This is a genomic window from Nodosilinea sp. FACHB-131 (assembly GCF_014695395.1).
GTDB lineage: Bacteria > Cyanobacteriota > Cyanobacteriia > Phormidesmidales > Phormidesmidaceae > Nodosilinea.
Genome location: NZ_JACJOF010000038.1, coordinates 173,015 through 228,813, shown reverse-complemented (window position 1 = coordinate 228,813; position 55,799 = coordinate 173,015). Strand labels below are relative to the sequence as shown.

At 57.4% G+C, this 55,799-nt stretch carries 52 protein-coding genes and 1 tRNA gene (2 of these 53 running past the window's edge); 25 read left to right on the top strand and 28 right to left on the bottom strand.

Features of this window, described 5'->3' with window-relative positions:
- Window positions 1-326: the 5' end (the start) of a 1-deoxy-D-xylulose-5-phosphate reductoisomerase gene (gene dxr, locus H6F75_RS25475; protein WP_190755775.1), read on the bottom strand. 868 nt of this gene lie to the left of the window's left edge; 326 of the gene's 1,194 nt are visible here — the first part of the coding sequence; the start codon lies at window positions 324-326; its stop codon lies beyond the left edge, outside the window.
- Window positions 327-557: 231 nt separating this feature from the next.
- Here dxr and H6F75_RS25470 point away from each other — a divergent pair, with 231 nt between their 5' ends.
- Window positions 558-911, top strand: coding sequence for a metalloregulator ArsR/SmtB family transcription factor (locus H6F75_RS25470; RefSeq protein WP_190755773.1), 354 nt, complete (start codon window positions 558-560; stop codon window positions 909-911).
- Here H6F75_RS25470 and mrdA read toward each other — a convergent pair.
- Entirely contained in the window at window positions 908-2,707 is a 1,800-nt protein-coding gene (gene mrdA / locus H6F75_RS25465) for a penicillin-binding protein 2 (RefSeq protein WP_190755771.1), read from the bottom strand. The two genes, H6F75_RS25470 and mrdA, sit on opposite strands and share 4 nt — an antisense overlap.
- 135 nt (window positions 2,708-2,842) lie before the next feature.
- Between mrdA and H6F75_RS25460 the strand changes: the two genes are divergently transcribed.
- Window positions 2,843-4,138 (top strand): TAXI family TRAP transporter solute-binding subunit, encoded by a 1,296-nt coding sequence (locus H6F75_RS25460; protein WP_190755769.1) that lies wholly within the window; start codon window positions 2,843-2,845, stop codon window positions 4,136-4,138.
- Between the two features lie 25 nt (window positions 4,139-4,163).
- Here H6F75_RS25460 and H6F75_RS25455 read toward each other — a convergent pair whose 3' ends face one another.
- From H6F75_RS25455 to H6F75_RS25440, 4 genes are all read right to left on the bottom strand, one after another.
- Window positions 4,164-6,380, bottom strand: coding sequence for a hypothetical protein (locus H6F75_RS25455; RefSeq protein WP_190755767.1), 2,217 nt, complete (start codon window positions 6,378-6,380; stop codon window positions 4,164-4,166).
- Window positions 6,381-6,583: 203 nt separating this feature from the next.
- On the bottom strand, window positions 6,584-6,799 hold the full coding sequence (locus H6F75_RS25450) for a DUF2839 domain-containing protein (RefSeq protein WP_190755765.1): 216 nt from the start codon (window positions 6,797-6,799) through the stop codon (window positions 6,584-6,586).
- Window positions 6,800-6,898: 99 nt separating this feature from the next.
- The gene (locus H6F75_RS25445) at window positions 6,899-7,441 is read right to left on the bottom strand and encodes a GNAT family N-acetyltransferase (protein WP_190755763.1); all 543 of its coding nucleotides are present in this window, start codon (window positions 7,439-7,441) and stop codon (window positions 6,899-6,901) included.
- 72 nt (window positions 7,442-7,513) lie between these two features.
- Window positions 7,514-9,079: an ATP-dependent DNA helicase gene (locus H6F75_RS25440; protein ID WP_199304126.1), complete on the bottom strand. Its 1,566-nt coding sequence runs from the start codon at window positions 9,077-9,079 to the stop codon at window positions 7,514-7,516.
- Between the two features lie 145 nt (window positions 9,080-9,224).
- Here H6F75_RS25440 and H6F75_RS25435 point away from each other — a divergent pair, with 145 nt between their 5' ends.
- From H6F75_RS25435 to H6F75_RS25430, 3 genes are all read left to right on the top strand, one after another.
- A complete protein-coding gene (locus H6F75_RS25435; protein WP_190755759.1) occupies window positions 9,225-10,067 on the top strand; it encodes a prephenate/arogenate dehydrogenase in 843 nt (280 codons plus the stop codon).
- A gap of 216 nt (window positions 10,068-10,283) precedes the next feature.
- Entirely contained in the window at window positions 10,284-10,358 is a 75-nt protein-coding gene (locus H6F75_RS29070) for a hypothetical protein (protein ID WP_347710711.1), read from the top strand.
- A 132-nt stretch (window positions 10,359-10,490) separates the two neighbouring features.
- A complete protein-coding gene (locus H6F75_RS25430; protein ID WP_190755757.1) occupies window positions 10,491-10,736 on the top strand; it encodes a type II toxin-antitoxin system MqsA family antitoxin in 246 nt (81 codons plus the stop codon).
- 49 nt (window positions 10,737-10,785) lie between these two features.
- Here the strand turns inward: H6F75_RS25430 and H6F75_RS25425 are convergent, their stop codons facing one another.
- Complete coding sequence (locus tag H6F75_RS25425; RefSeq protein ID WP_190755755.1) at window positions 10,786-12,597, bottom strand: ATP-binding protein; 1,812 nt, start codon at window positions 12,595-12,597, stop codon at window positions 10,786-10,788.
- Window positions 12,598-12,740: 143 nt separating this feature from the next.
- Window positions 12,741-12,974, bottom strand: a complete 234-nt coding sequence (locus H6F75_RS25420; RefSeq protein WP_073607186.1) for a hypothetical protein — start codon at window positions 12,972-12,974, stop codon at window positions 12,741-12,743.
- A gap of 285 nt (window positions 12,975-13,259) precedes the next feature.
- Between H6F75_RS25420 and lepA the strand changes: the two genes are divergently transcribed.
- The 4 genes from lepA (at window position 13,260) to H6F75_RS25400 (ending at window position 18,671) form a co-directional block, all read left to right on the top strand.
- Complete coding sequence (gene lepA / locus H6F75_RS25415; RefSeq protein ID WP_190755753.1) at window positions 13,260-15,065, top strand: translation elongation factor 4; 1,806 nt, start codon at window positions 13,260-13,262, stop codon at window positions 15,063-15,065.
- 952 nt (window positions 15,066-16,017) lie between these two features.
- Window positions 16,018-17,064 carry a hemerythrin domain-containing protein gene (locus H6F75_RS25410; RefSeq protein ID WP_190755751.1) on the top strand — a complete coding sequence of 349 codons (1,047 nt, stop codon included), beginning with the start codon at window positions 16,018-16,020 and terminating at the stop codon, window positions 17,062-17,064.
- 331 nt (window positions 17,065-17,395) lie between these two features.
- Complete coding sequence (locus H6F75_RS25405) at window positions 17,396-18,337, top strand: glycosyltransferase family 2 protein (protein WP_190755749.1); 942 nt, start codon at window positions 17,396-17,398, stop codon at window positions 18,335-18,337.
- Between the two features lie 43 nt (window positions 18,338-18,380).
- Entirely contained in the window at window positions 18,381-18,671 is a 291-nt protein-coding gene (locus H6F75_RS25400) for a hypothetical protein (RefSeq protein WP_242020350.1), read from the top strand.
- Window positions 18,672-18,702: 31 nt separating this feature from the next.
- Here H6F75_RS25400 and H6F75_RS25395 read toward each other — a convergent pair whose 3' ends face one another.
- Window positions 18,703-21,885, bottom strand: coding sequence for an alpha-mannosidase (locus tag H6F75_RS25395; RefSeq protein ID WP_190755747.1), 3,183 nt, complete (start codon window positions 21,883-21,885; stop codon window positions 18,703-18,705).
- Window positions 21,886-21,929: 44 nt separating this feature from the next.
- Between H6F75_RS25395 and H6F75_RS25390 the strand changes: the two genes are divergently transcribed.
- The 6 genes from H6F75_RS25390 (at window position 21,930) to H6F75_RS25365 (ending at window position 27,649) form a co-directional block, all read left to right on the top strand.
- Window positions 21,930-23,183 carry a hypothetical protein gene (locus H6F75_RS25390; RefSeq protein WP_190755745.1) on the top strand — a complete coding sequence of 418 codons (1,254 nt, stop codon included), beginning with the start codon at window positions 21,930-21,932 and terminating at the stop codon, window positions 23,181-23,183.
- Between the two features lie 148 nt (window positions 23,184-23,331).
- Window positions 23,332-23,448: a photosystem II reaction center protein I gene (locus H6F75_RS25385; protein WP_073607192.1), complete on the top strand. Its 117-nt coding sequence runs from the start codon at window positions 23,332-23,334 to the stop codon at window positions 23,446-23,448.
- A 243-nt stretch (window positions 23,449-23,691) separates the two neighbouring features.
- The gene (locus H6F75_RS25380) at window positions 23,692-25,974 is read left to right on the top strand and encodes a DUF3769 domain-containing protein (protein WP_190755743.1); all 2,283 of its coding nucleotides are present in this window, start codon (window positions 23,692-23,694) and stop codon (window positions 25,972-25,974) included.
- A 127-nt stretch (window positions 25,975-26,101) separates the two neighbouring features.
- The gene (locus H6F75_RS25375; RefSeq protein ID WP_190755741.1) at window positions 26,102-26,809 is read left to right on the top strand and encodes a hypothetical protein; all 708 of its coding nucleotides are present in this window, start codon (window positions 26,102-26,104) and stop codon (window positions 26,807-26,809) included.
- Window positions 26,810-26,866: 57 nt separating this feature from the next.
- Complete coding sequence (locus H6F75_RS25370; RefSeq protein ID WP_190755739.1) at window positions 26,867-27,343, top strand: hypothetical protein; 477 nt, start codon at window positions 26,867-26,869, stop codon at window positions 27,341-27,343.
- 42 nt (window positions 27,344-27,385) lie between these two features.
- On the top strand, window positions 27,386-27,649 hold the full coding sequence (locus tag H6F75_RS25365) for a PEP-CTERM sorting domain-containing protein (RefSeq protein ID WP_190755737.1): 264 nt from the start codon (window positions 27,386-27,388) through the stop codon (window positions 27,647-27,649).
- Between the two features lie 30 nt (window positions 27,650-27,679).
- Here H6F75_RS25365 and H6F75_RS25360 read toward each other — a convergent pair whose 3' ends face one another.
- Complete coding sequence (locus tag H6F75_RS25360) at window positions 27,680-29,002, bottom strand: glutamate-5-semialdehyde dehydrogenase (protein ID WP_190755735.1); 1,323 nt, start codon at window positions 29,000-29,002, stop codon at window positions 27,680-27,682.
- An 81-nt stretch (window positions 29,003-29,083) separates the two neighbouring features.
- Entirely contained in the window at window positions 29,084-29,353 is a 270-nt protein-coding gene (locus tag H6F75_RS25355; RefSeq protein ID WP_279308327.1) for a metalloregulator ArsR/SmtB family transcription factor, read from the bottom strand.
- Between the two features lie 269 nt (window positions 29,354-29,622).
- Here H6F75_RS25355 and H6F75_RS25350 point away from each other — a divergent pair, with 269 nt between their 5' ends.
- Together H6F75_RS25350 and H6F75_RS25345 are read left to right on the top strand one after the other, a co-directional pair.
- Window positions 29,623-29,793 (top strand): metallothionein, encoded by a 171-nt coding sequence (locus tag H6F75_RS25350; protein WP_190755731.1) that lies wholly within the window; start codon window positions 29,623-29,625, stop codon window positions 29,791-29,793.
- 123 nt (window positions 29,794-29,916) lie between these two features.
- Window positions 29,917-30,600 (top strand): cofactor assembly of complex C subunit B, encoded by a 684-nt coding sequence (locus H6F75_RS25345; protein WP_190755729.1) that lies wholly within the window; start codon window positions 29,917-29,919, stop codon window positions 30,598-30,600.
- A gap of 49 nt (window positions 30,601-30,649) precedes the next feature.
- Here the strand turns inward: H6F75_RS25345 and H6F75_RS25340 are convergent, their stop codons facing one another.
- Window positions 30,650-31,774 carry a THUMP domain-containing protein gene (locus H6F75_RS25340; protein WP_190755725.1) on the bottom strand — a complete coding sequence of 375 codons (1,125 nt, stop codon included), beginning with the start codon at window positions 31,772-31,774 and terminating at the stop codon, window positions 30,650-30,652.
- A 277-nt stretch (window positions 31,775-32,051) separates the two neighbouring features.
- On the opposite strand from H6F75_RS25340, the gene infC reads away from it, so the two are divergent.
- Window positions 32,052-32,537, top strand: a complete 486-nt coding sequence (gene infC, locus H6F75_RS25335; RefSeq protein ID WP_084172886.1) for a translation initiation factor IF-3 — start codon at window positions 32,052-32,054, stop codon at window positions 32,535-32,537.
- Between the two features lie 78 nt (window positions 32,538-32,615).
- Here infC and H6F75_RS25330 read toward each other — a convergent pair whose 3' ends face one another.
- The 4 genes from H6F75_RS25330 to H6F75_RS25315 all read right to left on the bottom strand — a co-directional run bounded on the left by H6F75_RS25330 (window position 32,616) and on the right by H6F75_RS25315 (window position 39,733).
- Complete coding sequence (locus H6F75_RS25330) at window positions 32,616-32,993, bottom strand: response regulator (protein ID WP_190755723.1); 378 nt, start codon at window positions 32,991-32,993, stop codon at window positions 32,616-32,618.
- Entirely contained in the window at window positions 32,990-35,812 is a 2,823-nt protein-coding gene (locus H6F75_RS25325; protein ID WP_190755721.1) for an ATP-binding protein, read from the bottom strand. The genes H6F75_RS25330 and H6F75_RS25325 overlap by 4 nt, the downstream gene beginning before the upstream one ends.
- 17 nt (window positions 35,813-35,829) lie before the next feature.
- A complete protein-coding gene (locus H6F75_RS25320) occupies window positions 35,830-38,262 on the bottom strand; it encodes a response regulator (protein ID WP_190755719.1) in 2,433 nt (810 codons plus the stop codon).
- 295 nt (window positions 38,263-38,557) lie between these two features.
- Complete coding sequence (locus H6F75_RS25315; protein ID WP_190755717.1) at window positions 38,558-39,733, bottom strand: site-specific integrase; 1,176 nt, start codon at window positions 39,731-39,733, stop codon at window positions 38,558-38,560.
- Between the two features lie 75 nt (window positions 39,734-39,808).
- Here H6F75_RS25315 and hemH point away from each other — a divergent pair, with 75 nt between their 5' ends.
- Entirely contained in the window at window positions 39,809-40,972 is a 1,164-nt protein-coding gene (gene hemH / locus H6F75_RS25310) for a ferrochelatase (protein WP_190515366.1), read from the top strand.
- Here hemH and H6F75_RS25305 read toward each other — a convergent pair.
- From H6F75_RS25305 to H6F75_RS25290, 4 genes are all read right to left on the bottom strand, one after another.
- Window positions 40,969-41,526: a DUF4126 family protein gene (locus tag H6F75_RS25305; protein WP_190755715.1), complete on the bottom strand. Its 558-nt coding sequence runs from the start codon at window positions 41,524-41,526 to the stop codon at window positions 40,969-40,971. The genes hemH and H6F75_RS25305 overlap by 4 nt on opposite strands.
- A 39-nt stretch (window positions 41,527-41,565) precedes the next feature.
- A complete protein-coding gene (gene hrcA / locus H6F75_RS25300; RefSeq protein ID WP_190755713.1) occupies window positions 41,566-42,663 on the bottom strand; it encodes a heat-inducible transcriptional repressor HrcA in 1,098 nt (365 codons plus the stop codon).
- Between the two features lie 93 nt (window positions 42,664-42,756).
- Entirely contained in the window at window positions 42,757-43,242 is a 486-nt protein-coding gene (locus H6F75_RS25295; protein ID WP_190755711.1) for a 2Fe-2S iron-sulfur cluster-binding protein, read from the bottom strand.
- A 94-nt stretch (window positions 43,243-43,336) separates the two neighbouring features.
- A complete protein-coding gene (locus tag H6F75_RS25290; protein ID WP_190755709.1) occupies window positions 43,337-44,125 on the bottom strand; it encodes a hypothetical protein in 789 nt (262 codons plus the stop codon).
- A gap of 213 nt (window positions 44,126-44,338) precedes the next feature.
- On the opposite strand from H6F75_RS25290, the gene H6F75_RS25285 reads away from it, so the two are divergent.
- Complete coding sequence (locus H6F75_RS25285; RefSeq protein WP_190755707.1) at window positions 44,339-45,361, top strand: LysR family transcriptional regulator; 1,023 nt, start codon at window positions 44,339-44,341, stop codon at window positions 45,359-45,361.
- A 26-nt stretch (window positions 45,362-45,387) separates the two neighbouring features.
- On the opposite strand, the gene H6F75_RS25280 is transcribed toward H6F75_RS25285, so the two are convergent.
- From H6F75_RS25280 to H6F75_RS25270, 3 genes are all read right to left on the bottom strand, one after another.
- The gene (locus H6F75_RS25280) at window positions 45,388-46,122 is read right to left on the bottom strand and encodes a Crp/Fnr family transcriptional regulator (RefSeq protein ID WP_190755705.1); all 735 of its coding nucleotides are present in this window, start codon (window positions 46,120-46,122) and stop codon (window positions 45,388-45,390) included.
- A gap of 666 nt (window positions 46,123-46,788) precedes the next feature.
- A complete protein-coding gene (locus H6F75_RS25275; RefSeq protein ID WP_190755703.1) occupies window positions 46,789-47,733 on the bottom strand; it encodes an alpha/beta hydrolase in 945 nt (314 codons plus the stop codon).
- A 40-nt stretch (window positions 47,734-47,773) separates the two neighbouring features.
- Window positions 47,774-48,490 (bottom strand): hypothetical protein, encoded by a 717-nt coding sequence (locus tag H6F75_RS25270; RefSeq protein ID WP_073607212.1) that lies wholly within the window; start codon window positions 48,488-48,490, stop codon window positions 47,774-47,776.
- A 404-nt stretch (window positions 48,491-48,894) separates the two neighbouring features.
- Between H6F75_RS25270 and H6F75_RS25265 the strand changes: the two genes are divergently transcribed.
- Window positions 48,895-49,416: a GNAT family N-acetyltransferase gene (locus tag H6F75_RS25265; protein WP_190755702.1), complete on the top strand. Its 522-nt coding sequence runs from the start codon at window positions 48,895-48,897 to the stop codon at window positions 49,414-49,416.
- A gap of 119 nt (window positions 49,417-49,535) precedes the next feature.
- Here the strand turns inward: H6F75_RS25265 and H6F75_RS25260 are convergent, their stop codons facing one another.
- Window positions 49,536-49,949 carry a DUF4332 domain-containing protein gene (locus H6F75_RS25260; RefSeq protein ID WP_190755701.1) on the bottom strand — a complete coding sequence of 138 codons (414 nt, stop codon included), beginning with the start codon at window positions 49,947-49,949 and terminating at the stop codon, window positions 49,536-49,538.
- A gap of 91 nt (window positions 49,950-50,040) precedes the next feature.
- On the opposite strand from H6F75_RS25260, the gene H6F75_RS25255 reads away from it, so the two are divergent.
- Both H6F75_RS25255 and H6F75_RS25250 read left to right on the top strand, forming a co-directional pair.
- A tRNA-Pro gene (locus H6F75_RS25255) sits at window positions 50,041-50,114 on the top strand.
- A gap of 145 nt (window positions 50,115-50,259) precedes the next feature.
- A complete protein-coding gene (locus tag H6F75_RS25250; RefSeq protein ID WP_190755698.1) occupies window positions 50,260-51,003 on the top strand; it encodes a Tic22 family protein in 744 nt (247 codons plus the stop codon).
- Window positions 51,004-51,144: 141 nt separating this feature from the next.
- On the opposite strand, the gene H6F75_RS25245 is transcribed toward H6F75_RS25250, so the two are convergent.
- From H6F75_RS25245 to H6F75_RS25235, 3 genes are all read right to left on the bottom strand, one after another.
- Window positions 51,145-53,349, bottom strand: coding sequence for a phosphoketolase (locus H6F75_RS25245; protein ID WP_190755696.1), 2,205 nt, complete (start codon window positions 53,347-53,349; stop codon window positions 51,145-51,147).
- 219 nt (window positions 53,350-53,568) lie between these two features.
- Window positions 53,569-54,039 (bottom strand): hypothetical protein, encoded by a 471-nt coding sequence (locus H6F75_RS25240; RefSeq protein ID WP_190755694.1) that lies wholly within the window; start codon window positions 54,037-54,039, stop codon window positions 53,569-53,571.
- A 23-nt stretch (window positions 54,040-54,062) separates the two neighbouring features.
- Window positions 54,063-54,467: an NIL domain-containing protein gene (locus H6F75_RS25235; protein ID WP_190625038.1), complete on the bottom strand. Its 405-nt coding sequence runs from the start codon at window positions 54,465-54,467 to the stop codon at window positions 54,063-54,065.
- A gap of 112 nt (window positions 54,468-54,579) precedes the next feature.
- On the opposite strand from H6F75_RS25235, the gene H6F75_RS25230 reads away from it, so the two are divergent.
- Window positions 54,580-55,161 (top strand): thioredoxin family protein, encoded by a 582-nt coding sequence (locus H6F75_RS25230; RefSeq protein ID WP_190755692.1) that lies wholly within the window; start codon window positions 54,580-54,582, stop codon window positions 55,159-55,161.
- 203 nt (window positions 55,162-55,364) lie between these two features.
- On the top strand, window positions 55,365-55,532 hold the full coding sequence (locus H6F75_RS25225) for a hypothetical protein (RefSeq protein ID WP_190755690.1): 168 nt from the start codon (window positions 55,365-55,367) through the stop codon (window positions 55,530-55,532).
- An 85-nt stretch (window positions 55,533-55,617) separates the two neighbouring features.
- On the opposite strand, the gene ald is transcribed toward H6F75_RS25225, so the two are convergent.
- Window positions 55,618-55,799, bottom strand: the final stretch of a protein-coding gene (gene ald / locus H6F75_RS25220; RefSeq protein WP_190755687.1) for an alanine dehydrogenase. It continues 934 nt past the right edge of the window; only the last 182 of its 1,116 coding nucleotides appear in the window; its start codon lies beyond the right edge, outside the window — the gene reads right to left on this strand; it ends in the stop codon at window positions 55,618-55,620.

Sequence of the window (55,799 nt, the reverse complement as noted above, 5' to 3'; positions counted from 1 at the left end):
GGCAGCAGACCAGCGCAGCCAACAATGCCTGTCACTACGGCCTCAGCGTCGCCGTAGCGGGCCACTTCCACAATCCCGTCGTCGCCCGCGAGCAGCTGGGGCATCGGGTCGAGACCGGCTAGGGCGTCGCGCAGTTCACCCAGTTTGTCGGGATTGCAGATGGCGACGATCTCAGGCTTAAACTGGCGCACCTGTTGGGCTAGCAGCTCCACATTGTTCCCTGCGGCAATACCCACTAGGCGGAACTGGTCGGGGTGGTGCTCCAAAATGTCGAGGGTCTGGGTACCGATAGACCCAGTTGATCCAAGCAGGGTGATGGCTTTCACAGCAATCCTCAAGGTGGGTGAACGCTTCTTTAAGAATCCCACGGCGGGGGCCATGACCCAAGGTCTTAGCGAAATCTCGTTTCCTAAACTTCGGTTAAACCCCTCGGGGATCATGGCTAAGCAATTGACAAGATTTGATGACTGTATCGCTATGGATAACTGTAAAAATACAATAGTTGTTAAAATTACTGGGAATCGTTTGCGCACACCCGATCCTACCCCCTAAACCCAATGGACTCTGTAGAACCGGTTTCAGCTGAAGTTGTGCAGCAGGTAGCAGAGTATTTCAGCGTACTCAGTGAGCCCATGCGGCTACGAATTCTTAACTTCCTGCGCGAGGGTGAAAAATGCGTGCAGGAGCTGGTCGAGGCCACCCAAACCAGCCAGGCTAACGTCTCCAAGCACCTTAAGGTGATGCTCCAGGCGGGCATTCTCAGCCGCCGCACCGAAGGCACCTCCGCCTACTACAGCGTCGCCGACGAGCTCATCTTTGACCTATGCGGATTGGTGTGCGATCGCCTCGCCTGCCGCATTGAGGCCCAGGCCCAGCACTTTCGCAACTTTAGCCTCGCTAGCCGCAGCTAGGGCGCTGCCGCTGTTGAATTTTGATTGGCCTTGAAGTAAGCCTCTAACACCTGCAACACCATGGGGGCCGCCACCTTACCACCGCCGCCGCCCGAGTGTTCGGCAAAAGCCACCACCACCACCTCGGGGTTTTCCATGGGGGCATAGGCTCCAAACCAGGCGTGGGAAAGGCCAGGCGGCGCTTCAGCGGTGCCACTTTTACCCGAAAGGGGAGGTAGGTGGGGCACGTTGAGGCTCTGGCCCGTGCCGCCTGTAATTACCCGTCGCAGCCCCTGGTGTAAGACGTCAATCGTCACATCGCTTAGCTCTAGAGACTCTTTCCAGTTGCGGTGCTCTTCGTTGTCTTTGAGTAGGTGGGGGGTGACCCGGTAGCCATTGTTGGCGGGCACCGCAAACATGTTTGCCACCTGGAGGGGGGTTGCCTGCATAAACCCCTGGCCAATCGACATGTTGATGGCATCGCCAATCACCCAGGGGGTGTCGAGGGTTTTTTGCTTCCAGGCGTCGTCGGGCACCAAGCCAGGGCTTTCTTCGGCCCCCAGCTCAATGCCGGTTTTGCGGCCAAAGCCAAAGCGGCGGGTCATCTCAATCAGAGTGGGGCCACCCAAGCGCATAGCTACCTGATAAAAGAAGGTGTCGCTACTCCAGGCCATCGCTCCGGGGAAACCTAGGGGGCCGAAGCCCGCTCGGTTCCAATCGCCAAACTGAATGCCTCCTACCTGGATGTAGGGATAGGTGGGCAGCACCGTGCCTGGATCGTATTTACCCGACTCTAGGGCCGCCGCCGTGGTGACAATCTTAAAGGTACTGGCCGGTGGAAACGCTTGCAGCGATCGGTTGAGAAAGGGGTGGTCAGCTCCCTGAAGCTGCTGCCACTGGGCCTCAGTAATGCGGGTGGTGAAAATATTGGGGTCGTAGGTGGGCCAACTGGCCATGGCCAGCACAGCGCCACTGCGCGGGTCGATGGCGACGATCGCCCCCTCACGGGTGCCCAGAGCTGCCTCCGCCGCCCGCTGCAGCTCAATATCGATAGTGAGCTGAATGTCTTTTCCGGCAACAGCGGGCTTATCGCCCAAAATGCTGATAATTCGTCCAGCGCTATCCACTTCCACCTGCTGGCCACCCCAGGTGCCGTGCAGCGTGCTCTCAAAGGCCGCCTCGGCCCCCATCTGTCCCACCACATCCCCCAGACGATAGCCCTGCTCGCGGCGGGCCTTGAGCTGCTCGTCGGTGAGTTCGCCCGTGTAGCCAATGACGTGGGCGGCGAGGTCACCGTTGGGATAGTTGCGCACCGCCTCGGCCTCCAGACGCACCCCAGGCAGCTCGTTGGTGTATTCAGCCAGGGCCGTGGCCTGGGCGGGGCTAATGCCGCGGGCAATGGTAATCGATTCAATCGACTCGTAGCCCGCCTGCTCTAGGCGCCTTTGAATCTCGTCAGGGGGCACATTGAGCACCTTGGACAGGCGGTTAATTACCATCGGCCACTTATCGCGGGGTAGTGCGATCGGCCAAATTGACACCGTATGCGACAGGCGGCTGCCGGCAAGAATTTTGCCGTTGCGGTCAAAGATGGTGCCGCGAGCCGGGCGCTTGGGCACCAGGCGAATGCGGTTGGTGTCAGCTAGCTGACGGTTGCGATCGCCCTCCACCACCTGGAGCTGAAATAGCCGCAGCCCAAAGGCCCCCACCAGCAGCACCGACACCAGCACCATCAGGAACACGGCCTGAAAGCTGCGCCCGACAGTGCGACCGCGCACAGTATCGGGTACGTAGGGTAAATTTTGGAGTAGAGCCATAGGTGTAAATGTAAACCCAATCCAATTCCAGAGATGGAGTTTTGCGGTGGAAAGCCTACCAATCCTGAGCTGGACTTGGACAGCACCCCACGGCAAAATCAGCCAGTCACCATTTTATATCGGCCCAGGAGATCTATGCAGGGAAAGGTTGTCTTGCCGGTGGTGGTGCTGAGTCTGGTGGGGGTTGTGGCCTCAGCCTTTTTTTTGGTGCGCGAGCACACCCGCACCTACCGACTGGTGCTGGCTTCGGGTGGCAGCACGGGTGAATATTACGCCTTTAGCCAGGCCTTTGCCGAGGTGGTGGCTCGCAACCATCCCACCATTGCCATTGAGGTGATAGAAACCGACGGCTCTCTACAAAATATGGATTTGCTCCAGACCAAGGCGGCCCAGTTGGCCCTAGTGCAGAGCGATACACCGGTACAGCCCCCAGTGCGGGCGGTGGCCCTGCTGTTTCCTGAGATGTTTCATCTGCTGGCTCGCACCAATACCAATATCAACGGCGTGGCTGACCTGCGGGGCAAGCGGGTGGCCCTCATGCCCGAGGGCAGCGGCTCCTATGCCCTATTCTGGCCGCTAGTGCAGCACTACGGCCTGAGCGCAGACACCATGACGGTTCTGCCTATGCCTGCCGATCAAGCCCACGCCGCCCTGGCTGCGGGAAAGGCGGACGCCCTGTTTCGGGTCATTACCCTAGGCAATCCCGCCGTGGGGGAGCTGCTGCAAACTGGTACTATTCGCTTGATTCCGATCGATCAGGGCGATGCCCTCCAGCTGTCGCTGCCCTACCTCGAAGCTCAGGTAATTCCTAAGGGAACCTATAACGGCGGGCGGCCCGTGCCCGCCGCCGACCTGCCGGCGGTGGCGGTAAATGCGCTGCTGGTGGCCCACGAGAGTCTGCCCCCGAAGGTGGTAAATGCCCTCACCCAGACCCTGCACCAAAACCGCAACGAGCTAGTGGCGCTATATCCCCGCGCCGCCAGAATTCGCCTGGACACCTCGGGGGATTTAGGCCTGCCGCTGCACCCTGGAGCCGAAGCCTTTTATAGCCAGGGCGAGCCTGAGTTCTTGGTGGAGTATGCCGAACCTATTGGGCTGCTGCTGTCGGTGGGTGTGCTGGGTATTTCGAGCCTGTGGCAGCTGCGATCGTGGCTGTTGGGCAAGCAAAAGAATCGAGCCGACACCTACAACCTAGAAATTTTGGCGCTGATCGATGAAATCGATCGGGCTCAATCGCTGGAGGAACTGGCGGCTCTGCGGGAAACCCTGTTTGACATTCTCAGACGGGTAGTAACCGATTTAGATGTCGATCGCATCACTAGCGAGTCGTTTGAGTCGTTTACCTTTCCGTGGGAGATCGCCAACAACACTATTCGCCACCAAGAGATGTTGCTGCGCAGCAACACTGGTGAGGCCAATCAGCGGCAGTAGGGACGTTAATCAGCGTTGGGCTAGGTCAATGTCCGGCGTAGAGCGCGCCCGAGAACAACACTTCGGTATGCGGGCTGGCGGCATGGGGTAACCCCAGCGGCGCACGAGCCAGGTATTCGGGCTGGGGCTGGGCGGATATGACTGGAGCCACAGGCTGCGCCGCCTGGGGTTCTCCAGCGGGGGCAGCCGCCGGATTGGGCACCAGTTCGAGCGGCTGAGGGGCCGGAACCGACGGCGCCATCAGCGGCTGGGGTGGAATCGCCGCTGGTAGGGGAGCTGGAGCGAGATCCACCGGGGTGGGTTCTACCGCAGGAGCACTGGGAGGCTGAGGCGATCGCGGCTCAGCAACTTCTGCCTCAGCTGGAGCCGCTGCGCCAGGGACGGTATCAATGCGATCGGGCAGGGGAGACGGCGGCCAGCCCAGGTTGGAGTTAACTGGCGCGGGGGCCATTGGTATACCCTCTTCCAGGGGCGCAGTCGTCGCGTTCTCAAGGGATGCAGCGGGAGTCTCCACCGGGGCCGCAGTCTCCTCAGGTATCACCTCGGCCCGACGGGCAGCAGCCCGCTCCAGGGCACGCAGGCGAGCCCGTTCGGCAGCCGCAATCTCTCCCTGCCAGCCGGCGATCGCGGCACTGGCTTCATCGTAGAGGGCGCGACCAGGCTTAACGGCGCTGGCTTCGACAATGGCTTGGGACAGCTGGCCGCGCTGGGCTAGCGATCGCGCCCGGCTGAGCAAGGGGCGATCTTCCATCACCTGGAGTTCACTGGTCCAAATATAGACCCAGCTTTGGGCCTCGCCGCGCAGTGCTCGGTGTAGAGGGATGCCGCTGGCCGCCTGAATCGCCTCCCGCAGGCTGTCGAAGGTTTTGGCGCTGGCCAGCTCGTGGGCTTTGACTAGCAGGGGGCGATCTTCTAGTCGCTCAATCTCCTGCCGCCAGTGGGCCACCATCGTTTGGGCCTGCACGCGACGGGGATGCCCTACCGGTACCTGGGCGGCCTGGCCAATAGCCGATTTTAGTGTCTCTTTGGTGCGCACCTGCCCAATTACTTGGGCGGTTTGTAGGCGGGCCAGCTCGCCCATGTGGTTGCGCCAGCTCATCACGCTCGACTGGGCCTGGGGATAGTAAGGGCTCTCAGCGGGCAGGCGGTTGGCCAGCAGCATGGCCTGGTAGAGCGTCACCAGTTGGTCAGGGGAGGTGCGCCAGGTCGTCAGGCTTTTCTGGGCCAGTTGGCGGGCTTGGCTAATCCAGATCAGCTCTTGGGCAACTTTGGCACGGCTGGGGTTGAGGGCAGCGCTGCGACCCAGGGCGATCGCCGCGTCGAGTTCCGAGGCGTACCACTTGTCCTGCCCCAGCTTGAGCAGCAGGTCACTCCAGCGATCGAGGTAGGGCTGCACCTGCTGGCGAGCGTAGGTGCTCTCATTGATCTGGGTAGCGGTGCGCAGGGCGGCTTCGAGGCGATCGCTGCCGCCGGGGACAGCAGTGGCTACCGCCTCAGCCAACAGCTCCTGAGCCCGACGCTCTAGGCGAATCTGGCGCGACAGGGCCTGTACCTGCCCGACCCGCCAGTGAGAATTGTTCAGTTCGGCCAGGGCCAACACCTGCTGCGAGGCCGTGGCCCAATCTTTTTGCTTCAGCGCAGTTTGGGCCGTGGCCATAATGGCTTCGCCCTGCTCCCACTCGCCCTGCCAGGTTTGCATGGTCTCTTGGGCGGTGGCAAATACCGGGCTCTCAGCCGGAATGTGGCTCACCAGCGACTGGGCCTGCTCCATGCTGCCGTTGCTGCGCAGCTCCTGCTCAGCGGCCTTGAGCACCACCCACGACCACTGCTCAATCAGAGGCTGCACTTCATAGTAGAGCGGGTGTCCAGTCGTCCAGCTGCCCGCTAAATCGAGGGCAGTCAGCACATCGGGCAGTGCGCCCGACTCAGCCGCGACTTGGGCACAAAATAGCTGGGCGCGATCGGTCGTTACCGAGGCTGGGTTGTCGCAGTTGGCGGTGGGGGGCAGATTGATCAGCCAGAATAATGCTCCTAGCGCCGCGCCACTGGCTGCAAAACAGCTCAGCAGAGTAATCAGCAGCAGTCGCCAAGACTGGTTGCGGCTCTGGGGTACTGGCACCATCACCTCAGATAGCCCCAGGGCTGAGTCGGCCTCATCAATAATTAGACTGAAATCCTTAGCAACCCCTTCTGTCAGGGGTTCTCCCCGCTGGGGGCCAGACTGCTGTTGTTGACTCAGCATATACCCGTAAGCTCCCACGCAACCACCTTCCCCCACTCTACCCAGAATCAAAGGAAGACGGGAAGCATCAGTTACGATTTCTTAGCGCTGGCGGGAGATTTGTCTCGGTTTTGTCTTCAAATCTTGAAATGCAGCACTGGCCAAGTCATTGTAGGACATGGACAGCTAGACGAAGCCAAAACCAAAACGCTATTTGGCTCGCCCTAGTCCGCCAGCGTCCACCAGCCCAAGCTGGGGCCAATAAACCGCAGCGTAATCCAAAAAGCGATGATCAGCACAATGGCACCCCAGGTACCTCGGGCAGTCCACTTCATGAACTGCTGCGACTGATCTTTGGTAATTGGCAGCCAGGGTAAAATTGGCTTTGACTGACCGTACTTTTCGCCCAGCTGCTCTTTGCGTCGTTTTGATTCGCCCATGGGTCCACGCCGCTACATGCTCTACTCATCATCAGATTAAATGATTTGATGTCATTCGGGCCCTCAATTTACGACGGGCCTTAGCTGATAGCGAGATTGTCATACCGGCTCTCGGACTTTGGCGAAGATAAATGTGTCTCGTGGTATGGGAGAAAGGTTAGGGCGAACAATATAGCAAGGCAATATGCCCTCACGCCACAGACCTGCCTTTTCCAAAACTCGCGCTGATGCAAGATTCTCTGTGTCGCACGTTGCCCAGATGCGATCGATCTCGGGCAGGCTCATCACCCATGACAGCACAGCCCTGACGGCTTCTGTCGCCAACCCTTGGCCCCAATAGCGGCGGTTTAGAACATAACCAAAATCTGCCCTAGGGCTTTCTATGCGGCACGCGATCGTCCCAATCACGGTGTTTTCAGCCTTGGTAGTGATTGCCCAACAGAATTCACTGCCAGATTCCCACTGAGCAGCAAAGCTTTCCAGCGCCTCAATAGCATCCTGAATGCTGGTGTGCCTTGTCCAATCCATATAGCGGGTCACTTCGGGATCACGACCGTACTCATAAACAGCCGCCGCATCGGCCAGGGATGGACGCCGTAAAATCAGTCGCTCTGTAATGAGTTGGGCAGGAGCTTGGTGCATGGCGCAACACCCAAGAAATATGGTTTAGGGCTGGTGACCCAGAGTGTTTGGATCATGTCCACCGCTTTTGCCCTAAGGACCCCAGTGGGTGGGCAGCGATCGCGTGCAGGCCGCTGGGCTCAGCGCTTCTAAGATCTGCGCCCCGTAGCTGCGATAGTGAACGCGGGTGTCGAGCAGGGCCACGGTGCCTCCATGCAGCCGTGAGGGAGCGACGGCCCGCTGCAACTCCGTCACCGCCGTGGGGAAGAGGTACAGCCGAAACCAGTCCTGCCGCCGCCGCTTGTGATAGGCCACGCGCCCCGCCACCATTGGATTTTCTAGGGAAGGTAGGGGCAGGGTCGCAATAATTAGCAGCGCTGGGGGCGGTAACAGCGCCTGGTGCTGCCGCCAAAATGCCCAGCCGCTGACGAGAATGCCGTTGGCGTCGATGGCGGCATTCTCCACCTGCACCCGCGAGCCAAACTCTCCAGCTAGCTTTGCCCCCAGCTGACCCTTCAAGGGCAAATCATCCAGCAAAATTACCGTGGGGCCAGAGATTTGGGGACGAGCGACATTCAGCAGACGGCGAATTTCTTGGTGCAGCACCCCCTGAAACTGGGGAGTGTTAGGTAGAGGCAGATGGGTAGGCAGGTAGAGCTGAATCGCGTCGTTTTGCCGATTGGGGGTGAACTGAAGGCAGGTGAGATCGCCCAGCCCCAGGCGCTGGCGAAAGTTTTCGGCTGCTTCGTCGGGGTCAAGGGCGGCCCCAATCAGCACTACCGGCTGGCGGAGCCACACCGAGGTCATCGCAGTGGCGAGTTCTACCGGAGCGCAGTGCAGCGCCATTTGACCACGATCGCGATCGACCGAAAACCAGAGTAGATGGTCAGGTGGGTTAAACCGCTGCCAAAACTTTGCCCACTGAGGCGGCATTGGCCCCTCGGGTTGGGGCACCGTGGCGCGGCTGGCGGTCAGCACCTGGTGCAGGCGCTGGAGCTGCTGGCTATCGCCTTCTTCGAGCAGGTAGCGGTGGTAGGGGTTGGCCGGGCGCTGAAAGGCCGCGTGGGTGAGCGCCACGTGAGCGTCTTGAATGAGGCTCTGGTGGTCGGGATAGGCCAGTGCCAGGTGGGTCCAGTCGAGGGTGCCGAGGTCAACGGTGAGCTGCTGGTGCAGCCACAGTTCGAGGTTGTCGGCATCGTCAATTAGCGTGGGAATGCCGTCAGGGAACTGGTGGCCCCCTTCTAGGCGATCGCTCAGCCAGGCCTCGGGCGTGGTGATTAGCAGCCCGTCAAAACCGTCGCCAGGCCAGCGATCGCCCATCTGAACCGGCTTCCGCAGCCGCAGCTTTTCTTGCAACCGAGGAATATCAACCATCAGCACCCGCTGGGCTGTGGAGTCCGGGGCCACCACCACCGCCGGGCCAGGCCACATCATCAGCGCAATCAGATAGCTGAGGCGATACTCGCCCTGATAACCCGATAGGCCGCCCACCTGCATCAACGCACTGCGCCCCAGCCGCAGCGCCCGCGCCACTAAGCGCGCCAGCGTCAGGTGGTGGGGCCAGCTCGGCTCTCCCCATTCCCGCAGCAGCGCTCGCAGTTGTTGGTGTACTTGGGCCTCAATCACAGGGGAAACGCCGCAGCGCCACGAAAGAATCAATTGAAACGGTTGACGACTAGAGAAGGCGGAGAGTTGCCCACTCAAGCCACAGGGGTTCATTGTCGCATAGATGACTGGTTGGGGTCTCTAGGTATCCCCCCACCGATATGCTGATAAGGTTTGCCGTGGGTAAGGGGTTAAGGCTATGGAACGCATTGCCATCATTGGTTTGGGCCTAATTGGCGGATCGCTGGGGCTCGATTTGACCCGGTACGGTCATCCCGTCATGGGCATTGCTCGTCGCGCCACCACCGCCGAGGAGGCTCTGGCGATGGGAGCCGTGACTGAGGCCAGCACCGAGTTGGCGCTGGTGTCGAGGGCAGATGTAGTGTTTATCTGCACCCCAATTGATGCTGTCGTCGCTACGGCAGCGGCGATCGCCCCCTATCTATCTGAGGGAGCGGTAGTCACCGATGTAGCGTCAGTGAAGGGGGAGCTTGTCCCCAGCATGGAGGCTCTGTGGCCGGGCTTTGTGGGCGGGCACCCCATGGCAGGCAAGGCCGAGGCGGGGTTAGCGGTCGCTGAGGCAGGGTTGTTTCAGGGTCGCCCCTACGTGCTCACCCCAACTGTGGCAACGAATCCAGAGGCGTTGGAGCGGGTGCGGGCGATCGCCGCCAGCCTCGGCGCTAACCTTTGCCAGTGCCACCCCGACCAGCACGATCGCGCCGTCGCCTGGATTTCCCACCTGCCAGTGATGATCAGCAGCAGCCTGATTCTCGCCTGCCAGGGGGAAGCTGACCCCGCTATTCTCACGCTCGCTCAAACCCTCGCCAGCTCGGGCTTTCAAGACACCAGCCGGGTGGGCGGCGGAGTCCCTGACCTTGGCACTTTAATGGCCCGCCACAACCGCACGGCACTGCTGGACGCCTTGGCTCAATATCAGCATCAGCTGGAGCAGATGAAAGCCCTAATCGAAACGGAGAACTGGGATGCCCTCCATAGCCAATTAACCCGGTCGCAATCGGCCCGACCCGCATACCTAGGCTAGGTAGAAACCGGGCTGCCGAGCGCAAGCTGTTTATGTCCACATGCAAGGTTTGCGAAGAATACGTTTGGAGTCTGGAATTTAGCAGAGTAGTGGATGGGTAGACGGATGGTGGGGTGGCAAGATGGATATTGAGAGCATTCAAGAGAAAATTCGCGCTGAGAAATATGTCTACACTCCCATGCAGACATTGAGCGCAAAGCCGACGATTTGACCTTGATGCAGGTAGAAGAAGCTTTATTAAATGGAGAGGTTCTAGAGCAATATCCAGATACAGGTCGTGGCGAAAGTTGATCAATTCTTGGCTATTTCAGCAATCTGCCCATTCACATTGTCTGCGGCTGGCGAGGGAAGCGAGTTGCTATCATCACCATCTACATACCCGGGCCGCCCAAATTTACTGATCCAAAAACAAGGGCTTAATCGATGCGAGATGTTACATGCAACGCCTGCGGCAGTGCTGACTACGAAGAACGCCGAATTACTTATCTGTACAGTCATCAAGGGCAATACTTGATTGTCCCCAATACTCCAGTGGAGATTTGCAGTGACTGTGGCACCGTCTATTACAGCGCTGAAGTTCTGAAGAATATCGAGTGTCAGTTTTTTGCTATTCGCAACAACACCGAAACACCCGATCAATATCTCCAGGTACCTGTGAAATCCCTGTGAAACCTGCGAGTCATCCGCTGGCTATCCTTTTGTAAATTCACCATACAGCTTACTTCGCCGGATACACCGGCTCTTTGTCGATCACCACCGGCTTTTGATACAGCAATGCCGTAAAGGTCACTGTGGAACCCAGTCCTTCGCCCATGCTAATAAACTGCACCACGCCGCCCATAGCCTCCACCAGACGCTGAGAAATCGCTAACCCTAATCCAGTGCCGCCATACTGACGGGTGCGATCGCCATCCACTTGGCTAAAGCTTTGAAACAGCCGATCCTGCTTTTCAAGCGACACACCAATGCCCGTGTCGGCCACGCTGATCTTAACCAGACCGGGCCAGGTTTTGCCCTGATATTCCACCTTTTGGGGCTTCACCTCGGCGCTGATGGTGACTCCGCCCTCGTGGGTGAATTTAATAGCATTGCCCACCAGGTTGATGAGTACCTGAAGCAGGCGCTGGTAGTTGCCGTTGACGGTAATATCGTCGCGGGTGGCGGGCAGCAAAATCTCGAAGGCCAGGTGCTTTTCGTCGGCCTGGTGGCGCATAAAGTTTTCCAGATCGGCCAGCAGCTCTTTGAGGTTAATTGGCCCCATTTCGATCTGCATTTTGCCCGCTTCAATTTTGGCAATGTCGAGCACATCGTTGATCAGCTGCAAGAGGTGAATGGCTGACTTGTGCGCCTCTTCAATAAATTCTTCCTGCTCGGCGGGGTCGTCGGCCATGCCGTCGAGCACTAGCTTGAGAAAGCCGATCATGCCATTGAGCGGGGTGCGCAGCTCGTGGGAGGTGTTGGCTAAAAATTCGCTTTTCAGGCGCGAAGCTTCTTCAGCCTGCTGGCGGGCTTCTTCAGCCTGGCGGCGGGCCTCCTGAAACTCAAGCTGCTTTTCCAGCAGGCTGGCGTTGGCCTGCTGGAGTTTGATTGCGAGGGCATGGCTTTCGCCAAATAGGGTAGCGTGGGCGATCGCCGTGCCCACCTGATCGGCCAGGTCAGTGAGCAAATGTAGCTCGGTGTCTGACCAGGGACGATCGGGGCGATCGTGGAGGACAATAAAGCCGTTGATGGCGTTTTGGTAGCGAGTAGCCACCGCTACGATTGATGGGTCAGCGGGCTGTCGCGGTGGCACCACCGCCACCGAGGATTGAGCGGCCGCGCTGAGGACGGGCGTTTTGGCCAGCGACCACACCTGCCCTTGCCAACTGGGCAGATCGCCCGATCGCACATACTCAGCCGCTACGATGGCCGACTCAGGTGCCATATTCGGGGCAGCCTCGCAACTGCACACCAGGCAGCGACTCACGCCAAACAGGTCGCCCAGCCCCTCCACCGTCTGCTGACGAATAATTTCTAGATCCAATGTCCAGCGAACATTGCGGGTGATTTGAGTGAGGCGGGGCGAGTAGGTTTGCAGCTGAGCGCAGGCTTCAGGCAAGGTCTCCTGGGTCAGAGCGGGAGCCTCTACGGCCCGCAGCCAGGGAGTGTTGGCTAACCCGTGCCGGTCAGCTAGATAGCCTGTGGCGGCAATGCGAAACAGCTGGCCGTCTAGGCCGATTAGGGGTTGAAGCACCCACTGCACATCAATGCTGTGGGACCCCAACGGGCAGCGCCCCGGCAGCTGCACCGGTTCCTGGCGGGTGGCTAAGCTTTCGAGCGCCTGACTCAGGGTGTGGGGAGCAGCAAAGGAAACGATCTCAGCCAGCGATCGCCCCACCCAGTTAGCCGTTAGCGCCTCCGGTAGGGCTTTGGCCCCTACGGTTTGAACTGACTCCACCACTGCCGTCGGGCTGAGCACCATAATCCAGGCGGAGATAGCATCCGCTGGGCCGGCCGCCGCCATGGTCGGGAAAGAAGGTTGCGATCGCATAGGGATAAGAGGCCGGAACGCTCCCATGGTAACTAACCGATTGCACCGATGGCTCTAGTCGGGATGGAATTAGAAAGGGATAGGGTGTTAGGTACAGGGTCCGCTAAACCCTCGAACCCTACACCTTGAACCCCTAGTTCTCCCTAATCGTTCCACTCACCTTTTGGTGGCACCGTCGGGTTGCGAGGCAGGTGGCGCACCAGATCGTCTTCGTAGCGGCGATCGCCCCTGAGCCACTGGCGCAGGGCGACATCGATCACCTTGCTGGGGTCAGGGGAAAGGTGGGTAACCTGATCGAGCAGATCCTTGTCGATTTGCACTGAGAGGTCGACTTTTTCCGCCGATCGCTCGCCAGAAGGAGAGGCAGAGTGTTGCATAGTGAGTGGCATAACTGCCGGGTATGGGGTGGATTTAGAATCTACCATTCAGTCTAAGCCCTGGCATAGGTGGGTTTAGCGTTAACGCCCACACCGCCCACAGAATTAGGTCTGAAGACCTTGACATAACAAGTCTAACCCCCTATCTCCCTCATCCTCCATCTTCCCCACCCACTTACTTACATACCCATCCACCCATCCACTCCCCCTCTCGCCGCCGAGCATTCGCCAAACGAGGGATTACAATATTAAAGTCTGTAAACTACTGCCGCTGGTAAGCCTTGTATGACAGAGGTTCCCGTCTCTCAGATTCGCAATTTCTCGATTATTGCCCACATTGACCACGGCAAATCGACCCTGGCCGACCGGTTGCTCCAACGCACCGGCACCGTCAGCGATCGCGAAATGAAGGCCCAGTTCCTCGACAACATGGATCTGGAGCGGGAGCGGGGCATCACCATCAAGCTCCAGGCCGCCCGCATGAACTACAAGGCCAGAGACGGCAAAGACTACGTCCTCAACCTGATCGATACCCCAGGGCACGTCGATTTTTCCTACGAGGTGTCGCGTTCTTTAATCGCCTGCGAAGGGGCGCTGCTGGTGGTCGATGCCTCCCAGGGGGTCGAGGCCCAAACCCTGGCCAATGTCTACCTGGCCCTAGAGAACAACCTCGAAATCATCCCCGTTCTCAACAAAATTGACCTGCCCGGTGCCGAACCCGAGCGCATCCGGCAAGAAATTGAAGACATCATCGGCCTCGATTGCAGCGGTGCCATTCTCGCCTCTGCCAAACAAGGAATCGGCATTGACGAAATTTTAGAATCGATTGTTTACCTAGTACCGCCCCCAGCGGACACGGTAGATCAACCCCTGCGAGCGCTGATTTTCGATAGCTACTACGACAGCTACCGGGGCGTGATCGTCTACTTCCGCGTCATGGATGGCACCCTGCGCCGCAAAGACAAGGTGCGGCTGATGGCCTCAGGCAAAGAGTATGAAGTTGACGAACTGGGCGTGCTGGCTCCCACTCAAATCGAGGTGGATGAACTTCACGCCGGGGAAGTGGGATACTTCGCCGCCTCCATCAAAGCCGTGGAAGATGCTCGGGTCGGCGATACCATCACCCTGGTGCAGAATCCCGCGAAAGAAGCCTTGCCCGGCTATGCCGAAGCCAAGCCCATGGTCTTCTGCGGCCTGTTCCCCACCGTCTCTGACCAGTTTGAGGAACTGCGCGAAGCCCTCGAAAAGTTGCGCCTCAGCGACGCCGCTCTGCAATACGAGCCCGAAACCTCTAGCGCTATGGGGTTTGGCTTCCGCTGTGGCTTCTTGGGCCTGCTGCACATGGAAATTGTGCAGGAGCGCCTGGAGCGCGAGTACAACCTCGATCTGATCACCACCGCGCCTTCGGTAATCTACCGGGTCACCACCATCCAAGGCGAGGTGCTTGAGATCGACAACCCCAGCACCCTACCCGACCCCCAGGCCCGCGAAAAAATTGAAGAGCCCTACGTGCAGCTCGATATGATCACCCCCGAAGAATACGTGGGGGCCTTGATGGAGCTGTGCCAGAATCGGCGCGGCGAATTCAAAGACATGAGATACCTTGCCCAGGGTCGCACCACCTTGATCTATGAATTGCCTCTGGCCGAGGTGGTCACCGACTTTTTTGACCAGATGAAGTCGCGCAGCAAGGGCTATGCCAGCATGGAGTACCACCTGATTGGCTACCGCGAAAACCACCTGTCGCGGCTCGACATTTTGATCAATGGCGACCCGGTCGATTCGCTGGCGTCCATCGTCCACCGCGACAAGGCCTACTACGTGGGCAAAGCCCTGGTCGAAAAGCTCAAAGAACTAATTCCGCGCCACCAGTTCAAGATTCCCATTCAGGCGGCGATCGGTAGCCGAGTGGTGGCCAGCGAGAGTATTCCGGCCCTGCGCAAAGACGTACTGGCCAAGTGTTATGGCGGCGATATCTCGCGGAAGAAAAAGCTGCTGCAAAAGCAGGCTAAGGGTAAAAAGCGCATGAAGGCTGTTGGTACCGTTGATGTGCCCCAAGAAGCCTTCATGGCAGTGCTGAAGCTGTCGTAATCTACAGAGCGCAAGGGCTAGCTAGATCTAGAGTATCGGCAAGGTGTGTTTGGCCCTAGCGATGATGGGTTTGGAGCTTTTGCTGTTAGGCCTGGGCTCAAAGCAAAAGGCCCCCAAAGGAGCCTGGCTTTGCGGTATTAACGCAGCCTGCTTATAGGAAGGTGAGTGCCAATTCAATAAATCTTCTGCTGGTAGGAGGTTGGGAAGCATCCTGAGGCTGCTGGAGCCAGCGGATAACCTCAAATTTCCGCAAAATCTCTGCAATGCTTCTTTCAGCGTGTTTGAGGGCTGGTTTTAGTCACACGTACCAAAACTAAAACCTTTGCAGTTGAAGCAGCCGAACTGCTCTAGCGCTATATCCAAATAAAAAATAGAAATGCTCGCAAGCTGAGTAAACCAGAGCGTTTGCGCAGCATCTCCAGCCGAGAAACCCAAGATATCGGCTAGCTGTGCTGGATTTCGCTGACTAACGCTCTAATCACCAAAAAATCTGAATCTTTTCCTTTGTAATTAACTCGTTAGGGATACCTACTCCTACGCAGCAATGCCAAAACCTATGACCCAGGTTAGGTAGACGATCAAGATGTATCTATTTAAAGTTTATAGGTAAGTTGTTCAAGCTTTCTCGCTCTACAAAATCATGGCATAGGATGACTTTATAAGTTTTCCCGAGTGCCTTTTTGACATTGGCCAACAGGCGTATTTTCTGTTAGCCGATAGTTGATTTAGCTGTTCAACGCCTTCGATCGAGATAGCAGGTATATCTCCATGATTTTATAGCACTTTACTGGTCCGAAAAACTTCTTAGCATAGGCGTCTTACCTGTAAGGCAAGATGCCTATACTAAGTTCAGCAACTATTTGGACTGCTGTAGATTCTGCGGGGGCACCTAGGTTTTACCAAACCTGACAACTAAGCTTGAATCCAGTTGTTTCGTAGAGAAAAATCAATCATGGTTACAACGTTAGACGATACAAAACGGCAGTTAATTGGTGAAAGACTAGCAGACTTGAAAGCTTTTCAAAATTTGATAATCTCGAATGATCAAAAGCTCATGGAGGTTTGCCCATACCAGGATATTCGCGAACGTCTTCAGAACTTTTTGGAGGACGACCAGAAAAACCTTGGCATTATTGAAACTGTGATTGTTCAATATGGTGTTCCAGCCGAGCCTAGTCCTGCAACTGGAACGTTTGTTTCACAGTTTGAGCAGATGATGGCTGGTGATGAGTTTACCTTTTACCAAAAACTCATGCACCATGAATTGATGAAGCATGGTCAAGCGATGAGCGGCATCATCATTCATAAGGCAGCCCAGAAGGTAGGCGCAGACATTGAAATAGCCATTGGACCCTTAAATACGGTGAATTTTGAAGGGCGTGCTCACCAAGAACAGCTTAAGGGGATGCTCGAACAGGTGGGTGTTCGTGAGATGACTGGTCAAGACGCCGATCAAGGACTTTGGGCGCGGGTGCAAGACTCGATCGCCGCATTGTCGGGGGTATTTGGTAGTGTGGTGACCCAAAATACCAACAAACAGGATATGAATATTCAGACCCTGATTCGGCTGGACCATAACAAGGCAAACACTATCTTTACCGAAATTGGCCTTACTCAGGACCCTCAAAAGCTCCAGGAGTATTTTGGGCAGCTCTATAAAGATTTACTAGCCCATGCTGAGGCGGAAGAAGAAGTCGTCTATCCGAACGTACGCTCATTCTACGGTAACGAGAATACTCAAGAGCTGTACGATGAGCAAGTTGAAATGAGGCGCATGCTGGATGAGATCAAGGCTATTGACCCTGCTTCGACTGATGAGTTCAAATCAAAAGTTAAACAGTTAATGGATGTTGTTGGCGATCACATGCGCCAGGAAGAATCTACAATGTTTGCCGCTATTGATAAGAATTGCAGCACGAGTCAGAAGGAACAAATGGCAACTGACTTTAAAGCTGCTAAGGGCAAGCTGCAGCGGGAAATGGCATCTGCTACTAGGTAATAGCGCTTTTTCTCGATGTAGCATCGCTACTCTGTGCAGCTAACTTTCGTAAGCTTGTCTCGCCCTATGGGAAGCAAGCTACATCCTTCAATTTCTTCTCCCAAAATGGGAGAAGAAATTGAAAGTTATTTCTAGGATGGTCAGTTAACAGCGTAGATAAGCCTGCCGTTGATAGATTGATTTGACGTAACGTTGACCATCTCTTTATCAGTGCAGAAGCCTCCGCGAGGACTTAGACTGCTTGGTCATTTATTCTGCTGGTAGGGCATGCTAAGGCCGTAATCAATGTCCTAACTAGGAATGCTGGGCCTACTGGCCTGGAGAGGCGGCCATGAAATTTAGCTTGGTAATTACTACCTATAATCGCCTGGACTTGCTGAAGCGAGCGATCGCCTGCGGTCTCAACCAAACTGTGCCCTGCGAAGTCGTTGTCGCTGACGATGCCTCCACCGACGGCACTGAGGAGTATGTGCACAGTCTGGGCGACCAGGTCGTTTACCACCGCAATGCCCAAAACCTCAACCATGCCGCTACGGTCAACAATGGCGTAGCCGCCGCCAGCGGTGAGTGGGTCAAGTTTTTGGATGATGACGACTACCTAGCACCAGACTGCCTTGAGAAGATGGCAGCGGCGATCGCCCAGCATCCTGAGGCCGTGCTCTGCTCCTGCCAGGCCATCCAGGTCGACGAGCACGGTACTGAAATTCGCCGTACCCCTGCCACCGGCCCCGGCAAAGTCTTCTACATTCCCCAAAGCGCCATTCACTACGGCATGCTGATGGACCAGGTGCCCTTTGGCACCCCAGCTCAGGTAGCGACCCGCCGCGATGCCTTCTTACAGGCGGGCGGCTGGGATACCACCATGACCACCAACTACGACGACATCGATGCCTGGGTAAAGCTGGCTGATTTTGGCGACGCACTGTTTATTAACGAGTGTTTGGCCTACCGCACCCTTTGGGCTGGAGGCTACGAGCAAAAAATGTCGCTCAGCCGCCGCATGGCACTGAATCTGACCATTAAAGAACGCATCTACGGCCGGGTGAATGAGGGCTACCGCGATCGCATCCCCACCCTTGCCGCCATTGGCCAATACCTGCACCTGCACTGGGGCTTAGTCGCCCTGCGTCAGCGCCAAGTCGCTGCTGGAATTTCCCTATTGGCCCCCGGCGCACTGTCACCTGAAGCGTGGCAACTGCTGGCTCAGGCTCGCAAACTGCGCTTAAATCCTGGGGTTGATGCCCTGATTCCCCGCACCGTCCTGGTGCCCTAGGGTGTTGGGTATGATGGAAACACCTAACTAACTGGATCAGGTGATGCAGTCAAGCGAAGCGTCAGACAGCTTTCAACAACAGGTTTTGTCAGAGTTAAAGCAGATAAACCAGCGCCTTGACCGGGTAGAAACTGATATTGGTAGGGTAGAAGCAGATATTGAGAAAATTGACTTCAAATTTGATACCTACCAAAACGCCTCGGACCAGGTTACGCGGCTGGCGACAACCATTGTGATCGCAGCCGCCTCGGTGGTGATCTTATCGCCCGTTTTGCAAGCCATTACCCCAGCGATCAGTGCTCTGGTGACTGGGATAGCTCCCGGCAATAGTTAGCAGCAGGCGACAAAAACTTTGTTTGGGTATCTTATCGGGCTGGGCTAATAGACACCGCCAGACTGACAATCTGCCAGGAATTCACCTCATGCCATTCCTTTACTTCATAGGGTTCTTCTAGCAAATCTACTCGCCCTATCACCTCCATTGGGATAGAGCCCTGGAGTTCTAGAGATGTTTCTAGGCCATTACTTTCATAGCCGCGCAGGATGTAGTAATTTGCCTCTCCTTCTGCTTGTTTAAAGGCGGATAGCACTAAAGTGGTTTCGCCTAAATCGAGGAAGCTCGTGGAGGACTGAGCGTTCACGGACAGGGTAGAGGATGACACCACCCAGGGCTGAATCGGCAAGTTGAAGTTGCGGGCGGCCTGCACGGTCTTGGCCTGCTGCCAGCCGTGAGCGTGAGGATAAATGGCGTAGCTGAAGGTCTGAAAGCCGCGATCGCACCCCGGATCTGGCCAGATAGGAGCCTTGAGCAGCGTCAGCCGCAGCTGGTTAGGCGTGGCATCGAACCCGTGCTTGTAGTCGGTGAGAATGCTCACACCGCGTTCCCCATCGCTGAGGTCGGCCCAGCGCAGGGCGGGCACTTCCCACTTGGCTTGCTCTTGGGGAGTAGTGGGTATGGTGGAGCGGGCGATCGCTCCAAAGGGAATTTCATAGGTCGCCTTAGCTGCCGACACTGTCAGCGGAAACGCCGCCTTCAGCACTACCTGGGTTTCATGCCAATTGACGTCGATGTGAACCGCAAGTACGGGAGAATTCAACTCTAAACGGTAGTTTTGAATAATGGTGGACTGGTTAAAGCAGCGAACTACCCGAAGGGTCTGCCGCACAGGGCCGTACTCAATCCAGCTAATGCTCTTGAGAACAAACGCATCTAGGGGATGGTCTTGGTAGTTCGGGGCAATATTCCACGCGTCCCAATACTGGCCCTCGTCTTTAAAAGCCTGAAGCTGGTTTCCGCAACCGTGGAAGGTTTCGGTGCCGGTAGCTTTGTGAATCAGGCTGGCGATACCACCAGTGGTGGGGTCGATGGTGGCTTGCAGATAGGCATTGTCTAAAACCCACTCGGCGGGCGGGGAGCTAGGCGGGACCGCCTCGGCAGGAATCAGCCAAATCAGGCGATAGCCCACCGAAGGAATAGCGGGAACGTAAACCAGCAGCGAGGGAGAGTCAGTCTGTTCAAGCTGGGTGGGTAACGTTTGGCCCTCGGCATCCTGCGCTTGCCAAGTAGTTTGAGCCAGGGTAGAAGACAAAGCGATGTCCACCACTTCACTGCGCTCCCAATTCAGCGGGTTAAACAGCACTACGGGCACAGCATCAGGATGCGGGGGCGAGGGTAGGGGACAGCGCTCAGCGAGAGCCTGAAGAGAGGTTTGCAGAATGCGATCGCCTATCTCCAATGCCGCCCGCCATTCCTCGTTCGCCTGCTCAAACACTTCAGGAATCGACGATCCCGGCAAAATATCGTGGAACTGGTTAAAGAGAACATGCTTCCAAGCCGTCTCTAACTCGGTTTTGGGATAGGGCTGAAGCCCGTAGATCGCAGCGATAGAGGCAAATAGCTCGGCCTGGAACAGCATGTCTTCACAGCGGCGGTTGTACTGCTTTTGGTCGCCGTGGGTGGTGTAGCAGCCCCGGTGGAGTTCGAGGTAGAGTTCGTCGTTCCAGGTGGGGAATGAGGGGGTGGGGGAGTCGGAAGATGGGGTGGGAGAATTTTGAATTTTGAATTTTGAATTTTGAATTGAAGGCGACGGGGAGGTGAGCTGATCCAAGAGGGGGACGGCGTGGCCCCAGGTAAGGGTGGGGAAGAAGGGGGAGCTGGCCCAGCGCTGGGCTTTGAGCAGCATGTCGCGGGTGGGGCCGCCGCCGTGGTCGCCAACGCCGGGGAGCCAGAGGGCATCCACGAATCCCGTATTGGCTTCCCACTGGCAGGCGTATTGGGCCATATCAACCGGGGTAATGTCGGTGCCGATAGGGGGCAGGGTGACGCCCGTAATCTCAGTGCCGTCGAGCCCCTGCCAGTTAAACAGGTCGTGGGGGAAGGGGTTGGTGTCGTTCCAGCGCAGTTTTTGGGTGGCGAAGTAGCGAATGCCGCCCTGGGTGAGCAGTTGGGGCAGTTGCCAGCAGAAGCCGAAGGTGTCGGGCAACCAGGCGATCGCACTGACATCCCCAAATTTCTCAGCACAGTAGCGCTGGCCGTAGAGAATCTGTCGGGCGATCGCCTCTCCTCCCGGCAAGTTCAAGTCAGGCTCAACCCACAGCCCGGCATCGATCGCCCATCGTCCGGCTTTAACTTCTTGCTGAATGGTGGCGAATAGCTCAGGGCGGTGCTGCTCTAGCCAGGCAAACAGCGCTGGGGATGAATGGGTAAAGGTTAGCTCAGGAAAGTCTTGCTGAAGGGCCAGCACCGAGCGAAACGTATTCTCGGCCGCTTCCCAAGTTTCGGGCACGGGCCAGAGCCAGGCTAAGTCTAAGTGGGCGTGGCCCAGGCAGTGGAGGGTACGCTGCTTGAGCCAGGGAGAAAACGGCTTTAGGGCTTCGCGCACGCGCAGAAGGGAGGTGTGGAGGCGATCGCGATCGCCTACCCCACCCCAATCAATTCCCTCAAGAGCCTGAGTGAGAATGTCGAGCTTGTTGGGGTCAAACTGAACTAGATAAGTAGCCAAGACCGCCAGTTCGTCAGCTACAAAGCCAGGTTCGGGGCAGTTCCCCTCTAAGGCTTCAAACATGAGTTCGGCCTGCACCAGCGCCCCCTCGTCGTGGCCCGGACTTAGTAGCTTGAGCGAAACATCTACCGATTCTCCCGGCACAACGCAGTCCGTCAGCACAATTCGCGTCCAGCAGTCGAAGATGTCTCCCGTCTGCATCAGCTCGCCATTGACAAAGATATCGGCCTGGTTAGCCCACCAGCGTAGCGCCAGCCGTGCCGTTAGCCCTTGAAGGGGATAGCCGTTGAGGTTGGTAGGCCAGGTAAATTGCTGGTGCAGCCCCAGGGAAACTTTACCCTTAGGCCAAGCGATGTGACGGCGATCGTTTAGCGTTGCCAAAGGCCAGGTTTGCCAAGCTTTACCCCACGGCACATCGGGACTTCCCGCAGCATTGGGACAGCGGCGCCAGGTACCCCGCACGTCCAGTTGACTCAGGTGACGGAGGCGATCGAGGGAGTTCAGAATCTGTGGCGGCAGGACAGGGAGAACGGTGGCGGGGGGCATGGCTCCGGTATGATCAAGGCAGTCTCCTCAGTGTAGGCAGAGTTATGGCGACTTCGTCACGCTCGTTCCAAAGCCAAACCGTAGGTCGCCTGGTGGCTGGATATCGGCAGGTAGCCCACAGCGCCGGGCAGTGGTTGCGGCAGGGGCGTACGGCGGCGGTTTGGGGACTGCAAGTGGTCGCCTACCCGCTCTATGCGGCGGTGCAGGGCTTGAGAATAGGCTCTCGGCAGCTGCAAGCTGCCCGTCCGTGGCGACCGGTTTGGGCCAGACTGACTGGAGCACTCCCAACAGAACTGGTGGCAGTAGACACGCCGATTCGCGCCCTGCTATCAGTCATTCAACCGCCGGTAGTTCACAGTCAAATGGCTCGACCTGGCGGGCTACAGTTGGTCAATGTTCATGGGCCATGGCTCAAGCAGTCGAAAGCTGGCGCTGTGCTAACCCCCGGCCAGTGGCATCTAGTGCCGCTAAATCAACCTATCCGCGGTATTGCCTCAGACTTAGAAACTCGGCAGCTAGTGCTAGTGACCATTGACAACGGGATTTTTGCCGGGCTGACCGAGGATCAGCAGCAGCGGCTTGAGCAGGCCCTGGTGCTCATGCTGGCGGAGTATGCTCGGGTACAGCGCTGCCGTAGTCTTGACTCTCAGCTTCAGCAGCCTGGGCTGCCTCTACCCCAGACCAATCCAGCGGTGGTGCCTCCCCTGCGGTGGCTGCCCGCTGCGCTGCGGTGGCTGCAAACTAGCCCCCTGGCGGCGGCCACCAACCTATTTGGCGAAGCCAATCAGCAAGGGATGACGACGGCGTTGGCAAAGCCTGGCCTTTGGCCGCTCGCCCTAGGCAGACGCACGACTAGTCGTGCCATCGTGCCCCAAAGGCCCCAAGCTAACCCCGAGTCAACAGGGCCGAAAACAATCGCTGGCCAATATCCACCTCAGTTGAATGGTCAGCCTGTTGTTAGAACTCTGCCAGCGACGACCTCGGTTGAACAAGGCGCTGAGCTAACGGTAGCGATGTCTAGCGCGGTATCTGTAGCCCCCAGAGGATCTAATTCCCCCAATCTAGTAACCCAACAGAGGAGCGACACTGTCACCGCCGACCGTTCACCCAACTCAACTACACTCACGGGAACGGACCAGTATCAGCTCAATTCTCCAAGCGCCCTAGATGTCAAAGTCACCCAAATCAACTACGTCGATCCGCCTCTGGTCGCCGTGGTGCGAGGTTTAGACTGGCTGCTCTACGTGCTCGAGACCTGGCTGCGAATGGCGTGGGTCTGGCTGCGATCGCTCTGGTAGATTAGTCAGGGCCGGCAGATAGGCGAACGTTTGGCGATATGATAGACCCAGCTTAGTCCTGCACCGGGGCCGTTTCCGTCAGCGGAATTTGGCTACTGCTTGGGGCAGGTCTTGGGCCTACTCTGCTACCGGTTTGGAGACTTAACTCATGCTTACCCTTAAGATTGTGGTTTACCTCGTAGTCGCCTTCTTTGTGTCCCTGTTCGTGTTTGGCTTTTTGAGCGGCGACCCCTCCCGCAACCCTGGCCGTCAAGACATGGACTAGGTTTGGCCTAGGTGACAGGTTGATGTCTACTAAATGGCAAATGCCCCAGGCGTTGCTCCGGGGCTTGCCATCTAGCCTGCTCTGCGGAACCTGCACCGCCAAAAGTAGTCTGGGAATTGGCGGCCCTGCCCTGGGTTGCCCGTCTGTGCCCTAGGGCTGCTACATCAAGGTTAATAGCCTGGTGAGAGTGGTCTGATTGAGCCCGCTTGCCGGGCTTTGTTTTTGCTCTGGTGATGCCAGCCCATGCCTTTGCCGCCTATGTTGCCCGCTGTACCCCCGCTCCCAGAATCAGCCGAAGTCGTGCTGGTTTCAGCGGTGGCGGCCTCCGAGTTAGGGCCAGGGGGGTCAATGGCAGCGTTGGCGGAGCCTGACCCTAGGTCAATCGCCCCAACCAATAGTGTCGTAGCTAGCCCCCTGTCTTTAAGCGGAGTTAGCCTGCTCTCACCGCTGTTGGCAGTCGATGACGGCTCTGAGCCTTTGGTGCCTGAGCCCACCGATAGCGCACCTCTAGTACCCGCTGACCCAGCGATCGAAGGCCCCGAAGCACCGGTTGAGGTCGATTCAGAACCGCCTCAGCCTCAGCTTGAAAGCCCTCAACCCGAAAATTCTGAAGCTGAACCGCCTGAGCCTGAATTACCCGACACCCCCGTCGAAGATGCCCCAGTCGAGACAGAATTACCGGCTGAGGGGGTGGGCTCTATTTTGCTGCGGGCCGATCGCCAGGAGTTTGAGCCCGTTCGCCAGATTGTGACCGCCACAGGCGATGTGCTAGTGCAGTTTGGCACAGGGCAGCTAGCCGCCGACCGCCTCTGGGCTAACTTAGTCAATCGCCATCTGCGAGCCGAAGGCAACGTTTTCTTTAACCGCAACAATCAAATTATTGAGGGCGCAACGGCCACTTACAACCTGTTACAGGGAGCAGGCACGATTACCGAGAGCCGGGGTGAGCTAGAGCTGCCCGCCCTAGAAGACGATTTCTCCACCGATGCAGCTGGTCTAGGGCAGGGGACTAACGTTCCCCTCGACTATCGGCTGCAAAATCAGAGGTCCATTTCCCAGGTTACCAGTCCGGGCGGGATTGCTCTGGCGACGGGCGATCCCCAGGTGCTATTGGGGGGTGAGCAGCGCCCCATTGAGCGGGTACGGTTTGAGGCCGAGCAAATTTCCTTTGATGCCGACGGCTGGTATGGCGAGCAAGTTCGGCTGACGAACGATCCCTTCTCGCCCCCAGACTTGGAGTTTAGGGCCAATAGTGTGCGGCTCACCCCTCTCAACGAGGTAGAGGACGAGCTGGTGTTTGAGAACCCCCGGCTGGTGTTTAACCAAGGCCTCTCCATTCCACTGTTTAGAAATCGCTTTGTGCTCACCCGAGGGCAGTTGCCTCCAGAAGCCCTAAATCCGCTGCCTACAGGCATTGGTATTGATGGCCGCGATCGCGGCGGCCTGTTCATCGAAGCCCCGTTGCCAATTAATAGGGCGGGGCCTCTAAACATTACGATCGCGCCTCAGTTTTTCATCTCCCGGTGGTTGGGCGCCTCCAACTACAACATTGCTGACCCCGCCAACTTTGGTTTGGCGGCCCAGGTTGAGGGTTCTCTGGGGCCGCGCACCCAAGTGCTGGGCTCCTTAAGTTTATCGGGGTTTGACTTAGCCAATTTCAGCGAGCGGCTGCGGGCCAGCTTCCGGGCCCAGCAACTGCTTGGCACCCACCGCCTCACCCTGGAGTACAGCTACCGCGATCGCCTCTTCAACGGCTCCCTTGGGTTTCAGGATGTGCAAAACACCATCGGTGCCCTGCTTGAGTCTCCCGTGGTGGCCTTGGGTAACAGCGGCATTGACCTCACCTATCAGGTGTCGGGGCAGTACATTACCGCCAACACCGACCGGCCCGATCTTCTGGACCCTGGGGAAGGCATAGGCTTAGCCAGCCTGTTTCGGTTTCAGGGTAGCGCTGACCTCACCCGCAACTTCTTGCTGTGGCAGGGGCAACCGCTACCCGCTACCGCCACCGAAGGGTTGCGCTACTCCCCCCGACCGCTGGTGCCCAACCTGGCACTAGGGGTAGGGCTACGAAGTGGAGCCACCTACTACACTAGCAGCGATTTCCAAGAGTCGCTAGAAACTAGAGTTATTTTGTCGGGTCAGCTGGGCCACCTGCAGCGCAAAACCTTCGACTACACCCAGTTTAATATTGGTTTTAGACACACTCTTATCGGTGGCGATACATCTCCTTTTCTCTTTGATCGAACGGTCGATCGAAATGTGCTGTCTGGGGGCATTATTCAGCAGATCTATGGTCCTTTTTTAGCCGGTTTTCAGGCTTCGATTAACGTGGATAGCGGGCGTACCATTGATAGCAATCTAATTTTTGAATACCGCCGCCGTGCCTATGGGCTGCTGGTAACCTATAGCCCCACTCAAGAGACCGGCTTCTTGGGATTTCGGCTTAGCGGCTTCGATTGGGTGGGGCGCACCGCTCCCTTCGATGCGCCTCCAGATACCCCTAGCGATGTGGTGGTGCAGTAGCCCTGCCTCCCACGAACAGTAATAAACCTTACGATGGTAGTCTTTACGCAGGCTTAAGATTAAGCTGAAGGGTAATGACTACCTAAAATGCCCCATTTAGCGGGGATTAACGCGTAGGCAAACCACTATGACTTACCTCAGCAACACTCCAGATGTTGAGCCCATCTACCAGTTGCTCACCAGCTACAGCTTTGAGGCTGAGGACTATCCCACCAAAGCTGTTATTGCCGGTTGGTTGGAGGAGTTTGGCCCAGTTTGGGTGAGCCACGCTATTACCGAAGCCCTTTATCAGGGGCGCTACAAAGTTATTTCGATCGACCAAATTCTCAAGCTCTGGCAGCGGCGGGGCCAGCCCATTCGCCATTTCAATCGCGAGTTTGAATCCATTATTTTAGGTCAGTCGCTGCTCTGCCCTACCGGCTATGGAGATGGCACAGAGTCTTCATCCGTTCGCCGGGCTCTACCGTCGATCGCTCCAGCTAGCTTAGACCTAGAGGGAGATGCCTCGCTAGAAACTGAAGCCCTATCCTCTAGCGCTGCGTCACATACCCCAGCGCCCACCAATTTGACACCTGACTCAACTGCAACCACTCCAGAAGCAGAGGTAGCTACTGGCTCACTGGACGACGGTGAACTAGACACTGAGGTTGCAGGCGAACCGGCAATCGCGCCCGGACCAAACAGCCCCAACATCCCCGATTTTCGCCCGCTGCCGGCGGAGGCTGCGTCCCCCTGGCACCAGGCCGACATCATCCAGCCCTTTGTACCCCGGCGCGATGAGTCAGAGCTGCACGAGCGGCTGCGATCGGTGGTGCAGGGGGGCATGCGAGAATAAGTGCTTGGCTTGGGAACCCGGTAGCGTATACTAGCCTAGTACGCACGATCTACACCAATGGTTCAATATACCCTGGCCCAAAGCCCAGATGTCGTCTTGACAGTATCGGGCAAAGATTCTCGCAAAGCCCGCGACAAAGCGATGGATCAGCTCATGGCCATGCTTGACGACGGCGAACTGCCCACCGCTTTGGCCGATGGCTTTAGCGTCGAGCAACTTGTAGAAGTGCAGCCCCTTACCTCCTCAGCAGCCGTGCAGCAGCAAGAAGACGCCGTCATAGAGGCCATTCAGGTTTTAAACCAGTTGGCCACGCTCAAGGTAAAAGTGCAGTCGTCTCGCGATGAAGCCCTCCAGGTGCGTGACCTGGTAGATCTGCTGTTTACCGATGACCCGATGACTGACGACCAGGTGACTGAATTGAAGGACGGCTTTAAGGTCTTGAAGTCATTTGCCCAGAGCAACCTGCGTTTCAAAGAAGCCAGAGCCCAAGCAGAGTCAGCGCGCCAGGTGCTAGACGAGGCGTTAGGGAATTAGGCCCTTCAAAGAAATTGCTCAGGGGCGGCGGCAGGTGACGCTTTGCCAAGCAGCTTCATTGGTAGCCTAGCCTTTGCCCCCAGTGGCAATCTGTTTACTATGGGGTTTAACAGCGCTTCTGAGATTGGCTCCATCCTCAAATATAAGGGTCCGGCCAAGGAGCGATCGCTGCTAGCTGATGCTAGCCCTGAGCTACAGCGCCCCATCGGCATTCTCTACGCCGCCCAGCCCGTGCCCGAACCCTTGACGCTGGGAGGGCTGGCGATCGCAGCCGGTGGCCTCATGATCTCTCGCCGTCGCCGGTAGAGAGCATTCCCCGACTCTATCAAGCAGCAATTAGGCTAGATCTCGGTGAGTAAAGGGTTTGGCGTCGCTACCGCTGTAGGTGGTAGACACGTGACCGTCGCCGATCAGCTGATACTTATAGGTGACTAGCCCCTCTAGCCCCACTGGCCCGCGGGGGGGCATCTTTTGGGTACTGATGCCGACTTCGGCTCCAAAGCCGTAGCGAAAGCCGTCGGCAAAGCGGGTTGAACAGTTGTGGTAGACCCCAGCAGCGTCGACGCGATCCATAAAGTGGGCGGCAGTGGCGGAGTTCTGGGTGACAATGGCTTCGGTATGGCGCGAACCGTAGGTGTTGATGTGAGCGATCGCCTCCTCCACCGACGCCACAACTTTGATCGCCAAAATCAGATCGCTGTACTCCGTCGCCCAGTCTTCTTCCGTGGCGAGGGTTATATCGGGCAAAATCTGCTGTACCTGCCGATCGCCTCGCAGCTCCACTTGGGCAGTCCGTAGCGCCGCCGCCAGCGTCGGCAATCCTTGAGCGGCGCTGTCTTGGTGAATCAGCAGGGTTTCGATCGCATTGCAGGCCGAGGGATAGGCAGTTTTGGCATCGACGGCGATCGCCACCGCCTGCTCCAAATTTGCCTCGCTGTCGATGTAGAGATGGCAAATGCCATCGGCATGGCCCAGCACCGGAATCCGCGTGTTCTCCTGCACAAATCGCACAAACGCGTTGGAACCGCGTGGAATAATCAAATCCACGTAGCCCTCCAAATCCAGCAGGGCGCGAGTTTCTTCCCGGGTAGTCAAGAGCTGCACCGCCGCTGGGTCGACCCCAGCATTCTCAAGCCCCTGCTTAATCGCTTCCACCAAGGCTGTGCACGATCGCACCGCCTCTTTGCCCCCTTTAAGAATCACCCCGTTACCCGACTTAATCGCCAGGGCCGAAATCTGCATCACCGCATCGGGGCGCGACTCAAAGATCACCCCCAGCACCCCCAGGGGCACCGCCAGCCGCTTGAGCACTAAGCCCTCGTCTAGCTCGCGGTGAATTTGCACAGTGCCCACCGGGTCTGGCAGGCGAGCTACGTCGCGCACCCCAGCGATCGCCCCTGCCAGCTTCACCCTATCCAGCTTCAGTCGCCCGTACAGCGGTTTGGCCAAGTTATCAGCCAGGGCGGCTTTGCAGTCGGCCTGGTTGGCTGCCACGATGCGATCGGCGTTGGCCTCCAGGGCGGCGGCTATCGCCTCGATTGCCTGGTTCTTGGCCTCAGCAGATAGGCTAGCTAAGGTTTGAGCCGCCTGGCGAGTAGCCTGGGCGATCGCCAACAGCGGCTGAGTGGCAGCATTCTGGGCAAGGGGAGAAACGGTCATGGCAATACGACAACCCGGCAATACTCCAGTCTACCGTCTCACTGAAGAAGGCTTCAAACCACCCCCTACCCATCCACCCATCTACTCCTCCGGCGGCTCATCCAGGTGATCTGACGCTTCGCGGTAGAGGTTAAACACGTGGTCATCTTTGAGGCAGTAGAGCACATTGCGCCCCTGCTTGCGGTAGCTGACCAGGCGTGTCGCGCGCAAAATCCGCAGCTGATGCGACACCGCCGACTCACTCATGGCCACAGCAGCGGCCAGCTCACCCACCCGCATTTCGCTCAGGGCCAGAGCTGAGAGAATGCGCCAGCGATTGGGATCGCCCAGCACGCCAAAAAACTCAGCCATCCGCTGAGCCTTTTCCACACTCAAAATCTCGTCCACAGGCGACGGGCCAGCGTGGTGGCAGGAAGGGTCATCAAGAGGGGGGCGATCGCCAGCCATACCAGTTGTCTCTGAAGAATAGCCAGGGCCTAGAAGCATATTCCAACATCACAACGGATCATAATGACCACTTAAACCATGAACAGTTGTTCATATGTTATGGTTAATTCATGAACAGTTGTTCAAGTGTTTGAGCACCAGTTTAGTTCACTTAGCCGAAGAGGAACCTTGCCATGACTACCGTTACCCAAATGAAATGCGCCTGCGACTCGTGCCTGTGCATTGTTGATACCAGCCAGGCTCTAGAAAAAGACGGTCACTATTTTTGCAGTGATGCCTGCGCCGACGGCCACCCCGAGGGGTCTTCGGGCTGTGGTCACACCGGCTGCGGCTGTAATAGCTAACCGATTACGATAGCAGGGTGTAGGGAACTGAATTCCCTGCACCCTGCTGTTCCCGTCCACCGCTAGCAGCCCAAACCCCATTAAAATCAAGGAAGAGGCAAATCGAGGCATAGGTCTAAATAAATGGCGCAAAATGACCCAAACCGGGTGCTACGGCTGCTGCCGCTGGTAACAGGAGGCCTGGGGGGCACCCTGTTGTTGATCAACCGAGTACTGACCCCTGCCCTGACTGAATCCCAGGCGCGATCGGATGTGATGGGTGTCATTCTCAGCGCTCTACTGATTTTGACTGGCCTACTGTGGCAGCGCGTGCAGCCTACTCTGCCCGAGGCTGTGACGCTAATTGGTGCAGAAGGGTTGGAGCTAGATGATGCCCTGCCCGATGCCGCTAAAACCGAACTGGCCTGGGCTTCTCACCTGCTGCTCACCAACACCGTTACTCGCTCCGTCGTCGTCTATCGTCAGGGCAAAACCCTGCTGCGGCGCGGAATCTTAGCCCCTAAAGCCGAAGTTACTCCCGGCCCCATTCTAAGGCGGGTGTTGGAGACCGGCAAAGCCGTGTATTTGGTAAAACTCAGCATTTACCCAGGCCGGGTGGAATTTGATTATTTGCCCGAAAACACTCAAGGCGTGATCTGCCAGCCCATGGGACAAGGCGGCGCGCTAATCTTGGCAGCCAATGCCCCCCGCAGCTACACCCGCCAGGACGAAGCCTGGATCGAAGGCATCGCCGACAAGCTGGGTCATAGCCTAGGTGAATTGGCCTGGGAGAAAGAGGATGCTGAGGCAACGGTGATAGAAAGCTAGCTCTAAATTGCTAAAGAAGTTTTCCAGGACTTCCCAACTTAAGATCACCCTAATACAGTTCGTACTTGAGCCACTGGCAGGGAAGCGTCCCGTTATAGACGGCCACCCGCTGAGCTGACTTGAGACCGATATGTTGAGACAATGCCTTGTTGCCACTGAGCACAAAGGCCGTCCAGCCTTTGAAGCGCTGCTTCAGCACATTCCCCAGCAGTTTATAGAAGGCTCCTAGATCTTCGTCGGCACCCAGACGCTCACCGTAGGGCGGGTTACACAGCAGAAAGCCGCTGTCGGCGGGAGCCTCTAGGTCAGCCAGGTCAGCGGCCCAAAAGTTGATCTGCTCGGCCAGGTCACAGCGCTGGGCATTGAGACGAGCTTGGTGAATGATGTCGGGATCGCGATCGCACCCTCCCACCCACGTCCCCAAAGGCGACCTGCGTGCTGACTCCGCCTCCTGCCACAGGGTGTCCCACAGATCGCCGTCAAAATCGGGCCAGGTCTGAAAGCCAAACTCCTCGCGGAAGATACCTGGGGCGATATTGAGCGCCGCCATGCTGGCTTCCAGCGGCAGCGTGCCCGAGCCACAGAGAGGATCCAGCAGCGGTACGTCTCCGGGCCAATCGGTCAGCTTCACCAGCGCTGCTGCCAGAGATTCTTTCAGTGGGGCGGCCCCCACCGCCGGGCGATAGCCGCGGCGGTGCAGGCTGCTGCCCGAGCTGTCGAGGCTGACGGTGGCGGTGTCGTCTTGAATGTGGACATTGAGCCGCACCTCGGGGTGCTGGGGATCGATGGTAGAGCGATCGCCCCAGTGCTGCCGCTGCTGATCAACCACGGCATTTTTCACCTGAAGGGCGGTGAAATGGGTGTGGTTGAGGCTGCGGTTTTTGCCGGTGGCATCGACCGCGAAGGTGCGGTCAGGGGTCAGGTAAGGCCGCCAGTCGATACTCTGAATGCCCTGATAGAGGGCTTCGGCATCGCGGCAGGGGCATTCGCCCAGCTTGACCAGCACCCGAAAGACCAGCCGCGACCAAAGGTTGACCCGATACAGCAGGGCCAGGTCGCCCTCAAAGGCAACCCCGCAAAAGCCCGGCTCAACCTGCTGAGCACCTAAATCTTCGAGTTCGGCGGCGGCTAAGGTCTCTAGCCCACGGGCAACGGTGGCGAAATATGCGGCCATGGGCTTCCCCTACGAGTTCTGTTGTACGCCCCAGCATAGCGGGATCCTTCAACATAGGGGGATCAAAGGCCGACTTTATAAGGCATCTACCGTTTTGTTAAGACCGGATATTTCGACACCGCTCTGGCTTAAAAGCTAAGCTATTCTATGGATAACATGATGGATAATACCCTTCTAGGTGTATTAGGTGTATGGTTGCTAGGCCAAGCAGCCCTAGGGTCACTTCTGCCCTTAGCCATCGCACCGGCCAACTGTCGAATTTTGAGAGGAACGACTTATTTCTAAGACGCAACTGGTAAACCGGCAAATTCGCTCACCTCAGGTGTTCTTAATCGACCAGGAGAACCAAAATCGGGGTCTCATGGAAACTCGCGAAGCGCTTACGCTGGCCGAGGATGCAGGACTTGACCTGGTGGTGGTCTCTAACGGCAAAGATGCCCCTGTGGCCAAAATTCTGGACTACGGCAAGCTTCAGTACCAGCAGAGTAAGCGGCAGAAGCAAAGCTCTAAGCCGTCTTTGAAAGAGGTCAAGCTGCGCCCCAACGTGGGTGAGTCTGACTACCAGCTCCGGATTCGCCGCTCGGTTGAGTGGCTGTCGAAGGGAGACTCGGTTAAGTTTTTGGTGCGCCTGCGAGGGCGTGAGCACCAGCACCGCGATCGCGCTGGAGAGCTGCTCGACAGAATCGTGAAGGACATCGGCGATGCGGGCAAAGTGCAGGCCCTCGACAAAAAGGCCTTAGTGCTGATGATTACCCCTGCCTAGGGGCAAGCCGGTCGTTTTGCCTGCTGCCTTCTGGCGACTGTTGGTCGTCCCCGGTAGCTCTGCTTCTAAGCTCTACGGTTAGGTGGCCCAGTCTAAGATCTGGGCTACCTGTTGCCATACCGTCACCGGATTAAAGGGTTTAGTAATCACTCCAGCTACACCCAGGGTACAGAAGCGATCGCGATCGCTGGTCAACACCTTAGCCGTGAGCAAGATTACCGGTATGGTCTGGGTCCTACGGTCAACCTGAAGCCGTTCGTAGACCGCAAATCCATCCATGACGGGCATCGAGATATCCAGCAAGATAGCGTCCCAAGGGGCGGCTAAGGCTTTGTCTAAACCCTCCTGACCTGACCCGGCACTGTCGGTTTGCCAGCCGCCGAACTCCTCTAGCGAGAGGCAAACTACTTCGCGAATGTCCAGTTCGTCGTCGATGACTAAAATCCGCTTGCTCATGATATCTTCAGGGGCAGCGTAAAGAAAAATGTACTGCCATAGCCGACCTGGCTCTCTGCCCAGATTTCCCCACCGTGCTGCTCCACAATCTGTTTGCAGATGGCCAGCCCCAGCCCGGTGCCGCCGCGCTGCCGCGAATCTGACACATCCACCTGCTGAAAGCGCTCAAAAATCATCTCCAGACGATCCGCTGGAATGCCTCGCCCCTGGTCTTTGACCGCAACCCGTGCCCAAGCCGGCTCAGTTTCAGGGGCGGTGTCTGGGGCAGCGATCGCTTTAGCGTTAGAAGCCAGTGCTGCTGTCAGCCAAATTTTGCTCCCCGCCTCAGAAAATTTAATCGCGTTGCCCAGCAGGTTGGTGAGGGTCTGCACCACCGCATCGGGGGCAGCCAGCACCGTAGCGGCGGCGGGCGTGACTTGAATGGTGACGTTGGCCTCCAGGGCGATCGCCTCTACCCCGTTAACCGCCAGCGCCATTAGCTCATCCAGGTGGCAGGGTTCTAGATTGAGCTCAATGCGGCCCGAGGTCAAGCGCTCCAGATCAAGAATGTCGTTGACTAGTCGAATTAGTCGTTCAGTATTGTTGAGGGCCATACTCAGCATCTGCTGAGCTTTCTGGGGCCGGTTGTGCAGCACCCCCGACTCCAAAATGCCCAGGGCTCCCCGAATAGCCGTTAGGGGCGTGCGCAACTCGTGGCTGATGATAGAGATAAACTCATCCTTGAGGCGATCGATCCGGTAGCGATCGCTGATGTCGCGCACCACCACCAGCACCTCGTCCTGGGTCACCGGAATAATCCGCGCCTCTTCATAGAACGTCTCCCCCCCCACGACAAACTCGTACTCCTGGCGCTGGATGCTGCCCGTCTCCAGGGCCAGCTCAACGCAGCGCTGACGCTCCTGGGCAATGGGGCCGGGCAGGTTCTCATACATGCTCTTCTCGTAGAGCTGGCTGCGATCGCCCAGCCAGTTCACCGCCTCTGGATTATAGATGGCCAGTGGGCGACCCTCTCGACCCAAGCGCATCAGTAGGTCAGGAATTGCGTTGATTAGCGCCTTTTGAGTGGCCTCACTGGCCGCTAGAGAAGCCATTTGCTGAGCTACCTGATGCTCCAGCTCGCGCTGGTAGTCAACCCGAAACCGCTCGACCTGCCGCCGTTCGGTAATGTCTTGAAACGTGTTGATGCTGTAGAGCACCTGCCCCAGGCTGTTGAACACCGGAATCGTGTGCACCTCTAGGGGAATGCGGCGATCGCCAGTGTCTACCTCAATGTCGTCAGTATAGGCAGTTTCGCCCCGCAGCCCCCGGACCATAGGTAGTTCGGCGGTGGGGTATAGCCTGTCGCTCCCAGCCTGGTAGAGCTGATAGGTTTCCGACAGTTGTCCAGAGTCGGTGGTCGTAACGCCGTTGACCAACAGTTCTTTGCCCTTGGCATTGAGAAACAGCATTTGCCCCGCCTGGTCGTGCACGCTCAGGGCTACTGGCACCCCGTTCAAAAAAGTAGCTAGTGTATTCTCGCGGTCCCTAAGGGCGTGAAACGACGACACCAGCTGGCCCACCATGCGGTCAAACCCCTGGCGCAGAGCCTCAACTTCCTGAATTGTGCTGGGCTGGGTGGGCGGCACAATCGCCAGGCCGTTAGTTAAGGCTTGGGTCGCCCGCTGGAGCGACAGAATCGGCTTGGCGATGTATTCCGCCGTCCAAATGCCCAGGCTGATAGACCCAATTAGGGCCAAGGCGCACAGCAGGGCGGTACGGGACGTATTGGCATCGATGTCGGCCATAAATTCAGAGGCCGGCACCACGGTGACCAGCAGCCAGTTCAGTTCGCCCTGGAGCGGCGTTGTCTGCACAAAATACTGCTTTTGGTCAAACCGAAGGTGAGAAAAGCGCGGCGATCGCACATTCTCAAGGCTGCCATAGTCGGCAATTAGGCTGGCTGCTACCGTTCGGGTGAGTGGATTACGACTTTGCCCCACCGCCAGTCGGCGAGACTGCAGCACCACGTGCTGCGCTGAATCAGAGCGCGGCTGTTGATCAAAAGGCAGCTCCCCGGTTGAGGTCGCCACCAGGTGACCGTCGGGCTCGATTAAGAAAATCTGACCCCCGCCGCTCGGGATCAGGTGCCGCAGAAACTCCCCCAGCTGCGTGAGCAAAATGCCGGTGCTAAAGACGCCACCAAAGTCTCCCTCGGGGGTCTGAAAGGGGACAAACCGCACCATGACCAGTCGAGGCTGATCGTCTCCTCGCTCTAGGCTCACCACCAGCCGCCATAGGCCCTCTGGACTAGCCTGGGCTGCTGCATACCACGGGTTGTCGGGAGGGTTGTGGTGGGGGTCGTAGCCTTGTCGAATCGGCGGCAGCAGAGTCTTAGATTGGTCAGCGATATCCAGCTGGTAGCGGTAGAGCCGGTTGTCGACCACGGTCACATTGCGCTGCCGCACTGAGAACGACCCTGGGGGTGCCTGACGAGCCACATTGAGGAACGCACCGGCTTCGTTAGCAAAGACCATACCCGTCAGCTCCGGAAATAGCTGGAGCTGCTCTACCAGGTGACTTTCTAGGGTAGCTAGGTCGGTGCTGCTAAGCGCCCCGGTTTCGAGCAGATAGGCATTGGTCTGAGCCACCAAGCGAGACGTTTGTAGATAGGCGTTGAGGTTTTCCCTTGCCCGTTGGCCCGTGATCGTCATCATCTGACGAGCGATATCCTGCACGGCCCGCTGCCCACTGCGGTACGACAAGTAGCCCACCAACCCCGTAATGCCAATCACCTGTAGCAAGAACGGGACGATGAGCAAATTGCGCAGAGAAAACTTCATGGCTAGGTCGAGTTTACTCAGCACATCGGATATAGGCAAAAGGTGTTGCCGCCGCGCCCTTTGGCATCTTTGAGGGCCTGGTCGGCGGTTTTCAGCAGCAGATCGCTGGATAGGCTGCCGGTGGGGGTGGTGCCGCCGATGCCTAAGCTTAAGGTAATGTAGTCGCCCTGCTCAGAGGCGGGCTGAGGAATTTTGAGGTCGGTAATGGCCTGTTGAATGCGGGAGACGACCCGCAGCGCCCCATCCAGGTTGGTGTTGGGCAGCACAATGGCAAATTCATCGTCGCCGCTGCGGGCCACCAGGTCAATGTTGGGGTTGACGGTGCGGTGCAGGGTGCGAGCAATACGGCGCAGGGCAGTATCGCCTGCCTGCTGTCCGTAGATTTGATAGTAGGTGCATAGGCTGTCGGGGCTGCACAAAATCAGCGAGATCGGAGCCTGGTCTCGGCAGTGGCGCTCCCACTGCTGCTGCAAAAAGGCGTCGAAGTGTAGGCCGTTAGCCACCTGGGTGAGAGGGTCGGTGGTTTCTTGCTGGGTCCAATAGAGAGCCTGGCGATGGCGCATTTGCTCAATTTGCTGGCGCAGTCGCGATCGCTCAATCCGACTCAATACCCGCGTTACCAACTCTGGCCCCACGATAGGTTTACCAATTAGGTCGTCGGCTCCCATTTCAAATACCTGACGCACGGTTACAGTGTCAGGATGAGCCGCTACCATCAGAATGGGCAGGTTGCCGAACCGCGAGTCTTGGCGCACCACTCGGCACAGATCAATGCCGCTAAACGTGGGCATTTCGAGCGCCAGCAGCAGCAAATCGGGCTGCATCTGGCGCAGCATTTCCCAGAACTGGCTGGGGTTACCTAGCCCAGTGACCCGTAAACCCCAGGGAGTGAGCAGTTCTGTAATGGCACCCCGAGTGATGGGGTCGTTGTCGACCACCATCACCTGAGCCTCAGGCGCTTGGGTTTCTGGCAAGAGGTGGGCTAAAGTATCGAAAATTTGGTTGGGGGTAGCTGGTGTCACTAGGTAGCGATCGCCCTGGAGACGAGCCACCTGTACCCGTTCTTCTAAACTGTCGTGGCAGGTCAAGACCACCACCGGCAGCTGCGGAAACCGATGCTTGACCTCCCGCAGGGGCGCCAACTTTTCGGCTAAAGGGGCACTCTGGTCGAGGCTAAGCACCACCGCCGCCGCTCGGCCCTGGGCTAAGGTCTGCAAAAGCTCGCTCAGGTCAGTGGCCCGTTCGAGGTGCCAACCGTGGCTGACGGCGTCGATCTGCAATCGGTTGAGCAACGCGGGCTCCACCGCCAGCACCACCCCAAGGCGGCATGAAATCGGCGCGATCGCCTGGACAAGCTCTGTCGATAGCGGCTTAGGAGTTAAAGCCAAGGTCTGCTTGAGGTCGAGCAGGTGGCGAGAGAGCTGATCGACTGCCGTCGTTTGCAGGGGGCGATCGCTTAGCAACTGCTCGATCTGACGGGCGTAGGTCGAGCCTTCGTCATAGCCAAAGGTGCCCAGCCCACCGGCCAGTCGATGGGCCTCATCCTGGGCAACGGTTCGCTGCTGGGGAGGCAAGTTGCCGGCCTGAAGCGATCGCACCGCCGCTTCTACTACCGCCAACCGCTGCTGAATCGACGCCTGAAACCGAGCTGCGATCGCCTCCAAATTCTTGCCCTTGGGCGCAGTAACCAGTAGCGGATCCTGAGTCTCTACCTGAGCACCACCGTCAGGTCTATGGAAACCGTTAGTGGCTGTCCCTAATTCAACCAAAGGCGGCAAGTCGCGGAGGCGATAGCCCAACCCATACACCGTCTGAATTACGTTCTCGACCACGCCGCTGCGTTTGAGGCGGTTGCGCAGATCCTTCACCAGGTTCGTCACCGCTCCTTCGGTGGGCGAATCGTCGATGGTCCATAGGTGGTCGAGAATAGCACTGCGGCTAAACACCCGCTGGGGATGGCGCAGGAACAGCTCAAGTAGGCTGTATTCCTTCGGCGTTAGAGGCACGACTTGGCCGCTGTAGGTGACTTGAGCCAGGGTCGGGTTAAGGCACAGCTGCCCCCACACCAATGGCGGAATGGTTGTCGCCCGCTCGCCCCGCCGCAGCAGAGCGCGAATCCGGGCTAGTACCTGTGACACCTCAAAGGGCTTAGTTACGTAGTCATCGGCCCCAGCGTCAAGCCCAGTAATCACGTCCTTATCGTCGGCCTGGGCTGTAAGCATTAAGATCGGAGTAGACACTCCCTGCCCCCGCAAGTGACGGCATAGGCTAAGGCCATTCAACCGGGGAATGTTGACATCCAGCAAAATCAAGTCGTAGTTCCACAGGGTCGCTAGCTCTTGAGCAATAATGCCGTCAGCCGCCTGTTCTATGGTGTAGCGCGCCGCAGCCAAGTGAAAAACCAGAAGTTCTCGGGTAGAGGGGTCATCCTCAACAAGCAGAATTTTCATCGGTTGGGCACAGTCAGAACAGTAGATGCTGCCGATGCTGAGAGGTAGGAACCAAACTGGGCCAAGCCTAGGGCCAAGCCGACTAACATCTGTCCATAGGACTACTACAAACCGGGAGATTGGGCGGGTTTATCGTAGGCAACAAAGTTGAGCAATACTCTTTTTCTGATAACTATTGCGACCCCCTCTAGGCTCTTAGTGACTCGCCTAAGGGCGTTCAAAGGCAAGAGCCAATCAAACTGAGCTAAATGTTTCTTAGCATATCGTTAAGGATTCATTTTCTCTACCGCTTTCGCTACAAAGGGGTCTGCCAAGTGCCACGCTGCAGAGCCGCCTGCACGGCCGCCCGCTGGTCGCGGTGGGTGATCCAGCGGTGGTAGGTGCGATTGTGAATCGCCACCGAGTGCCCCATCATGCGGGCCGCCACGGTGTCAGGCAGGCCAAAGTGAATGGTGCGTACGGCCCAAGCGTGGCGCAGGTCGTAGGGTGAGAACGGTACCCCGTAGCGCTTAAACTGAATCGCCACCTGCTGACCAATCCGCTGAAGGGTGGTATGAGCCAGCTCGGTGTTGATGGGCGGTAGGGTGCCCTGACGCAGGTCAAAGCGCTCGATCCACTCTGGATAGAAGGGCCACACGTCGTGAAGCCCCGTTTTGGTCGTTTCGAGTACCGTAATCCGACCCTCAGGATCGCCCTGGCGCAGGTCTTGGTAGTCACAGAAAAAGACTTCGTGATTGCGCAAGCCGTAGGTGGCCATCACCCCATATACATAGCGCCAGGCGGGGTTGGGGATGCGATCGCACCATTCCACAATGACCTCATCGGAGGGTAAGAGCCGTCGCTGGGCCTTGCTGTTGCCGTAGGTGCCAGCCAGCTTCTCGAAATCGTCGGGTAAGGCCAGCTCTTGAAAATCGGCAAAGGCTTTTAGGGCCGTGCAGGCCACCTGACGGCTACGGGATTGGGGCGACAAGGTCTTTAGGGTGGCCATGATAGTCGCCTCTAGCGGCTGGCGGGGCTGCTGCTCAGCCTGCATCAACAGCTTTTTGAGATAGGGGGCGTAGGCTTTGTCCCAGGTGGTTTTGCGCGAGGCCATGGCGGCGACATCAGCGCAGGGTTGCGCCATCAGGTGGGCCTCAAACTGGGCGATTCGGTCAGCTAGGGGCATTGTCTCCGGCTGGCCCTCTGCCCCTGGAGCCAAATAGTTGGCCCAGCTAAATCGGCGCTCGATCAGCTGGGCAGCAATCACTTTGGCCTCGCGCTCAATCTGCTTGAGCCCGGCTGGGGTAGCGGGCAGCCTGAGGGGAATGCGCTGCTGGTGAGGCCGAGTTTTGCCGCTGTCGGGGCGGGGGGGTAGGGTGCCTCGCAGGCTGAGGCGATCGCCCCGACGCTCGACCTGGAGCCCCAGGCGGGCGGCTTTGAGGCGGTTGTTGAGCGCTGCGATCGCGTCATCTAAAGCGGCGGGGGAAGCCATCAACGTCGGAAACCGTTCATTCAGCTTGTAGAATAATTGGGGTATGAGTACTTACTTTAGAGCCACTACAGTGCCATGGGTCGTGTTGGGGTCTTATTACTAAATCTGGGGGGGCCAGAGCAGCCCGACGACGTTCGCCCCTTTTTGTTTAACCTGTTTGCCGATCCAGAAATTATTCGCTTGCCCTTCCCCTGGCTGCAGCGGCCCCTGGCGTGGTTGATTTCGAGCTCGCGTGCCAAACAGTCGCAGGCCAACTACCAGCAGATTGGCGGTGGCTCGCCCCTGCGCCGCATCACCGAAGAACAGGCCGACGCCCTCAAGCAGGTGCTGGCTGACAAAGGCACCGAGGCCAATATCTACATCGGCATGCGCTACTGGTACCCCTTCACCGAAGAGGCTGTGGCTCAAATCAAGCGCGACGGGGTTGAAAAGCTGGTGGTGCTGCCCCTATATCCTCAGTTCTCAATCAGCACCAGCGGCTCCAGCTTTCGTCTGCTGGAGCGGTTGTGGCTCGAAGACCCGGCTCTCCAGCGCATTGTCTACACCGCTATTCCCTCCTGGTACGAGCGCCCCGGCTATAGCGAAGCCATGGCCGACCTGATTGCCCAAGAGCTTGACAAACTTGAAAATCCTGACCAAGCCCACATTTTCTTTAGCGCCCACGGGGTGCCCGTCAGCTACGTCGAAGAAGCCGGCGATCCCTACCAGCGCGAGATCGAGCACTGCACCGAGCTGATCATGCGATCGCTCAACCGCCCCAACCCCCACACTCTGGCTTACCAGAGTCGGGTTGGGCCCGTCGAGTGGCTCCAGCCCTACACCGAAGATGCGATCGAGCAGCTTGCCCAGCAAGGGGTAAAAGACTTAGTGGTAGTCCCCATCAGCTTTGTCTCCGAGCACATTGAGACCCTGCAAGAGATCGACATTGAGTACCGCGAAATCGCTGAAGAAGCCGGCATTCATGGATTTCACCGCGTGCCCGCCCTCAACACCCATCCTCGATTCATCGCCGACATGGCCGACATGGTCACTGAGGCTTTAGAAGCTCCACGCCAGCTCTTCTCCGACGTAGTGCAGCCCGACAAAAAAGTCAAAATTTACCCCCAAGAGCGATCGGCATGGGGTCTAACCCCCGTCGCCGAGGTATGGAATGGGCGACTGGCTATGGTAGGCTTTTTAGCCCTGCTGCTAGAGCTGGTTAGCGGCCGTGGCCCGCTGCATTTTGTGGGCATTCTTTAGGACCGCGATCGCCGGGGCCAACGCTGCCACAGATACGAGGTGCGAATCACCAGCCACAGCAGTAGCAGCGCAATGATGCCTCCCTGTTTAGGGGCATCAAAGGCCAGTATGGCGAGCACTATGCACAGCCCGTCAACTACAAAAAAGCTCCACAGGGGTGGGCGACGAGGCCGAAAAAACAGCCCCATCTGCAACAGCTGAATCACCAAGGCCAGCAGGGCGCTGATTAGTCCAATCAGGGGGTAGAGCCAGCCCTCCAGGCCAAAGGTCCGAGCCACCCCCAACCCTGCAAGAGCGCCGACACCAGGGCTCAATATCAGCTCTAGACCCTGAAAAAATCGCTGGCTGTTACTGCTCTTCGAAAGCATCAGCTCGGCCATTGACCAGCTCACCAGTACCCCCAACACCAAAGCCGGGGGCAATCGTGACAGCAGGGGCACATTAGACCAGAGCTGAGAGCCAGACAGCAGGCCAATCAGCAGCAGCGGCAGCGCCAGCCGCAGCCCCGTTGCCGCCGCGATCGACAAAATGGCCAGTAGCTCTGTAATGATCACGGTTTCCCCATCCTGGCTCGGGCTACTCTCAGGGATACCCTATTCGCTTAGGGCAGTAGAGAGGTAGTCAGCCGCCGCCTTGACCACCGCTACCGCATTTTCGTACACCATCCGGGTCGGCCCCAACACCCCCACACTGCCGATGGAAGTATCGTGGCGGGTGTAGTTAGACACCACCAAAGCACAGCCCTGCATTGGCTCTAAAGGATTTTCAGCTCCAATCCACACTTTAACGTCTACGCCCTTCAGCGTCTGAGTTGCCACGGGTGGGGTGGCAAAAAACAACGGCCACAGCTGCGACTGGTCTTCTTCCAGCAGACGCACAATCGACTGAATGCGCTGAGCATCAGAAAACTCGGGCTGGCGCAGCACCTCAGCCAGGCCGCTAATCACCAGCTGAGGAGTTTCGGCGGCCTGCGATCGCTGCGCCAAATCCCCCAGCGCCTGGCACAACAGCACGCCGTAATACTCAAATTCAGCATCGAGATCGCCCCAATTGAGGGTAGTTACATCGGCCAAGGGCCGCCCCCGCAGGTGGTGGGTCAAAAAGTTAGACAAAATCTCTAGATCCCGCCGACCGGGTTCTCTGGCCGCTCCCGACGTAGCCGAACCCAAGACTGCTGGCAACTGCACTACTACCGACTGGGTCGCCAACGAGTCGAGCACCACCACCATCAGCACCTGCCCCCCATCTACTACCACCAGCTGAATATGGCGAATGAGTACGGTGTTGGCTTGGGGCACGGTTACCAGAGCCAGGTAGCCACTGATCTGAGCCAAAATCTGGGTTGCCTCCTTCAACAGCGACTCCAGGCTACGGCCCATCCAGCGCAACTCTTCTGACAATGCTGCATCCACCCGGCGACCCACCCGGGCCGACGGCGACATCAGCCGGTCTACGTAGAGTCGATAGCCAAAATCAGAGGGCACTCGCCCTGATGAGGTATGGGGCTGATATAGCAGCCCATATTTCTCGAGCAAGCCCATGGTGTTGCGCACCGTAGCTGGGCTAACCCGCAAGTTATATTCCTGGGCTAAGGCCCGTGACCCAACCGGCTCTGCTGTGGCAATGTAGTGACGAATGGTGGCCTGAAGCACCTGCTCATGGCGAGCACTCAGGGGAGGGGCAGGGTCCATAGGGGGTTGGTATAAAACTCAACTACGGCATTGCCTTACCATAACAGATGTTTTCTGGGGTTCGGCATCGCCCCTCAGCCTACAGGCCTAAGCCTACAAATCTTTGCTCTGACTAAAGAATTCGCCCACTTTAAAACTAGCGGTGCTCTCGAGCTGGGCCATCGTCGATCGCGTAATTAGCTTGCCCTGCTCTACCAGCACCTCACCGGTAATCGGGTGCAGCAGATCCTGGTCAGCCCGGCGGCCAATCAGAGCTTCAATATCTTGGAGCGAATTGACGTACATCCCCGGCGGTAGCTCGACGATGACACCATTGTTCACCACTCGGGCTTGGCAGGCCAAGCGCGAATTGGGTTTGCAGGAGGTAATGACCTCCAGGGTGCGCTGCTCGCGACGGTTGATCGGCGTCAGAGCCTCCATACCCGACTGCACGTAGATGTGGCAAGTAGCGCACATACCTCGGCCACCGCACTCCTTAAGCACATCTAAATCTTTGTTTAGAAGTACTGAAAGCAGGTTGCCGTTGGTTTCAACGGAGGTTTCTTGGGCAATAGGCTCTAGGCGAACAGTTTTGGACATGGGTACAACGGGGGTAAGGATATAGAGGAAAGAGCCTGGTCATCGGTTAAGCGCATAGCGACAGCCATAGGGCTCTGCTGACGCCTATGCCTAGCTAGCCATTGGATAGAGGCCCCAGCAAAAGGCCCTGCTCCTGAGGGGTAAGGGTTTGACCAGTAGCCAGGGTTTGAAAATTGCGGATAGTTCTGCCGCCGCGCCCCAAAAACGCTGTCACCCACTCTTTCATCCACTGGTGTTGTTCTGCCGTTAGAGGCGCTCGACCATCGGCGGCGACAGTAAAGTGGCCATCCTTTTGAATCTCAAACTGCTCTAGCCAGGGGTGAGCCGGGCGAGACTGCTTCCAAGTATTGATGACCATGGTTTTTCCCAGATATTGGGTAGCGCCATCGCTGAGGTGGTTGAGGGCCGCAATGACCTCTTGGCAACTTGGAGTTAGGGTACCCCGCTTAGGGGCCGCAGGCTCCAGCGGAGGGGCCGCAGCCCCAGGAACCGTGCCAGCACCGCTGAGGGTGACGCAGCCAGCCAGCAGTCGAAAGGTCGGCACTGCGTTGTGGGGAGCTTCTACCAGGGTGGCTTTGAGCTGACTAATGGCCGTACGATAGTCGGCTAGGGGCATCTGGTCGGTGATGAGCACCAGCAAAATTAGGCCCTGATCGAGCTTGTAGATGTGGGCCAGCTGATTGGCAAAGCGAAAGGTAAACGTGTCGAAATGGGCGGGAGTGGTTTCGACCACCTGCTGAATACCCTGGGCGAGGGCATCCTGTTGATGGGAGTTGAGGCTGATGTCTGGCCCAAAGAAAAAGGGGCGGTTGCGTCCGTCAATGAGCGCCATCCCAGAGATGCCGGGCAAATTCAGGACATTCTGGATCACCTGACGTTTCATAAATCCTTAGGGTCTCGCTCTAAATTTTGGTGTTGAGTGTCCCGAACCAAGTAATCTAGGGATGGCAGACTTAATTCAGCACCGGCCTTAAAAGGCATGAGCTTGGGTCATTAGTTTACCCAGGGGTGGTGCGGTGGCACCACGGGGAGTAGCCTGTATTACTATCATGGTTTGTTGGCAGCCCAGGATTATCGTACGTTAGGGTTAATGCCCATGTCTGACCTTCCCTTTACCCTCGATCAGCTGCGTATTCTCAAAGCTATTGCAGCGGAGGGCAGCTTCAAACGAGCGGCAGACAGTTTATACGTGTCTCAGCCAGCGGTCAGCCTTCAGGTGCAAAACCTAGAGCGCCAGCTAGATGTGCCGCTGTTTGATCGGGGTGGACGACGGGCGCAGCTCACCGAGGCCGGGCATTTGCTACTGAGCTACGGCGATCGCATCCTGAGCTTGTGTCAGGAGACCTGCCGCGCCATTGAGGATCTGCAAAACTTGCAGGGGGGCACCTTGATTATCGGCGCCAGCCAAACTACCGGCACTTACTTGCTACCCCGCATGATTGGCCTCTTTCGCCAAAAGTACGCCGATGTGGCGGTGCAGCTGCATGTGCACTCCACCCGCCGCACGGCCTGGAGTGTGGCCAATGGCCAGGTTGACCTAGCGATTATTGGTGGCGAACTGCCTCCCGAACTACAGGACTCTTTAGAAAGAGTGCCCTACGCCGAGGACGAACTCGCACTGATCATGCCGATGTATCATCCGCTGGCCAGTCAAGCAGTGATTCAGCGAGAAGACCTCTACAAGCTGCACTTCATCGCCCTGGATTCGCAGTCAACCATTCGTAAGGTGATCGACCAGGTACTGACCCGCTGCGGCATCGAAACCCGCCGTCTCAAAATTGAGATGGAGCTCAACTCCATTGAGGCGATTAAAACCGCTGTGCAGTCAGGGTTGGGAGTGGCCTTTGTGTCGAACTCAGCGATCGAGAAAGAGTTGCAGATGGGGGTACTGCACCGGGCCAAGATCGATGCAGTGGTTGTCAACCGCACCCTGTCAGTGATCTTTAACCCCAACCGTTATCGTTCTAAGGCCGCCGCTGCTTTTACCGCTGAGATTTTGCCCCAGTTCACCAACCTACCCCTAAACTTCAAACCCATAGGCGCGGAGAAGAACGGGACTGACAAGAACGGCACCAAGCCCACCGCTCCACCGCCAGAGCCACTTAACCTCAGCCCTTAGAGGATTTCCGCACGAGGCCAGCCTACCTATGCCTCCCGGATTGTTGCTGGGTCGCCTGGAATCGCAATCAAGCCATCTTTGTGAATGTGAATCAGCTTGCGCTGGCGCAGCTTGCCCATCAGCCGGGTCACCGTCACCCGAGTGGAACCAATGGCGCTGCCAATCTGGGCGTGGGTGAGGGACCAGGGCAGGTAGTAGCCAGACTCGTAGGGCTCGCCAAATTCTTCAATTAGCAGGGTGAGAAAGCCGAGCAGGCGATCAATCGTGCGCCGCTGGCCCAGGGTGCTTAGCCACAGCAGCTTGCGCTGGTGTTGGTAGCGAAAGGCGTCGAGCACCTCTCGCCGAAAGTGAGGCCAATTGTCAAGATCGCTCCAGTACAACCAAATCACGGTGGTCTGATCGACGTGGGCAAAACTTTGCAGCAGGAAGGGCGACTGAGCCACAATTTCAAAGGGCTGACCAGCCCCGACAAACCCTAGAAATGCCTCTTCACTTAACCCGACCGCTAACCCGTCGACGGTATCGTCATCGCCGGATTCATCTAGCTCTGGGCCAGCCAACTCCGGAGCCATCTCAGCACCCTGGGCGCTGCCCACCAGTCGCACGGAGCCCCGCTCAACTAGGTATAGCAGCCCAGAGCGAGCGGGAATGCGCTCGTCTTTATTAAAGGTTCTGGCCCTATAGTGGGCATGGGCCCAGTCGGTAATACGCTGCCAGGTCAAGAACGGTCGGGCATTGTCGGAGCGAGGAGATGATTGCATAGCAATAGCTGGGCTAAACGGTACAGACCGTGACCATGGGGCAAAGGGTAGGTGCGATCGCTCAGGACGAGTGAGTAATGTCAGCAGCACTCACTGGGTAGACTACCACTCCATCGGGAACAGGCGGGTTATCAGCCGCTATCGACTGGCCTCATCACAACGGGCATGGGTTCTCGAATTTAAACGCTTCCTCCAGTTCAAACAGTTCTGCAACAGCAGCAAACCTGACTTGTTTCAGACTCGTGTAAATTTGTCATCGTGAAGGTTACGTAAACCATCCAATACTAATACAGAGATCCCGTAATTTCCCGTAGCACCTTTAGCTAACCGGCGACATTCTACGGATCCTTTCTCTTATTCTTTCTATTAAACAGCTTAGTTAGTTGAGCTCAGTTTGCTATCTCTCTAAAGCCCTGTAGCCAGCTAATAGGTTGCATGATAAGGCGATCGCCCCACCGGGCAGCTTTACCCCTAAATTTCCATAAGAAAAACTGTTCGTTCAACCAGGTTTTAGGGGGTGACATTTTCCTAGAGCAGGCCTATAGTATAAATGTGTGAGGAGCGAACCAGAAGAGATGCCGAGACGAAACACGGCCAGTCGTCGGCATCTCTTTTGTTTTGTACGTGATTAAAATTCGTCATGGGTTCTGGCCATCGCTTCATGCGCTAGCCCTGGCAAAATTGAGAATCTTTTTCCCCATTGCGATCAGCTCTTTCTGAATTGAAGCAGTGGGTTTTGAGAATACTTCGCAGTGCTTGAGTGACCATCTGAGGCTGTTCTAGCATGGCCAAATGGCCGCAGTTTTCAATTTCAATGACCGGAAGTTCTCCTGGGCAGCCACCTTGGAGATAGCCTGCTAAGTGGTGCACATAGCGCAGGTTCATGACTTGGTCTTGGCGACCCGCGATAAAGTACACCGGCTGCTTGAGCGTAGCCACTAGCCGGGGCAGCAGGTGCACTTCAGCTTCGGTGGTTGATTCTAGCAGGGAGCCCAGGGCAGCGGCGGGGTCTGCCTGGAGCAGATCGAGGCAGCGATCGCGGCCCCAGCGGTAGTCCAACGGCTGGTGCACCATCATGCGGGTGAGCAGCAGCGGCAGCAGCGGCAATCGCCCTAACCAAGGTCGTCGCCAGCCCACAATGTACTGACCCGCCTGGCGAAACTGCTGAAACTCCCGGTCCAGGTAAAGACCACCGCCCGCATTCAGACAGACCACTCCCTGCACCAGTTGCGGGTAGCAGTGGGCCATCCACAGCGCCAGGCTACCGCCAAGAGAATGGCCCACTAGCCACACCGGGCCCAGGTTGAGCTGCTCTAGCAGCGCCGCTAAGTCACGGGCATAGGCCCCCAAACCGTAGGGCGATCCCGAAGCTCCCCAGCATTGGGCAGCAGCAGGAATACCTGGGATGTGGTGCTCAAGGCCGTGGCGAGATTCGCCAAATCCCCGCAGGTCGTAGGACAGGCAGGGGTAATCAATACGCAGCCCATCAATTAGCGGTTGCCAATACCGATGGCTGAGCAACCAGCCGTGAATAAAAACTAGAGGCGGGGCCTCACCCTCGTTGGTGAGCTGATAATAGTGGGGTACACCAAAGACTGTGGCGGTGGCCATAGGGTCATGGCCTCTGAGGCCGGGCTATGACCATCGTACCCTAGCTCATTAAGCGGTAGCGCATGCCCTCAGCAATTTTTTGCCCCAAGTAGTCCGGAATCAGGCTCTCGTTGGGCCCAAGTAAGTAAAGAATGAGCCGAGTACGCCCCCGCCACACCAATAGGTTGGCGTTAACTACTAGCAGATCTTCTTGCCAGATGGCGTACATCACCTTATAAAAAAGTCCTGGCTGGTTGTCAGCTTCGATTAGTAGCGCCGGCAGATGAAAAACTGGATCCACGTAAAACTCTGTCTCTACCCGTTCGAGCCCGGCATTGAGGTTGAACTCCACGGTCAGCATTTCTTCTACTTCAAAATGTCCCGCCAGAGTTTCTTGAATAGCGCGGCAGACATTGTCAGTAGTCTTAGGGCTGAGGGCCTTACCCCCTCGAGACACTACCAACTTAATAAACACCAGCATGGGCGGATAGATCTGCCCGTAGAGACTGAGATTGTGAATGGTCAGCCCGTAGGCCGCTAGCACCCCAAAAATGTCGCTCAGCAAAAATGATTGGTTGCGATAGACAAAGTGCAGCGCGCTTTTGTTGCCCTCGGGCTTAATGTCGAGCACAGCCTTGCGCTGCTTATAGAGCTGGTAGGCCAAGCGCAAGTTTTGCAGCTGAATCTCGCTGCTGACGAACTGCTCATAAAATTGAGGGAAAGCTCGGTTGAAGCGCTTCAACAGCTCAACCGTTGAGGGGTTTAAGCCAGCGGCCATGGTGGGAAGGATGGAACTCCATGGAGGTAACGTTAGCATTTGCCGCATCAGGAAACCCTAGCAAAAGCAAGAATCTATCCCCGTCCTAACGCTTTTGGCCACCGTTGTCGTCGGGGGAACCTCCTAAGTACTGGGGCAGCGGCGGCAGACACCCAAAGGAACTACAGCGCACCTTGAAGGCTCAGGCTGCGATCGCCTACACACTCCTTAAGACAGAGCCCTCCTGCAGCCCACATAAATCTCCAGTATTACCAGAAGCATAGGGATTTTATGGGGATATACTATGAGAAACGGTCGTCAGGCTTTTAAGTCTAACCCTTAGCCGTAGCCAATGTGCCGCGCTATTGAGGTGCTTGACTTATACTGCTGAGCGTTGTGCCACTTCATTATCAGACAGGACCTGCATGGGTTTTTGGAAAAGTCTTTTTGTCGGATCTGATGGCGCTGCGTCCGGAGAAACAAGGTCGGCAGGTACCGTCTTAGAAGCTCTGCCTGAGCAGGGTGAAGGGTCAACCATCGTGTTTAGCACCGATCGCGACCTTGACCTCTACGAACTCGAAGAGTTGTGCAACGCTGTGGGCTGGGCCCGCCGCCCCATTCGCAAAGTTAAAAAAGCCATTCAGCACAGCTATTTAGTTGTCACCATGTGGGAGCAGCGCGGCGCGCGGCGCCGCCTAGTCGGCTTTTCTCGCGCTACCTCTGACCACGCCTTTAACGCCACGATCTGGGATGTAGTTGTGCATCCTGACTTTCAAGGGCGTGGTTTAGGCAAAGAGCTTATGCGCCAGCTGATCAAAAAACTGCGCAGCGAAGATATTAGCAACGTGACGTTATTTGCTGACCCGCAGGTGGTTGAGTTTTATAAGGGTCTAGGTTTTATGCCCGATCCCGAAGGCATCAAGGGCATGTTTTGGTACCCGGATTAGGGCCAGCATAGGGCGCAGAGCGATCAGCAAAGTGTTAACCAGTCGGCAGGTCATGCCCCAAGCCACATCAAAAATTTCAACCAGCTAACAATCCTGAGAATGCCGTCTGTCTTCTGAATTTAGGCTGAGCGAGCAAGGGCTTTGGCCTGTTGAATCCAGAGACTGACTTGGTCAGGGGTAGGGCACAGGTCGTTGCGCTGCAGAGTAGCCACATGTAGCCGCCGCAGCCGGGTATAAAGCCCTTGGGCCGTAGCATCAGCCAGCTGCGCCACTGAGATAATGCCAGCGTGCAGCAGCAGCCCGTTAAACTCACAACCCACGGCTGGCACCCGAGCCAATTCTGCCAAAATCACCCACTTAGTGACGTAGCGCAGGGGCACCTGCATTTTTTTGGCCAGGATTTGGCGATGGTCTACTGTGGCCCCATAGCGACGGAGTTGGTCAGTGCTTGTTAAGCCCAGCTGGGCCATCCCTTGAGCATGGGCGGCACTCAAACCAGGCAGCTGCTCAAGGGGATAGGCTGGGCTAGCCATAGGGAACCTGTATTGATAAGGACGTTCATCTAGGCATGAGCCATGCTGTACCAGCAGAAAAGCAGGCTATACTGGTGGGCATGTTGGTCTACGGGATGTAGCGCAGCTTGGTAGCGCGCCTGCTTTGGGAGCAGGATGTCGCAGGTTCAAATCCTGTCATCCCGATTTTGAGTATAGTGGCTTGCTTTAGGCAGATAGTAGGACTGTCACAGGGAGCCACAAAACATACTGTTGGTTTGTAGTATTTATAGTCAGGATATTGACGATAATCCGCCTGCTTCTTTGCCGTTACGCTACGCAGAAACACCCTATGAAACACCTCTTTTCTTCCCTTCTACGGCCTCTTCCCCTAATGACCCTGGTTAGCGGCAGCTTGCTGGGGGGGAGTCTGACGATGCCTCTACCCGCCACCGCTTTGGGCGAAGAGGCCATTGTTGACAAACTTGAGCAGGTGCCGGTCTTTGTAATTTTGAACTCTGACGGTCAACCTCTCACCGCTGCGGCCGAGGTCGATGATCAGGAAGTTAAGGTGCCCGTAGTGTTTATTGATGGCGAGGCGGCTGAAGAGTTTTTGACCCGCGCTCAAGAAGAAGATCCCAGCGCTGAGGTGGCTCTGGTGGATCTCGGTACCCTGTACCAAGAGACAGTCCTCGGCGATGAAGAGAAGGTGCCGCTGCTGTATCTTCCCATTGGCGATGAGTTGGATACAGCGATCGCGCTCCAGTCCAATTTTCAAGGGGTGCCCCTGTTCATAGCTCGCCAGGGGGCAGACGGTCCTTACCTGACCATCAATCAGGATGGCCAGGCATCACTGCCCATGTTTTTCTCGCGCAACGATCTGCAAACGCTGCTCGATCGCTACGAGGAGTCTGATGCCGAAGCCGCCGCCGGCATTGTGGTACAAGTGCTTTCGCTCGAGTGGTTGCTGGCTACCATGACCAGCAACAGCGATCCTGAACTCGACGCTCAACTTCAACAGGTGCGACTCTTTCCCTCTACTGAAGTGCTCAACTACATTCGAGCCCAAGACTCAGCGCCGGCTGCTGGAGAATAAAACTCCCCATCCCGTTGGGGATAACCCAACTGAAATTCGGGATTAGCAAAACAAAAATAGCCGACGGCTTCGACTCTACTAAGCCATCGGCTATTTTTGTTTTTGGGGCCGCTATGGCCACACGGACGGCTGGATCAGACCTTAGCCTAGCAGCGCCGTAGACCTGGCTACAAACTCGTCGGCGGTAAGGCCGTTGAGCGCCATAATCTGACCAGCGCTGGCGGTGGTTTCGCCCCGTCTCCAGCAAAAGGTGTCGCGAGGAGCAGTACTGCGCAGCATGATGGGTTCGAGCATGGCGCTCGACCCCCCCGTCACCCCAATCAGCACGTCGCCACCAAAGAGCCGCTCGAACCCAGCGTCGTCCAAGAAACTACTGTCCGGCTCAGAGCACATATCCCAAGCAACGTCGGTAGGGCGATAGAGCTGACGGGGATTGACCACTGACACAATGCGGCTGCCAATGCCCTTAACCGCTAACTGTTCAGCCGCCTCAAAAACAGGTATCAGAGTCATATCGCCGATCACGGCAAACACAACGGTTTTATCGCCAGCGATGCTGGTCAAGGTTACCGCTCCCTCGGCTAGGGCGCGGCGGGTCTGCTCAAAGGTGGTGCGAACGGGCAGGGGCGACTTGCTGGCCGTGATCGTGATGCCTTTGTTACGAGTCGCCAAAGCCCAGTCGTAGCACACCTGAATGCTGTTGGCGTCGGTGGGAAAGAGCGCGTACACGTTGCCGTTGCGCAGCATGCCCGCAAAATAGTTCTCCACCTCAGGGCGCTGGTGAGTCCAGCCATTGCGGCCCTGTTCCAAGGCTCCAGCGGTAAACAGGGCGATCGTAGACGGAGTCGGGCGGCGCAACTCGGCCATCGCTTGGGTGACAGTCTGCCAAATTGGCAGGCCATTGATCGCAAAAGATTCGTAGGAGCACCAGAGAGTGCGAGCGCCAAACAGGGCCTGGGCAGCGGCGAGCCCAGCGCAGGCGTCTTCGCTAAGGGGTTCGTACACCTGACCCTGGGGCTGCTGGAAGTAGGTGGCGTCGGTGGTGGGGTGAATGATTTTGAGCGCCTGGTTGATGTTGTTGATGCCGGAGGCGGCGTTGCCGTCGGCGTTAGTGACTACAAACTGCGCATCTTGCTGACCCACATAGCCCACCAGAGCACCCATGGCCGTGGTGGCCACCTGCTTGTCACCCCCAACAGGAAATTCGTTGAGGGGCAGAGAACCCAGATCGGCCAGGGGCAGTACTGATTCTGTGACCGCTGTTTTAGCGCCAGGACCGCCCATGGAACGCTCATAGTTGGTGCGCACCAGCGCCCAGGCGTCGGGATGCAGGGCGCGGGTGGTGAGGGCGCTGACGATGTAGTCGCGCTGGAGGGAGTCGCCGGGGTAGAGGTTGTGGGACTGAGCGCCGCGCTTGTGGACACCGGCCCCCTTAAGCTGTTTGACGATCAGCACGCTGAGGGTGCCGCCCAGAGCGAGCTTGGCCGCTTTATCAGTGGCTTCGAGCACGGCTTGGGTAAAGGCAAACCGCTGGGGAAAGGAGAAGGCAGTACTGTCTACGTAATCGCCAGGCTGGTTGGCATCGTCGAAGTCTTTGGCATCGACCAGTATTACCTCTTGGAAGCCGTTGCCGCGCCAGTAGTCGATCATGGCCTGGTTGGACTTGGTCGAGACCATGCTGTGGTGCTCCTGGCTGTAGCCATTCCACACCAGGATGGGTAGAAAATTGGTAACGGTGGGGTAGGCGGTATTGAAGTGGCCAAAGCTGCTCATGATGTAGGGTTCGCCCAGCCCCCCATCGCCGATGGTGACGGGAAACAGGACGCCGGGGTGCAGCTTGGCTCCGACCATGGCGAAGTGCTGGCCCTGACCCAGCGGTCCGGCGGGGTTGAGCAGGCCGGGAATTTGGCCAGACAGGTGACCTAGCAGACCGTGGGTCTCGCGAAAGCGATCGCACAGCTGCTGTACGGTTTCAATCCCCATATCCTCTAGGGAGCGATCCAAAAACACATTGCTGTAGAAGCCGGGGGCGTGGTGGCCGACCTCGGTAATGATGTTTTTGTGGCCCAACATGACTAGGGAGGCGATCGCCTCAGCAATACTCGCAAACCCGCCGGGGTGGCCCGACTCTTTGCTGGCGGTGACTTGTAGGGTGAGGTAGCGCAGCGCATCGGCAGCCAGCAGGGTCTGGTAGACGGCTACCGGCTCGCTGGGGGAAGACACGGCGGTTTGCTCTGGGGCGATCGCCGCCGACTGACCATAGGCCGCGAACTCGGGAGGCAGCTCCCCAAAGTGCTGAATGCCTTCGCAAAAAGCCGGAATCGATTGCGTGGTGGCCACCGTCATACCTTAACCCTCTAGCTAGCGTCAAAAGAACCATGACTCCCCAGTCTTGCTTGCGCGCCCGATTTGATTGAAAGTTGTCTGCCCAGCAGGCGCAATTGTATACAGTTGGCAAGGAGCTGTTAACCATCCTACACAGCGATGGGGCACCGAGGAGGTGGACACCATTACGATTCTGAGGAGCTGAGATTGGGGTAAGCCGACATTTATCTTGTTGAGAGCTTAGAGGGGTGCGCCAGGAATTGTGGCCGATCGCAACAGGACGGGTAGCCAGCTCAGGGCTAGCCCCAGAAGCGCTAGGGCTGACAGCCAAACAAAGGCCACCCTGTCTCTATAGCCAGCGATTAAATTGTCGACTCGGGCCAGCAGCGACACGGCAATGAGCATGACGAAGTAGGCGAACCGCTGAAACTGGCTGACGGCTGCCACGGCCAGCGAGGCGAGGGCGAGCGCCATGATGAAATAGCCCAGATCAGACTGAAAGCCCAGCAGCAGGAGCTGCCGCATTTTGGGCCAGCCTAGGGTAATCGCCCAAGCCCCCCAAATCGCCAGCAGAGCGCTCACGGCCCAGCCCGTGGGAGATGTCTCGTTGTGGTGCAAAAACCCACCGTAGGTAGCGTAGGCCATGATCAAGAGCGTCCATGAGAGCCAGTGGCTCTGGAGCACGGTAGACAGGGAGCGGCCGGGTCTCATGGCGATCGCCTCGCAGGGGACAGCTAAAGATTGGTGGAAATGGCCTGCACGGGGCAGGTAGGCACGCACTGCTCGCAGACAATGCAGCGCGATCGCGCAAAAGTTAGCCGGTAGGTTTCTGGGTCGAGGGTGAGGGCGCGGGTGGGGCAAACTCCAGTACACAGACCGCAGTGGACGCAGAGGTCTTCGTCGACGACAATTTCGCCGCTGGCGCTCGACACCTCAATACCCTGCACCTCTAACCAGTCAACGGCGTCGTTGAGCTGGTCGATGTCGCCCGACAGCTCGACCACCAGGGTGCCCACTTGGTTGGGGGCGACCTGGGCACGAATAATGTTGGCAGCAATATTGAAATCTTTGGCCAGTCGGTAGGTAATCGGCATGTGCACCGACCGCTTGGGGAAAATTAGCTTGACCCGTTTTTTCATGGCCGCCTCTACACCCCGATTCTTTTACACTAAATGTTAGCGGGCTGCTTCCATCCTAACCGGAGAGCCAGCCTGTCCTACCTTCATCGAATGCTGAGATTGCCGTCGCCCTATGCCAGACAATTCCCCTAGCCCTACGGAATTTCCTTCGAGCCGCGCCCGCAATTTGGTGGTCGCGATCGCAGCCATCGGGCTGGCGATCGCCATGGTCTTAGGAATTCGCACCCAATCGACCACGCCTTCGCTGAGCGAACTGGCCGCCAGTGCCGTGCCCTACGAGGTGGCCCAAACCAACGGTAAGCCCACGCTGCTAGAGTTTTATGCCAACTGGTGCACCAGCTGCCAGGCCATGGCGGGCGACATGGCTGAGCTGCGCCAGGGGTATGGCGATCGCGTCAATTTCGTCATGCTTAACATCGACAACAACAAGTGGCTGCCCGAAATGCTGGCCTACCGCGTTGAGGGCATTCCCCACTTTGTCTACATGGGAGCTGACGCCCACCCGATTGCTACCGCCGTGGGTGAACAGCCCCGGCAGATTCTCAGTGACAACCTAGATGCGCTGATCGCCCAGGCTCCCCTGCCCCACCGGCAAACCTTTGGCCGAGCTTCAGAGGTAGAGGGCGATTTTCTGTCGCGGCAGAGTGCCGTCAATGACGATCCTCGCGCTCACGGCAGCACCGTGGTGAACTGAGCAAAAAGCTACCGCCGCCTCGTAGGGTGGGCACTGCCCACCGTCCCACTCAGGCAAAGGATAGGGCTTCCGCCTCAATGCTTAACCCCCAAGCGCCTCGCCTACCAGCTTTCTAACCACGGCAAGGGAAAACCTGCTAACCAAATGTATGGGATGTAGGCTGCGTCCACCCTACATCCTGGGGTCCCAGGAGGGATGTGTCGTTGCCCAATGTCCAGTTTCCCTGCGCACCGTTGCTGTTGCGGCTCAATGCGTTGGTGCAGCGGCGCAACACTTCGGTGCAGCTGCACAACTCGTTCGATCGCATGGTTACACCGTCGCTGTCATCGCGCCGGGCTTTCCTGGAGCAACGTAATCCTTTGCTGCTGTAGAGCAATTTGCCGTAGTCACCCTTCACAGGCTTAGGTGCTCAATGCACAACGTCACTGTCATTAGCGAATGTCAATGATTCACGTTCTACACCCCTACCAACGTTCCACCGGTCTGCCCTGCCAAATCGGGAAACACCTCTCGCACCGCAGGATGGACGATCTGCCCCGCCGAAACATTCAGCCCCGCAGCCAAGCCACTGTCAGTAGCCAGCGCATCCAGCCCGTTGCGCGCTAGTTTGAGCACGTAGGGCAGGGTAGCGTTGTTAA

Bases quoted from the DNA above. Each gene is read 5' to 3' on its own strand.
- H6F75_RS25470 (WP_190755773.1), top strand. From the start codon at position 558: ATGGACTCTGTAGAACCGGTTTCAGCTGAAGTTGTGCAGCAGGTAGCA.
- mrdA (WP_190755771.1), bottom strand. From the start codon at position 2,707: ATGGCTCTACTCCAAAATTTACCCTACGTACCCGATACTGTGCGCGGT.
- H6F75_RS25460 (WP_190755769.1), top strand. From the start codon at position 2,843: ATGCAGGGAAAGGTTGTCTTGCCGGTGGTGGTGCTGAGTCTGGTGGGG.
- H6F75_RS25455 (WP_190755767.1), bottom strand. From the start codon at position 6,380: ATGCTGAGTCAACAACAGCAGTCTGGCCCCCAGCGGGGAGAACCCCTG.
- H6F75_RS25450 (WP_190755765.1), bottom strand. From the start codon at position 6,799: ATGGGCGAATCAAAACGACGCAAAGAGCAGCTGGGCGAAAAGTACGGT.
- H6F75_RS25445 (WP_190755763.1), bottom strand. From the start codon at position 7,441: ATGCACCAAGCTCCTGCCCAACTCATTACAGAGCGACTGATTTTACGG.
- H6F75_RS25435 (WP_190755759.1), top strand. From the start codon at position 9,225: ATGGAACGCATTGCCATCATTGGTTTGGGCCTAATTGGCGGATCGCTG.
- H6F75_RS25430 (WP_190755757.1), top strand. From the start codon at position 10,491: ATGCGAGATGTTACATGCAACGCCTGCGGCAGTGCTGACTACGAAGAA.
- H6F75_RS25425 (WP_190755755.1), bottom strand. From the start codon at position 12,597: ATGCGATCGCAACCTTCTTTCCCGACCATGGCGGCGGCCGGCCCAGCG.
- H6F75_RS25420 (WP_073607186.1), bottom strand. From the start codon at position 12,974: ATGCAACACTCTGCCTCTCCTTCTGGCGAGCGATCGGCGGAAAAAGTC.
- lepA (WP_190755753.1), top strand. From the start codon at position 13,260: ATGACAGAGGTTCCCGTCTCTCAGATTCGCAATTTCTCGATTATTGCC.
- H6F75_RS25410 (WP_190755751.1), top strand. From the start codon at position 16,018: ATGGTTACAACGTTAGACGATACAAAACGGCAGTTAATTGGTGAAAGA.
- H6F75_RS25405 (WP_190755749.1), top strand. From the start codon at position 17,396: ATGAAATTTAGCTTGGTAATTACTACCTATAATCGCCTGGACTTGCTG.
- H6F75_RS25400 (WP_242020350.1), top strand. From the start codon at position 18,381: ATGCAGTCAAGCGAAGCGTCAGACAGCTTTCAACAACAGGTTTTGTCA.
- H6F75_RS25395 (WP_190755747.1), bottom strand. From the start codon at position 21,885: ATGCCCCCCGCCACCGTTCTCCCTGTCCTGCCGCCACAGATTCTGAAC.
- H6F75_RS25390 (WP_190755745.1), top strand. From the start codon at position 21,930: ATGGCGACTTCGTCACGCTCGTTCCAAAGCCAAACCGTAGGTCGCCTG.
- H6F75_RS25385 (WP_073607192.1), top strand. From the start codon at position 23,332: ATGCTTACCCTTAAGATTGTGGTTTACCTCGTAGTCGCCTTCTTTGTG.
- H6F75_RS25380 (WP_190755743.1), top strand. From the start codon at position 23,692: ATGCCTTTGCCGCCTATGTTGCCCGCTGTACCCCCGCTCCCAGAATCA.
- H6F75_RS25375 (WP_190755741.1), top strand. From the start codon at position 26,102: ATGACTTACCTCAGCAACACTCCAGATGTTGAGCCCATCTACCAGTTG.
- H6F75_RS25370 (WP_190755739.1), top strand. From the start codon at position 26,867: ATGGTTCAATATACCCTGGCCCAAAGCCCAGATGTCGTCTTGACAGTA.
- H6F75_RS25360 (WP_190755735.1), bottom strand. From the start codon at position 29,002: ATGACCGTTTCTCCCCTTGCCCAGAATGCTGCCACTCAGCCGCTGTTG.
- H6F75_RS25355 (WP_279308327.1), bottom strand. From the start codon at position 29,353: ATGGCTGAGTTTTTTGGCGTGCTGGGCGATCCCAATCGCTGGCGCATT.
- H6F75_RS25350 (WP_190755731.1), top strand. From the start codon at position 29,623: ATGACTACCGTTACCCAAATGAAATGCGCCTGCGACTCGTGCCTGTGC.
- H6F75_RS25345 (WP_190755729.1), top strand. From the start codon at position 29,917: ATGGCGCAAAATGACCCAAACCGGGTGCTACGGCTGCTGCCGCTGGTA.
- H6F75_RS25340 (WP_190755725.1), bottom strand. From the start codon at position 31,774: ATGGCCGCATATTTCGCCACCGTTGCCCGTGGGCTAGAGACCTTAGCC.
- H6F75_RS25330 (WP_190755723.1), bottom strand. From the start codon at position 32,993: ATGAGCAAGCGGATTTTAGTCATCGACGACGAACTGGACATTCGCGAA.
- H6F75_RS25325 (WP_190755721.1), bottom strand. From the start codon at position 35,812: ATGAAGTTTTCTCTGCGCAATTTGCTCATCGTCCCGTTCTTGCTACAG.
- H6F75_RS25320 (WP_190755719.1), bottom strand. From the start codon at position 38,262: ATGAAAATTCTGCTTGTTGAGGATGACCCCTCTACCCGAGAACTTCTG.
- H6F75_RS25315 (WP_190755717.1), bottom strand. From the start codon at position 39,733: ATGGCTTCCCCCGCCGCTTTAGATGACGCGATCGCAGCGCTCAACAAC.
- hemH (WP_190515366.1), top strand. From the start codon at position 39,809: ATGGGTCGTGTTGGGGTCTTATTACTAAATCTGGGGGGGCCAGAGCAG.
- hrcA (WP_190755713.1), bottom strand. From the start codon at position 42,663: ATGGACCCTGCCCCTCCCCTGAGTGCTCGCCATGAGCAGGTGCTTCAG.
- H6F75_RS25295 (WP_190755711.1), bottom strand. From the start codon at position 43,242: ATGTCCAAAACTGTTCGCCTAGAGCCTATTGCCCAAGAAACCTCCGTT.
- H6F75_RS25290 (WP_190755709.1), bottom strand. From the start codon at position 44,125: ATGAAACGTCAGGTGATCCAGAATGTCCTGAATTTGCCCGGCATCTCT.
- H6F75_RS25285 (WP_190755707.1), top strand. From the start codon at position 44,339: ATGTCTGACCTTCCCTTTACCCTCGATCAGCTGCGTATTCTCAAAGCT.
- H6F75_RS25280 (WP_190755705.1), bottom strand. From the start codon at position 46,122: ATGCAATCATCTCCTCGCTCCGACAATGCCCGACCGTTCTTGACCTGG.
- H6F75_RS25275 (WP_190755703.1), bottom strand. From the start codon at position 47,733: ATGGCCACCGCCACAGTCTTTGGTGTACCCCACTATTATCAGCTCACC.
- H6F75_RS25270 (WP_073607212.1), bottom strand. From the start codon at position 48,490: ATGGCCGCTGGCTTAAACCCCTCAACGGTTGAGCTGTTGAAGCGCTTC.
- H6F75_RS25265 (WP_190755702.1), top strand. From the start codon at position 48,895: ATGGGTTTTTGGAAAAGTCTTTTTGTCGGATCTGATGGCGCTGCGTCC.
- H6F75_RS25260 (WP_190755701.1), bottom strand. From the start codon at position 49,949: ATGGCTAGCCCAGCCTATCCCCTTGAGCAGCTGCCTGGTTTGAGTGCC.
- H6F75_RS25250 (WP_190755698.1), top strand. From the start codon at position 50,260: ATGAAACACCTCTTTTCTTCCCTTCTACGGCCTCTTCCCCTAATGACC.
- H6F75_RS25245 (WP_190755696.1), bottom strand. From the start codon at position 53,349: ATGACGGTGGCCACCACGCAATCGATTCCGGCTTTTTGCGAAGGCATT.
- H6F75_RS25240 (WP_190755694.1), bottom strand. From the start codon at position 54,039: ATGAGACCCGGCCGCTCCCTGTCTACCGTGCTCCAGAGCCACTGGCTC.
- H6F75_RS25235 (WP_190625038.1), bottom strand. From the start codon at position 54,467: ATGAAAAAACGGGTCAAGCTAATTTTCCCCAAGCGGTCGGTGCACATG.
- H6F75_RS25230 (WP_190755692.1), top strand. From the start codon at position 54,580: ATGCCAGACAATTCCCCTAGCCCTACGGAATTTCCTTCGAGCCGCGCC.